We start from the raw sequence: 44,697 nt of genomic DNA, 5'->3' as shown, positions 1-44,697 counted from the left end.
TTTCGCGCCGCTCCCGTCTCATCCAGCCGCCGCCGCGGTGCAAAATGCGGTGCGCTGAGGAAATAGTCACTTTCCCCCGCCGTTGCCTTGTCCAGCAGATGCCGCATAGCCCCGATAAATTGATCCAGAGTTTGACGTGATTCGCTTTCTGTTGGCTCAATCAGCATGGCCCCATGGACCACAAGCGGGAAATACATGGTCATCGGATGATATCCCTCATCGATCATCGCCTTCGCAAGATCAAGCGTCGTTACACCTGTCCCTTTCAACGTGCTGTCGTCAAACAGGGCCTCATGCATGCATATCCCTTCGAACGGGGCGTTAAGCTTGTCATTAAGCCCGACACGCACATAGTTTGCGTTAAGCACCGCATCCTCGGCTATCTGTCGAAGGCCGTCCGCGCCATGGCTCTGCATATAGGCCAGTGCCCGGATAAACATGCCCATCTGCCCATGATACCCCTTCATTCGGCCAAAGCTTTGAGCGGCGGCACCACTCTTCTGCTCAACAAGATCAAAGCCGTTTTCACCATGGGTCACAAAGGGGATCGGCGCGAAAGGTGCCAATGCCTCAGAGAGAACCACAGGGCCGGAGCCGGGCCCACCACCGCCATGCGGCGTGGAAAAGGTCTTATGCAGATTGATATGCATCGCATCAACACCAAGATCGCCCGGACGAACGCGCCCGAGAATGGCGTTGAGGTTCGCACCATCGCAATAGAAATAGCCGCCGACTTCATGCACCATGTCGGCGATTTTCTTCACGTCCGTCTCAAACAACCCGCAAGTATTCGGGTTTGTCAGCATAACGCCCGCAACATCGGGACCAAGCTTCTCGGCGAAAGCGTCAAGATCCATCCGCCCATCCTTTCGGGCCGGAACCGCGTCCACCTTATAGCCACAGAGCGCCGCCGTTGCCGGGTTCGTGCCATGGGCCGACTCCGGCACCAGAATGCGTGTGCGGCTCTCTCCGTTCGCCTCATGGGCCGCCCGGATGGCCATCACTCCGCAAAGCTCTCCATGCGCACCAGCGGCGGGAGACATCGCAACTGCGGGCATACCGGTGATGGTCTTGAGCCAATGGGCCAGACTGTCAATCAGCTCCAACACCCCCTGCACCGTGCTTGTCGGCTGCAAGGGATGCAAATCACCAAGCCCGACGAGGCGGGCCACTTTTTCATTGATTCGCGGGTTATGTTTCATGGTGCAGGAACCCAAGGGATAAAAGCCTGCATCGATCGCATAATTCTGACGGCTAAGCCTGACAAAATGCCGAAGCACTTGAGGCTCCGATAGATCAGGCAACCCAATCGGTTCCTTCCGCTCAAGCCCGCCAAGTCGGCTCTTCACGGGCTGTGGGTCAGCCATATCGACGCCAACTCTACCCGGAACGCCCTGCTCAAATATCAGCGGCGATTCAAGGTCAAGACCTTTGTTCCCGGTATAGGTTTCAAGCGATGAATCGCCTTCGGGAATTGCGGTGGGCTGTGTCGGACGCCCTTTGTTATTTAACATCAGAGAACCTCCTTCAACGCGGCAACAAAGTCACCCATATCCGATGCCGAGCAAGTCTCCGTCGCTGCGACAAGAAGCAGATTAGCCATTTCCGGATCACCGGGGATGAGGCGGGACACGGGAACGCCTCCGAGGATGCCTTTCTCGCCAAGCTTTTCGACGACGCTCGCCGCATCCACCGGCAAGCGAAGTGTAAATTCATTGAAGAAGCTGTCGTTAAGCACCTCGACACCGTCAATCGCTTCCAGCTTTTCCGCAAGCGTGACGGCCTGCGAATGATTGAGCGCCGCCAGCTTCGTCAAACCGTTCTCACCCAGAAGGCTCATATGGATCGTAAAGGCAAGTGAACAAAGCCCGGCGTTCGTACAGATATTACTCGTCGCTTTTTCACGGCGGATATGCTGCTCCCGCGTCGAGAGGGTCAGAACGAACCCGCGCTTGCCATCCTGATCCACCGTCTGACCGCAGAGCCTTCCCGGCATCTGCCGAACAAATTTCTGCCGCGTTGCAAGAAGGCCGACATATGGTCCGCCGTATGAAAGTGGCACACCAATGGATTGCCCTTCGCCCGCGACAATATCCGCGCCCATTTCGCCGGGAGATGTGATCGCGCCCAGCGACACCACTTCGTTCACCACAACAACAAGGAGAGCACCCGCCGCATGGCATTTTTCTGCCAAAGCAGAAAGGTCATGAAGACGACCAAAAAAGTCTGGGTTCTGTACAACAACACAGGCAATATCCGAACCAATGTGAGCGTCGAAACTCTCCTCGCCCGAAACGGCAGTCGGGAGATCGATTGTCTCAAACTCGGTAAATTGCAGTGTTGTATGGGTAACATCTCGGTAATGAGGATGCAGGTTGCCAGAGATCACAGCCTTTTTCCGCCGTGTCACCCGGCAGGCCATCAAAACAGCCTCTGCACAGGATGTCGCCCCGTCATACATGGACGCGTTTGCCACTTCCATCCCCGTGATCAACGCCACCTGGGTTTGAAACTCGAACAAGGCCTGAAGAGTACCCTGACTGATTTCCGGCTGATACGGGGTATAGGACGTCAAAAATTCGGACCGCTGGATAATATGATCCGCCACCGACGGGACATGATGCTGATAAGCGCCAGCCCCTAAAAAACAGGGGACCGAATAGGGTGAGAGATTCTTTGCCGCCAGTTTCCGGAAATTCTTCTCTACCACCATTTCGCTTTCATGCAGTGGTAGTTCGAGCAATCCTTCAAGGCGGGCTTCCTCGGGAATATCTGAAAACAGATCGTCAACCGATCCGACCCCGATTTTCGTCAGCATTTCTTCCCGCTCACGGGCGGTATGCGGCATATATCTCATTCGTCGAGACCTTCGATATATGTCTTATAAGCCGCCTCATCCATCAGATCGGCGAGATCAGCACTATTGGTTACCCGAATCTTGGCGAACCATCCGCCCTCCATGGCATCCTCATTGACCATGGTCGGCGCTCCTTCCAGCTCTCCGTTCACGTCAATGATTTCACCGCTCACCGGGGAATAGACTTCGGAAGCGGCCTTGACACTCTCTACAACTGCGAGTTCATCCCCCTTGGTGATTTCGTCGCCTACCGTCGGCACTTCGACATACACGACATCGCCCAACTGGCCCTGGGCATAGTCACTAATGCCGATCGTCGCCACGTCGCCTTCGAGCAGCACCCATTCGTGATCTTCTGTGAATTTGTAAGACATTCATTACTCTCCAGTGAAAAATTTATCCTCGATAATAGCGTTGCTCGACGAACGGCATCTTCGCCACAACGGCCGGGCGAGATTTACCTCTGACAAGCAAGTTTATTTTCGTTCCAACGGCTGAAAAATCAAGCGGGACATACCCCATCGCGATGGGAATGCCGAGACTGGGGGAAAAGCCTCCAGAGGTAATTTCACCAATGGCATTACCGGCCTCATCCGTAATCACCGTATGCTCGCGCGCAGGCGCGCGGCCTTCGGGGAGGATGCCGACGCGTTTCATCGCCGGTTTATTGGCGATGTCAGCCTGAATAACATCAGCGCCGGGAAATCCCCCTCCTTCGCGGCGGCGTTTGCTGATCGCCCAGATCAAACCGGCCGAGATAGGTGTCGTTGTTTCGTTAAGGTCGTGACCATACAGGCAGAGACCCGCTTCTAAGCGGAGCGAATCACGTGCACCCAGGCCAATCGGCTTCACTTCACTTTCGCTCAATAGTTTCCGGCATATCGCTTCGGCCTCACCGTTCGGGATGGAAATCTCAAATCCATCTTCGCCCGTGTAGCCAGAGCGGGTCACGAAACAGGGAACGCCATCAATCTCGACCTCGCGATAGTTCATAAAAGACATGGTGGCGACTTCTGGTCCATATCGCGCAAGGACTTCAGCCGCTTTCGGCCCTTGTAGAGCGACAAGGGCTCGATCAGTCAGCTCCGTGACTTCAGCCTTACCCGCAAGCCCGTCAGCCAGCAGAGCGATATCCTGCTCCTTACAGGCGGCGTTGACGACAACGAAGAGATCATTCTCCCGCCGGGTGACGATGAGGTCATCCAGAATGCCGCCCTGATTATTTGTGAGAAAGCTGTAGCGCATCTCGCCCGCCGAAAGCGCCTGGATATCTCCGGGGATAAGTGTCTCGATAATCTCCGCGGGATTTTCTCCGGAAATAACCACCTGCCCCATATGGGAAACATCAAAAAGCCCGGCCGATTGCCGGGTCTGCAAATGCTCATTCAGAATGCCATCCGGATATTGCACAGGCATATCATAGCCCGCAAACGGGACCATCTTGGCACCGAGTTCAACATGCAGATTGTAAAGGACGGTTTTTTTCGTCGACGAAGTTTCACTCATAGGACAACCCTGGTTGCGGACAAAAAGCCATATACCCCAGCAAAACGCGCTGGAACGACCCCCTCTGTCCTATAACCTGAGAGATTTGACGAATTTGGCGAGGGCCAAACCGCTTACCCCTTCGGTGAAATCACTTACGCAATTTGCTTTCCAGAGTTTCATCCCCCTGCGGTCCGGTTGCCTGAGAGTTTCCGGGGTGGTTGCTCCTTCGGCGATGGCCGTTAAAGACCATCTCTCCCGCTGGGATCGACTGAATATGAGACGGATAATAATGTTGATTTGAGATTAGTCAAACAACTATTGGTCTTACGCTGGCAATTAGCTCTGTAACTCCAACTGCTCCCGCGTGAGCTGGAAGCCAATGATAATTACATAATCGCCGCCTGTCTTAAGGCCGGTCAAGGGGATGCGCTGTTCGAGCTCTTCTTGAGCGGTGGCACGGCGGCGTCCTTCCTCAACCTCAACCGGGCTGTAGAATATTTTTTTGGCAATAATCTCGCCCGTTCTTTCCGCAATGGCGACGAAAAACGGAAATTCCTCGGTCTGGCTGGTCGCCGCCGGACCCTTGGTCGCCCCGATGCGCAGGATCAGCTCGACGACAACGGCTGTATCATCGTCCACATACTGGCATTGGCCGCTAAAGGGCGCGATGACGCCTTCAAACCGGACATCGACGAGATCTCGCCCTTCCCCCTCCCGGAAGATGGTGATGGTCTCTGCGCCGGGAAGAACTTCCACCTGCGGGCAGGGAAGCAGCGGCTTCGAGCTGCCGAAGAAGCTGAAAATATTGGTATCGACGCTGCCGCTACAGGCCGATGTGATCAGCAACGGGACGGCCAGCGTAGCCGCACGCAGAGATGTCTGAAAGAAGTTGGAAAAGGGCATAATATATAATTTACCGACGTATAAAGAACTAAAGAGTATTGTGAGTCCCATCGCATAGTGGTGCGCCACCAGTCTGCTTGCATCCACAGAAATACAGATTTTCGGATTTCGACGCTGTAATAATGATCGGACTTAAATCGGTGGTCTTATGAGATCCGTCGCAAAAAGGCTGCTTGCCGCTTAATCCACAGGCGCACCAAGCATATTTCCTTCCTTCTTGCACCTCCACCTTATAGGGAGATTTCTGCGCGATTGTCGCCCTCGTCATTTGAATTTACCTCGCCTAGATATGGCATTACCCTTAAAACTGTTGTATGAGTTCGGCAAATCTAGGATGGACCGGCGAAATTAGCAAGTTCTCACAGACCGCCACGTATATTCTATGAACCAATTCAAACTTGGAAGCAATTATGGATAAATCAGAACGGACTTTGCTATTGGCGGCGCCGCGCGGATTTTGCGCCGGTGTAGACCGTGCTATTCAGATTGTTGAAAGAGCGCTCGAAAAATACGGCGCGCCAGTCTATGTCCGCCATGAAATCGTGCATAACCGTTTCGTTGTTGAAAATCTCGAAAAAAAGGGGGCGGTCTTCGTTGACGAGCTGGCGGATATTCCAAAGGACGTACCCGTGATTTTTTCGGCTCACGGCGTCGCAAAATCGGTGCCGGCCGAGGCGGAAAACCGCAAGATGTTCTATATCGATGCCACCTGCCCGCTGGTCAGCAAGGTGCATCGGGAAGCAGAACGCCACGAACGAGACAATCACGAGATTATCCTGATCGGTCATCGCGGACATCCGGAAGTTATCGGAACGATGGGACAGCTTGCTGATGGCCAGATCAGTCTCATTGAAACGGCGGAAGAGGCAAAAGCCTTTACCCAAAAGCAGACTGGGAAAAGCCTGGCCTATCTAACCCAGACAACCCTTTCCGTTGACGAAACTGCAGAAATCGTCGGGATCCTGAAAAAGCGCTTTCCATCAATCGAGAGCCCAAGAAAGGAAGATATCTGCTACGCAACGACCAATCGGCAGGCGGCGGTAAAAATTCTTGCAGAACGCTGCGATGGAATGCTGGTCATTGGCGCGCCAAATTCTTCCAATTCGATGCGGCTGGTTGAGGTGGCGGAAAAATCCGGCTGTAGGCAGGTGGCCTTGGTGCAGCGAGCCTCGGATATTCCCTGGGATTGCCTCCAGAGCGCGCGGACCATTGGTATTACCGCCGGAGCTTCCGCCCCGGAAACTCTGGTCGAAGAGGTGGTTGACGCCTTCGCGGAGCGGTTCGACATTACGGTGGAGGAGATCGTCACCAATCAGGAACAGGTGGTTTTCAAGATGCCCAAGATTCTGGAACCCGAGGCCGCAGAATAGACCATGGCCGTATATACTGACATTTCCGATGATGAGCTAGACGATCTTCTGGATCAATATGATCTGGGGCAGGCGCTATCCTGCAAAGGTGTTGCGGAAGGCGTGGAAAATTCCAATTTCCTGCTCCATACGGAAGCAGGGTATTATTTTCTCACCCTCTACGAAAAACGTGTGAACGCAGAGGATTTGCCGTTTTTTCTAGGCCTGATGGAGCATCTCGCTGCGGGTGGTTTTATGTCACCGAGACCCATCGAGGCCAAGGATGGAAACAACTTGAAGGAAGTTGCCGGACGCCCCGCCGCCATCATCGAATTTCTTGACGGTCGATCCGTCAGGCGCATAACTCCACAACATTGTACCCTTCTGGGCCAGGCATTGGCGCAGCTTCATACGATCGGTAGTGATTTCAAAATGACGCGCGTCAATACACTCTCCCTGTCAAGCTGGCGGCCTCTATACGAAGCCTGCCTGAAAAGCGATGCGGGCCAATCGGATGCCCGGATTTTTCCTGAAGTTGAGAAGGAAATCGCGTTCCTCGAAAATCACTGGCCCACTGATCTGCCAAGTGGGATCATCCATGCGGACCTGTTTCCAGACAACATCTTTTTTCTGAAAGACAAGGTAAGCGGTGTCATCGACTACTACTTCGCCTGCACCGATTTTTTTGCTTATGATCTCGCCATCTGCGTGAATGCCTGGTGCTTTGAAAATGACGGCAGCTTCAATATCACAAAAGCACGAAAACTGTTAAACGGCTATCGGGATGTCAGGGCCTTTTCACAGCAGGAACTCGAATTTCTGCCCCTGCTTTGTCGCGGCGCGGCAGTCCGGTTTCTTCTGACCCGCCATTATGATTGGCTCAACCAGATTGAAGGAGCACTTGTTAAACCCAAAGACCCTATGGAATATCTGAAAAAGCTGCAGTTTCACCAGGCGGTGAAAAATGTCGCCGCATACGGCCTTGACTGAGAAGCCACACCGAAATCAATCGAACAGAGAATCAATTTCGTCCTGAGAAATTTCGTGACCTTCCGGCCGCGGGCCGCTTAGTTCAACATCCTCATCGAATTGCGCCTCTAGCTCAGCGACCTCAAGTTCCTCCAGTTCATCTTCGCCTCCGAGAATATCGATCATCTTACTGATCCGCTCATCGACAAAGCTTAAGGTGGTGACAACCTTGGAAATCCGCTGTCCGGTAACATCCTGAAAGTTGCAAGCCTCGTAGATTTTCATCACCGCGGCGCTAATGGCCTCAACGCTCTCAACCTCTTCCGGGGAGCCTGTGTGCAACTGAAGGCTCTCGTTTTTATCTTCAATTGTCTCAACTGCTTCAAGTATGGCATTGGTGGCATTCTCTGTATCACCAACAACCGCATCAAGCTGATCGGTAACCGAATTAATTTTCTGCCCCTTCTTTGAAGAACTGAGAGAGGCAATTTCACGACGGGTTTCGAGAATAACGTCCGAGAGTTGCTGCAGTTCCTGGCGTAGCTTTCCCAGCTCTTCTGACGCTTTCACTTCTTCAGCATCGCTCTTCGGGACAATCACCTCATCATGGCCAAGCTGAACCTTAATATCGTTCAGGGCATCAATGATGTCATGATATTGGGTGTCCGTCATTCCCCCGCCTGCGAAAGCAGGATCAACCGATACGCCCGGGCCAAATTGTTTGATTTCCGCGGAGAATAATTTTTTCTGCATCTGCTAACTTAAACCTTTTAATTTTAATTCTTCGCATGGGCAATGGCCCCGCTCGTAACGAAATTGCCAGAAATGCGCTAACATTAGGTTAAAATTACATTTTTTCGAAGTTTACCGACGCAAATCATTCATGCTAAAGCCGAGGGAGTTGAGATAAGTCGCGTACCGCCATAGTTCAGGAGCTTGTTTATGTCAGAGAATATTATTGTGATTTATACAGACGGCGCCTGTTCCGGCAATCCGGGTCCCGGGGGATGGGGCGCCTTTCTGCAATATAAGGGCAAAGCAAAAGAACTTTGCGGAGGAGAGGCGGAAACAACAAACAATCGAATGGAACTGACCGCCGCCATCGAGGCTATCAATTCATTAAAGCACCGCTCTACGGTCGAGCTTCATACCGACAGCACCTACGTGAAGGACGGTATAACTAAATGGATGTTTGGATGGAAGAAAAACGGTTGGAAAACGGCTGCGAGAAAACCGGTCAAGAACAAGGACCTCTGGCTTGCGCTGGACGAAGCCATCTCAAATCATCAAGTCAACTGGAAATGGGTTAAAGGTCATGCAGGTGATCCCGGCAATGAAAAAGCCGATCAACTTGCCAATGAGGGGATGAAAAAATTCAAGCGCTGACATGCGCACATCACAAACAGTTCGCAACGGGGAAGGCAATCACCTTCCCCGCCGAGAAAAATAATCAGAGTTGGCCCAACAGGGTTTCCGCGTCGGATACTTCGAAACCGCCGGTTTCTTCAAGGTTAAGCTGAGTAACGACACCATCATCCACAATCATGGAATAACGACGGGAGCGGACACCAAGCCCGGCACCCGAAGCATCAAACTCAACGCCCATGGCCTTTGTAAAGGCCGCGTCCGGATCCGCAACCATCTTAATGCTGCCGGCGTTATGATCCTTGCCCCATGCTGCCATGACGAAAGGGTCGTTCACGGACAGGCAAACGACATCGCCCACACCTTTTGCCGTCAAACTCGCTGTATTATCGACAAAACCGGGCAGATGTTTGGCTGAGCAGGTAGGTGTGTAGGCACCGGGCACGGCAAACAACGCTACTTTCTTGCCGCCGAAGAGATCCGCCGTCGACATTTTCGCCGGCCCTTTTTCAGTCATCATCATTAGATCGGCATTTGGAAGTTTGTCACCAACTGATATCGTCATTTCTGTTCCCTATTCTTTGATAGTCGCATTGATTTCGCCCCGTCACTTTAACATAATGATGCAGGCGAAAATAAAAAGTTTCAATTACACCCGTTTCGCATTTTTATTTGACGCGCAGACGGGCTTCACCCGCCACGTCATTGTCAAAAATTGTAACCCTGATTTCCTGCTCTTTTAACTGGTCCGCCTTCGCCGGGAGGTGCCCTTCCAGCTCAAAAATTGCCAACCTGTGATCCGCAGCCAACACCGTAGAAAGCAGGTCAAAATACGTGCCTTCTTTTCCCTCGACAATGATAGAAGGGTCCTCTAGCGGTCGTGCGGACTCCACGGTAACTGTAAATCTCTTATTACCCCTGCTGCTTGCCCTCACTTCCGTCAAGACAGCGTTTTTTGATCCGATCTTCTCGGGTACGCGCCGGGCAAACGCCTCGATAATGGCCGCCTCTTCAGTCGCCCCCCCATGTTCGGCACCAAGGGAAAGGGTAAATTCATGCATATATGGAATGCAGACATCTTCGCAAATTCCAAGCTGAAGGCCGAGTTTCAGATCAAGCGGCTTTCCAGCCTCTGTCAGCTTGATATCGATAGGGAAGACAACCTCATCATGATATCCCCAGCTTGAAAAGCCATAAGCCTCGAATTTTTCGGGGAGCGGCCATAAAATCTCCACTGACTTTAAATTTTCAGATCCATTCCAATCAAGCTGCGGCGGAATCCCCGCATCCCCGGGACTGCGCCAGTAGGTTTTCCAGCCCGGTGCGAGTTGAATTTGCAGGCCCACACGCAGAGAATCATGCCCCTTCACCCCCTCAGAAGCAGAAATAAGCCGAAGACGTGATTGATCCGTGCTGACCCACTCCGTTGCAGTTTCCGCAGACTGAGAAAGGCTGGCGCCAAGCACAAGATAGGCAAAAACGCCGCAGAAATACCCGGAATTCAGTAATCTCATTCAGAATTAGCCTTCTGCCTTACAATGGATTAATCACCACATATATAAAACAATATTAAGGGTTGATATGTCACAATCGCGTCATGAGGACATTCGGCGGCTAGGATTTTTTTTAAGCAGATACATATTTATATTATGACCGTGAATACAATTGATACAGGTTATTTGGATGGGAAGCTCCTGGTTGCGATGCCAAGCATGGGCGATCCGCGTTTTCAAAAAGCTGTCATTCTGCTCTGCGCCCATTCAGAATCAGGGGCCATGGGTATCCTTCTCAATCGCTCTCTCGATGCGCTGAGTTTCGAGGATCTGCTGGAGCAGCTCGAGATCCCGAAAGCGGAAGAAGCCCGTCATATCGAAATTCATTTCGGCGGGCCCGTTGATACTGAACGGGGTTTCGTTGTTCATTCCACCGATCTTCTTTACGACACTACTCTGGTGATCGACGATGAAATGGCCCTGACGGCGACCGTTGATATGCTGAAAACCATCGCCGGCGGCAGCGGGCCAGAAAGCAGTTTTCTCGCCCTTGGATATTCCGGATGGGGACCAGGCCAGCTTGAGCAGGAAATTCAGGAAAATGGATGGCTTGTCGTCGATCCAGACGTAGATATTGTTTTTGGTCCGAAATTAGAGACAAAATGGGAAGTTGCCATACATAAGCTTGGCGTTGATCCGTCCCTCCTCTCCGGTGACATGGGGCACGCCTGATCGCTTTTAGCGCGATGAAATCGGGTCTGTATTCAGGATGGCATACAGCGAATGATCATGCCAGACGCCGTTGATACAAAGATACTCCCGCGCTAGCCCTTCCTTGATAAATCCGACTTTTTCAAGCAACCGCGAACTCGGGATGTTTGACGGCAGGCACGCCGCCTCAACCCGGCGCAAACCAAATTCGCTGAACAGAACCGGCATCAAACCGCAGAGGGCTTCATACATATATCCCTGACGTGCATGGCGCTGACCTGTCCAATACCCTAAGGTGCCAGTTTGTGCGACGCCGCGCCGGATATTACCCAGTGTAATGCCACCGATCAGGTCATTGTTTTCCCTGCCGAAAACGAAGAATGCCTGCCCCATGTCATCCTTCACGTCCCGTGCGTATCGCCGAAGCCGTGCCCGGAAATTCGCCTTGGAAAGAGAATCCTTCGTCCACACAGGCTCCCAGGGGACAAGAAAGTCCCGACTATCTGCCCGAAGTTTGACCCATGCTTCCCAGTCCGACAGCCTCGGGGGTCGCAAAATCAACCGTTCAGTCACCACCCGGGGCCCGCTTCCCATCAATGACAGCTTTTCCAACACGAGATGCGAACCTCCTTGCTATACCTTTCCTAGCTGAATCTTGCAGCGATCCGGTCGAACGAATCAAGGTTTTTCAAGGGACCGAGCGTGGCAATACTGGGGGTCACGCCAAAAAACAGTTTTCCGGCAAGATTCTGGGTATCGGCAACGGTTACTGCGTCGATACTTTCCGAAATTTCAGACGTCGGCAAGATCCGCCCATAAATCAGCATTTGCCGTGCATGAACCTCCGACCGAGAGGCCGGACTTTCCATTCCCATCAGGAGGGAGGCCTTGAGTTGCGCCTTTGCCCGCTCAACCTCGGCCTGCTGTATGCCGTCGCTTGCCCGCAGCAATTCATCCGTCAGCATATGGCTCAGTTCTTTTATATGTTCTTCCCCGGTTCCGGCATAAACGGAAAATGTCCCGGTATCCGCGAAGGAGGAAGAAAAACTGAATACGGAGTAGCAAAGCCCGCGTTTCTCCCGGATTTCCTGAAAAAGCCGAGAGGACATGCCCCCACCAAGCAGCCCGGAAAGCACCTGAGCGGTATAATAATCATCGTCCGTATAGGAAACTCCAGGAACTGATAAAGCGTAGTGAACCTGCTCTAAGTCCCTCTCTTCACGAAATTCCCCGCCGGTATAGTGCGCGGGCTCCATGGCGGTTTCGCCATGCGTCGCCAAGCCATCAAAGGCCGCCTCCGCCAGTGTTACCAGCCTGTCGTGATCAACTGCGCCAGAAGCACTCAACACCATCTTGGGCGCCAAATAGTGGCTTTTCATGTATCCCGCAATCATCGACTGATCAAACCCCCGCACTTTTCCGACGGTTCCAAGAATGGACCTGCCGATGGGTTGATCTGGAAAGGAGGTTTCCTGTAAGTGGTCAAAGATTATATCATCGGGCGTATCATAGGTCTGCCCAATTTCCTGGACGATCACCTCTTTTTCCCGAATAATTTCCGCCTTATCGAAACTGGAATGCAATAAAATATCGCCGAGAATATCCACCGCGAGCGGCACGTCGTCTTTCAAGATTCGAGCAAAATAGGCAGTCTGATCCCGACTTGTATAGGCGTTGAGATGCCCGCCAACGGATTCAATCAATTCGGCAATCTGAAGTGCACTCCGCTTCGCCGTGCCCTTAAAGGCCATATGCTCCAGCACATGGGAAATACCGTTTTCCTCAGCCGTCTCATGGCGCGCACCGGTATCGACCCATACCCCCACAGCAGCCGTTTCAAGGCCCGGCATAGGGTCTGAAATAACACGCAACCCATTCTTGAGGGTAGTAACTCTAACGTTCATAAATTCTTCCGATCTAAGCCGCGCTCAGTATGCGCGCCCGTTCCTTAATAAAGGATTTTACCGTCTCGATATCATTTGGCAATTCCACAAGCCTCTCTTCTCGTTCGAAAAGATCCGCCATATGCTTCGGCAGGCCGGGATGCTCCCCCGTTGCTTTTTTTACTGCATCGGGGAATTTGGCCGGATGCGCAGTTGATAAGGTTACCAATGGCACATCGTTATGCTTTCGGCATCTTTCACCAACAGCGAGACCAACAGCTGTATGAGGATCGATCACCTTTGTGCTTTCATCCAGCGTCCGGCGGATCGTGGCAAGGGTCTCTTCCTCATCACAGCTGCCAGCGGCGAAGAGACTTTCATTCAATCGCGCCATATTCACCGAAAAGCCGCCCTCAGAATCGAGCTTTTCCATCAGGTCAGCAATGGCGTCCCCGTCACGACCATATAAATCTGCGAGGAACCGCTCAAAATTACTGGAGACCTGAATATCCATACTCGGGCTGATCGTCGGATCAACGCCCGATTTACGGTATTCGCCACTGTTGAAGAAGCGGGACAGGATATCGTTGCGGTTGGTCGCGACAATCAGTTGATCGACCGGCAGGCCCATTTTACTTGCCGCATAGCCAGCATAGACATCGCCAAAGTTTCCGCTTGGAACTGAGAAGGATATAGGCCTCGACGGTGCCCCAAGGCTAACACCGACAGTAAAGTAATAGACGATCTGCGCCATGACACGCGCCCAGTTTATCGAGTTGACGGCGGAAACCGCCAGATGGTCGCGAAATTCATGGTCATTGAACATCGCCTTGACCATAGCCTGGCAATCATCGAAATCACCCTCGATAGCGATATTATGGACATTTGAATCCGGCACCGTTGTCATCTGCCGGCGCTGCACTTCTGACACCCGGCCTTTAGGATGGAGGATGAAGATATCCACTGCCTCCCGCCCTCGGCAAGCTTCAATCGCAGCTGAGCCGGTATCTCCCGACGTGGCGCCAACAATCGTCACACGCTTGCCGTCCCGCGCGAGCAGATGATCATAGAGCAGGCCAAGGAGCTGCAACGCTACATCCTTAAAGGCGAGCGTCGGCCCATGATAGAGCTCCATCAAAAACTCATTGCTGCCAAGCTGGCTGACAGGCACAACGGCCTTGTGAGAGAAGCTGGCATAAGCCCTCTCCGTCATTGTCCGGAAATCATTGGCCGAGATGCTGTCCCCGAGGAAGGGCTGCAACAGGAATGCCGCAGCCTCTGCGTAAGACATACCGGCGAGACTTTGAATATCGTCCTTTGAGAACTGAGGCCAGCTTTCCGGCAAATAGAGGCCGCCATCCCGCGCGAGGCCGGTCAGGACCACTTCTTCAAAATTCAATACCGGCGCGTTACCGCGGGTGCTGATATATCGCACTTTCACACTCCTCAGACCAATCAGATGGCGGGTGAGAGTAACCATATGCAGTGCCGATGTGCAAGCCCGGATATGCCCGATTACCCCGCTTGCCGACTATTGTTTAGGGCAGGTAGCGATTCCGCAAATGCGCTTTGAATGCATCAGCAGTCAGCGGCGCGCCGGTCGCCAATTGCATAATGCTTTCCATCGATTGTGAGCTGCCGCGTGAATGTATATTCTGGCGCAGCCAATCGAGCAGCGGTGCGAACCGGCCGTTGCGAATCTGATCCGTGAAATCAGGGATCTCCGCTGCGGAAGCTTGATAAATCTGTGCGGCCGCCATCGCGCCCAACGTATAGGTCGGAAAGTAGCCGATGGCCCCGCTTGGCCAGTGGATATCCTGAAGACAGCCGAGCCGGTCATTCGGCGGCGTAATTCCGAGCGTGCTCCGCATCCCGTTAGTCCAGGCCGCAGGCAAATCCTCCACCGGGAGGTCGCCAGATAGCAGCGCCTTCTCCAACCGATAGCGCAGGATAACATGAAGGGGATAGGTCACTTCATCCGCATCAACACGGATAAGTCCCGGTTCAACATTCAAATAAAGCCTCTCAATATTCCCGATATCCCAGGCAGGACCGCTTGCAGAAAAAGCCGCTTTTATCCGGGGCAGCGCATAGGCCAAAAAATCCTGGCTGCGGGAAAGCTGCATTTCAATCAGCAAGGACTGGCTCTCATGGAGTGCCATTCCCCGCGCAGAGCCAACTGGCTGGCTCCGCCATTCCTTGGGGAGCCCCTGCTCGTAGAGGGCATGCCCTGTCTCATGCAGCGTACCCATGAGGCCTTGTGTAAAATCATCCGTCTCATAGCGGGTGGTCAGCCGCACATCATCAGGAATACCGCCGGTAAAGGGGTGGTGGCTGATATCGAGCCGCCCATGATTGAAATCGAACCCAAGAGCCGTCATGAACTCCTGCCCGAGCTGTTTCTGAATTGCCTCGTCAAACGGCCCTTCGGGCGTGATAACCGGCGGCGCATCTTTCCGTTTTTCCAGAACTTCACCGAGGAAGCCCGGCAGGAATGCTTCCAGATCATCGAACAAGGCATCAATGGTCGCCGACGTGCAGCCAGGCTCATACTCTTCAAGAAGCGCATCATAGGGCGAGACATCGAACGCGGCCGACTTGGCATCCGCAATGCGTTGGGTAAGCTGGACAACCTCTTTCAGTGCCGGGACGAGGGACGCGAAGTCATTGTTGAGCCGTGCCTCTCGCCACTGCATTTCGCAACGGGAGGTCGCGTGGGAATGCGCCTCAACCAGTTCCGGGTTAACCGCCGTTGCATGACGCCAGCGATTTCGCATCTCGGCAAGATTTGCGCACTGCCAGTCATTCAGGCCGCTCGCGTCATTTTCGGCCTTATCCAGCAAATCCCCGAAATCGGCGCTGTTCAGCATTTCATGAGACAGCAAGCTAAGAACGGCAAGCTGCTCTGCGCGGGGACCACTTCCGCCAGCTGGCATCATGGCGGCACTGTCCCAATGCAGCATTGCCGCCGCACCCGAAATCGCGGAAAGGCGCGCAAACCGCTTCTCAAGTTCTGAATAGGCCGCTGTCACATTCGACATTTTACGCCTGTGTCGATCTGCCCCGTTTGAGGCCATAGAGGACATAGATGACGATCAGGGCCGCAGCCAGCCCCAGCCAGGTGAAGGCATATTGGATATGATTGTTGGGTAAGGAAACACGCGTCTGCCCACCCCGCGGCAGCCCGCCCGGCACTTCAGCCGCGTCAAGCTCAACAAACACAGGTGCAACCTTGAGATTCAGGTGATCCGCCATGTCCGCAAGCTCACCATAAAGCCAGACATTATCTTCGGCGTTACTCTCGGGCAGAAAGGACCAGGATTTACTCCAGGGCTTTCTCGCCACACCCGTCACCGTTACCTCGCCCGCGATTTGCCCTTCAGGCCGGGTCTTGGCTTCCTTGCTGCTCTCCGGCACCCAACCGCGATTAACGAGAATGATATCCCCTTCATCGGCCCGCTTGAACGGTGTGATTATCTGAAAGCCTGAACGGCCTTTATCTGTGTGGGCGAAAAGATGAATTTCCCCGTCATGGTCAAATTCACCCGTCAGGCTGACCCGCCGGTAATGCCACTCCTCAGGATCAATATCTCCCGCCGGCAAGGCAACAGGCACTGCGGCAAGCTGGCTGTTGATTTGGTCAATCAAATCGATTTTCCAGCTATATCGGTTGACCTGCCAGACGGTCAGGGCCAGCAAAATCAGAACGCAAGGCACTGTAATCAGTGTCGGGAGAAGCCCGGGTGAGAAATTTTTCATGTTCAATAACGCTCTATCTCAGAGCTAGCCTTATGCTTGAACTGCAATGCGATCAAATACGCCTTAAAGGGCCGCAACAGACCGACACTCAGGATCAATATCGTCGGAAGCCAAATGGTCAGCTGCAGCCAGTATGGCGGATGAAACATAAGCTCCATTCCGACGGCAAGGCCGCCGACGATGAAACCGACGATCAAAATAATGAAAACGGCAGGACCATCACCGCTATTAACGGCACTGAAATCCTGCCCACAGGTATCGCAGGCTTCCACTACATCAAGAAAGCCCTTAAAAAGTTTCCCCTTTCCGCATGCCGGGCATTTGCAGGTAAGCCCGGCGCGTAAAGGGGAAACTGGCATGCCATAGGAATAAGGCATAAGGGATCAAATCAGGTCCACTCCGGTCCTGCCCCCCACCAGTAAACGGCGAAGAACAGAAACAGCCAGACGACGTCAACAAAGTGCCAGTACCAGGCGGCCGCTTCAAGACCGAAATGATGAGCCGGTGTGAAATGGCCTTTCATCGCCCGAAGCAGGCAGACCAGCAGGAAGACTGTTCCGATAAAGACATGCGCCCCGTGGAAGCCGGTCGCCATGTAGAAAGTCGAGGGGTAGATCCCGTCAGTGAAGCCAAATGCAGCGTGTGAATATTCGTAAATCTGCACCGCTGTAAAGGAGGCTCCCAGAATAACCGTCAGCAACAAGCCCTGAACAAGGCCCTTACGGTCACCATGCTGGAGCGCGTGATGCGCCCAAGTCACCGTTGTACCGGACAATAGCAGAATAACCGTGTTCAAAAGCGGAATATGCCAGGGATTGAAGGTCAAGATCCCTTCCGGTGGCCAGACACCACCGCCGACTTCACTCGGGAACAATCCCGCCCCAAAATAGGCCCAGAACCAAGCCACGAAAAACATGACCTCGGACGCGATGAACATGATCATCCCGTAGCGCAGACCGAGTTGAACGACCGGCGTGTGGTGCCCTTCATGCTCTCCTTCCTTGACGACATCCTTCCACCAAGTGAAAGCGGTGTAACAAAGAACGACAAAACCAATCACAAATACAGCATAGCCCTTGTCATGCATCCACATAACAGCGCCAATTGCCGATACGAAGGCGGCAATAGACGCAAGAGCCGGCCATGGGCTCGGATCTACCAGATGATAATCATGTTGTTTGGCGTGAGAATCTGCCATTCCTTAACTCCTGCAATTCACCCGGAATGGATCCGGTCTTAAAAGTTACCCTAATCTCTTATTCGTCAATTTACATCAACCGATTTCTGTTCGGATTTCACCGAAACCTCCGTTTCCTCATCATCATCTTCGCTGATAAAGAATGTATAGGAAAGCGTTATTACCGTTACCTCTTTGGCATTCGGATCATTATCGATCTCAGGATCGACAAAGAAAGTAACCGGCATATCGACCCGCTCACCGGGCTGCAACACCTGCTCGGTAAAGCAGAAACAATCAATCTTGGTGAAGTACTGCCCAACTTTTTGCGGCGTCACATTAAACGTCGCCGTTCCCTTGATGGCGCGATTAGTCGGATTGTAGGCTTCATAGAAGGCAAGACCCGTTTCACCAACCTTCATGGTCATCTTGTGCTTCACCGGCTTGAAGTCCCACGGCATTTCGCGGCTGGTATTCGCGTCAAACTCGATGGTTATATCACGGTCCAGAATAACATCGGGTGCGATATCCGCCTGCTGGGTTGTACCGCCATAACCGGTTACCCGGCAGAAAAGATCATAAAGCGGCACTGACGCATAGGCCAATCCGACCATGCCGACAACAACCGATGCCAACACGAGCGCAAGACGAACGGATTTCTTGTTCTGCCCTTCCATCACGCGGACGCCCCACCCGACATTTTCACAATTGTGATCAAATAAAACAGAACGACCAGCGCGATAAGGATACCCCCGACCGCAAAATTACGGATGCGTTGCCGCTTGTTATGTTCTTCGTCCCGTGGCATATCAAATCACCGTCCGGACAAGGCTCTCACCGAGCAATATGGCGAAAAGCAGGAACAGATACAAAAGCGAATAGGCAAAAAGCTGTTTTGCGCTCGCCTCATCCCTGGCCCGCCAAACTTTTAGCGAGAGAAGCAGGAACAACCCGCTCAACAAGGCAGACCCGACCCCGTAAACAATGCCCGCATAGCCGAGGAGATACGGCATCACTGCGACGGGAAAGAGAAGCGCGCTGTAGAGTACAATCTGCCGACGGGTTACATCCCGGCCAGCAACGACCGGCAGCATTGGCACACCAGCCTTCGCATAGTCAATATCGCGCCAAAGCGACAGCGCCCAAAAATGCGGCGGCGTCCACATGAAAATAATGGCGAACAATACAAGGGATTCAGCGCTGACATCTCCGGTTACAGCCGCCCAGCCGATCATCGGCGGAAAAGCACCCGCCGCCCCACCGATAACAATGTTCTGCGGCGTCCGGCGTTTCAGCCACATGGTATAGACAAAAACATAGAAACCGATAGTAAGCGCCAGCAAAGCCGCTGCAACATAATTTACCGCAAGGCCCATCAGAACGATGGAAGCCACCGACAGCACCGTGCCGAAGGCCAATGCCTCATTCGCGCTGACGCGGCCGGACGGGATCGGGCGTTCTTTCGTCCGCTCCATCACCGCATCGATATCCGCGTCATACCACATATTAATCGCACCGGAGGCCCCGGCACCGACTGCGATACAAAGAAGCGCCGTAAAGGCCAGCACCGGATGAATGTTTCCAGGTGCGACGGCAAGCCCCACCAGCCCCGTAAACACGACAAGCGACATCACCCGGGGTTTCAGCAGGGCGAAGTAATCGCTAACCCGTGTCAGGTCTGAACTGACTCGGGTTTCAATCGTATCCTTTATAAGGCTTGTGTCGGACACTCCTGGCTCCTTCAACCCTTATTTGATAACCGGCAGTTCATTGAACTGATGGAAAGGTGGCGGAGACGGCAAGGTCCACTCCAGTGTCGTCGCCCCTTCACCCCATGGATTGCCTGCGGCCTGCTCTTTGCGAACGAAGGCATGCACAACCGTGACCAGGAAGATCAGAACGCCAACAGCCGATACGTAGGAACCGTAAGATGAAATGGCGTTGAAGCCAGCGAAGGCATCCGGATAGTCCGGAATACGCCGTGGCATGCCAGCGAGCCCCAGGAAATGCATCGGGAAGAAAATCATGTTCACACCGATGAAAGTCACCCAAAAATGAAGATGCGCCAGCTTTTCCGAATAGGTATAGCCGGTGATCTTGCCGAACCAGTAGTAGAAGCCGGCAAAGATCGCGAACACAGCACCCAAGCTCAGAACATAGTGGAAATGGGCCACCACATAATATGTGTCATGCAGCGCAACGTCGAGGCCTGCATTGGCCAAAACCACGCCCGTTACACCGCCAACGGTAAAGAGAAAGATAAAACCAAGCGCCCAGACCATCGGTGGCTTGAACTCAATTGAGCCCCCCCACATCGTCGCGATCCAGGAGAAAATCTTGACACCTGTCGGCACCGCAATCACCAAAGTCGCGACAAGGAAGTATGCACGTGTGTCCACGTTCATACCGACCGTATACATATGATGGGCCCAGACGATGAAACCAACGGCACCAATCGCAACCATCGCGTAGGCCATCCCGAGATAGCCGAAGACGGGCTTGCGAGAGAAGGTCGACACAATCTGGCTGATGATCCCGAAACCGGGCAGAATTAGAATATACACTTCAGGATGACCGAAGAACCAGAAGAGATGCTGGAACAGGATCGGGTCACCGCCGCCCTCTGGCGCGAAGAAAGTCGAGCCGAAGTTACGGTCCGTCAGGAGCATGGTAATACCGCCCGCGAGAACCGGCAGAGAGAGCAGCAGCAAGAAGGCCGTTACAAGAACGGACCAAACGAAAAGCGGCATCTTATGCATTGTCATGCCCGGCGCGCGCATGTTGAAAATCGTCGTGATAAAGTTGATCGCACCAAGAATCGACGATGCACCGGCCAAATGAAGGCTGAGGATCGCGAAATCGACTGCCATGCCCGGATGGCCAACGTTCGAGGAAAGCGGCGGATACATGGTCCAGCCACCGCCAACGCCATTGTTACCCGCAGGGCCCTCAACGAAGATTGAGATAAGCAACAGGCCAAACGCAGGCGGCAACAACCAGAAAGAGATGTTGTTCATGCGCGGGAAGGCCATATCCGGCGCCCCGATCATCAATGGCACAATCCAGTTCCCAAATCCGCCGATCATTGCCGGCATAACCATGAAGAAGATCATGATCAGGCCATGGCCCGTGACCAGAACGTTGAAGAAATGAAAATTGCCGTTCAGGAACTGATCGCCCGGCATTTGCAATTCCGCCCGAATATAAACGGACATTGCGCCACCGATGATCCCGGCGATAATCGCAAAAATAAGATACATCGATCCGATATCTTTGTGATTGGTCGAATAGACCCACCGCTTCCAACCTGATGGAGTGTGTTCGTCGTGAGCGGCTGCTGAACCGTAAGCCATAATGTCGTGCCTCTCTCTAGCCTGTTTACTCTGCGCTTGTAGACGTAATCTGGGCGAATTTGATCGCCGGGGTTCCGTCACTTGCAAATTCTTTTTTGGCTTCAACAAGCCATTTTGCGTAATCTTCCTTGCTGACCGCCTTGATCATAATCGGCATAAAGCCATGGCGCGCACCGCATAGTTCCGAGCATTGCCCGTAATACATGCCTTCGTTCTCGATCCGCAGCCAGGTTTCATTCAGACGACCCGGCACGGCATCCATCTTCACACCGAAGGCCGGCATTGCCCAGGAATGGAGGACATCCTCAGCCGTGACAAGAACGCGGATATTTGTCTCCACCGGAAGGACGATCGCATTGTCCGTTGCCAGAAGGCGCGGCTGCCCAGGTTTAAGCTCATCCTTTTCAAGCATCACGGCTTCAAAGGCGAGCCCTTCTTCATCCATATATTCATAGCCCCAATACCACTGATACCCAATGGCTTTCAGGGTCATGTCCGGCGTTTCAATCCGATCCCCGTAGTAGAGCAGTTTCAATGACGGGATCATGATGACGATCAGAATCATGATCGGAACGACCGTCCAGATAATTTCGATAAATGTGTTATGGGATGTTTTGGACGGGTTGGGATTTGCCCGCTTGTTAAAGCGCAGGATCACATAAACCAGCAAAACCAACACGAACACGGTAATCGCGCTGATAATCCACAGCAGCATATTATGGAATATATGCTGCTCTGCGGCGACCGGTGAAAATGCCTGTTGAAACGTCGTTTGCCATGGTGCGGGTTGCCCCTGCTCCGCGGCGGCAGTTCCCATCGTCAATACCGTGCCTGCAATTACGGCCATAAATGCGACAAGATTTCTTACCATACCCATCTTCACTTCCCGTTTGTGATCACATGTCTAACTAACTTAGCCCGAAACGAAAAACAGTATACCCTCGCAGGGCCAAATTTTGGACAGATTTTTTGATTTATACTCGGCTCATAACGGCAAATCAAAAAGCTTTCCACTCGATTGCGCGGGAAACTACACCACCGATGTGGTTTATAACAAGTCTAAGACTGCAGTAATTCAAAATTCGGCATCACTTTTTTTTGCGCCCGAAGCATATGAATGAGAATATTATCAATATATTTCAATAAGTTATATAGAATTCTCCGGCGCAATCCGCAATACCCCTCCCCTCTGACACGACAAGCATATTGTGACATTTTGTCACACTGGGGAACGCTGCTAAGGGCGGAGGCAATTAGAATCTTTCAAATCAGCAATTACCCTCTCTCGACATTCACCCTCAAAAGACACATATTCACCTGTAGTAAACATAGCCGCCCATCGACCGGAGCATTTTTAATGACTGATATTTCGACTGCCAACGATCTTTTCTTCCTGCCAACCGGCATGGATCGGGGGGCTGTGGAGAGACAGGTCTCAAAAGCCCTCGCGAAGGCGGATGACGGCGAGCTGTTTCTGGAATACCGCCAGTCAGAAGGGTTTTCCTTCGACGACGGGCGGCTTAAAAGCGCCAGCTTCGATACAACGCAGGGCTTTGGCCTCAGGGCCGTAGTTGGCGAGGCAACCGGCTTCGCCCATGCCTCCGACCTGAGTGAAGAAGCCATTAAAAATGCGGCTAAAACGGTGGAGGCCGTACAAACCGGCAAAGGCGGTACTATGGCGTTGCCGCCGGCGGGATCCAACCGCGCCCTGTATAGCGATGACAATCCCTTAAGTGAAATTCCGTTCGATGCAAAGGTGAAAGCGCTTTCCGAAATAGACGCCTATGCGCGTGGAAAAGACAGCAAGGTTGTTCAGGTTTCTGTTTCTCTGGCGGGCTCCTGGCAGGGGATTGAAATAATCCGCAGTGGCGGCGAACGCGCAGGCGATATCCGACCGCTGGTCCGGCTTAATGTCTCTGTCGTTGTTGAAAAGGACGGCAGGCGCGAGTCCGGCTCCCACGGAATGGGCGGACGCACCGGCTATGATTTTTATCTTGAAGAAGGCACCTGGAAATCTGCGGTCGACGAAGCCTACCGTCAAGCCATGGTCAACCTTGACTCCGTCGCTGCCCCGGCTGGCGAAATGGATGTTGTCCTTGGGCCCGGTTGGCCGGGCATCATCCTGCATGAGGCTATCGGCCATGGTCTTGAAGGTGACTTCAACCGCAAGAAAACCTCTGTCTTTTCCAACCTGATGGGTGAGCGGGTCGCCGCGCCAGGCGTCACCGTCGTTGATGATGGCACAATCACAGACCGGCGCGGGTCGCTCAGTATTGACGATGAAGGCACCGCGACGAGCAATACGACGCTGATTGAGGACGGCATCCTGGTCGGTTATATGCAGGACCGTCAGAACGCCCGCCTTATGGGCGTTGAGCCAACCGGCAATGGACGCCGTGAAAGCTATGCCCACCTTCCCATGCCGCGCATGACCAACACCTACATGCTGGGTGGCGATAAAGATCCTGGCGAAATTGTTAAATCAGTGAAGAAAGGTATTTATACGGCCAATTTTGGCGGCGGACAGGTCGATATCACATCGGGCAAATTTGTCTTTTCCTGCACGGAAGCCTACCTCATTGAAGATGGTAAGATCACGGCTCCGGTCAAGGGCGCAACCCTGATCGGCACAGGAAGCGAGGCGCTCAAAAAAGTGAAGGCGATCGGTAATGACATGGCGCTTGATAGCGGTATCGGCACCTGCGGAAAAGCCGGGCAAAGCGTTCCTGTCGGCGTTGGTCAGCCGACCATGCTGATTGAAGGACTGACTGTTGGCGGGACCGCGTAAAATACATCTCCTATGTGGCCATATCCGCCAATTCCTGCTGTTATATATAAGCTTGTCGGTGACGCTGACCACGTTGGGAGCGCCCGTTGCCGACGCCGGTGAACAAAACTGGCTCCCCCCGGGAAGCACGACCGAGTTGCGGCGTGATCCGCCACCCGAATTTATCAGGAAAGGGACGATCCGGGACGAAAAATGGCTCTATGGGCGCCTTCTGTTTCGAAGCCCGTCCCTTCTTGGAGAAAAGGCGGTGCGGATCGGCCTTTCCTGCAATAGCTGCCACCCCAACGGACATGTGAATACTGAGTTCTATATCAATGGGCTGTCGGATCGACCCGGGCGGATTGATGTAACCCATCGTTTCTGGCAAGCAGGGTTTGAGGACAAAATGTCCAATCCGATTGATATTCCATCCTTGCGCGGGGTCCGGGAGACAGCGCCTTATGGGACTATCAATATATTTCCCGATCTACATGCCTTTACAAGACATGTCATTGTGACCGAATTTGCAGGACCTTCCCCTACGCCAGAAAAGATGGAGGCCCTCGTCGCTTATCTTAATTCAATTGGAAATAATGGGTTAGACGAAGATCAGAGCATTGTACAGACAAGCACGGACATGTCTTATTTATCGCTCCTCCGCGCGCCACTTGAAGACAAGGGCGAAGCAAAGCTCAATGAATTGATTGATTTAATCAGAAGTGATTTAGGCCGTCGCGCCAATATGCCAAATGCGAAAGGAGACACTCTCCGTCGCACTGTAACAGGTTTAAAGGAGATAAATGAGAAAGCCGCCGCGAAGGATTTCACGGCGGCTCTCATGATTTATCAAGAACTGATGGCTCGTCAGTAAGCATATTCCGTAAATACCGGATCGATATCTTCGTTCCAGGCGCTGTGATAACGCTCCAGCATTTCTTCCGCCGGTGTTTTCTTCATTTTCACAATCGTCTTCAATGCGTTCAGGAAATGGCTTTCATCCTCGCCAAAGCTATCCATTCGTTTTCGCGCCTTCAGGCCCGATGACGCGATATCCAGCACCTCTGCGGAAAGTTCCTGCATAGTCCGTCCATCCGGCGTCTTGGTCGCGAGGGCGTGGGTAATCACCTCCTCGCGGATACGCTGGCGATCTTCCGCCGTCCAGTCCTTGACCAGGTCCCAGGCAGCATCCAGTGCGGTATCATCATAGAGAAGGCCGACCCAGAACGCGGGAAGCGCGCACAGTCGCCGCCATGGCCCACCGTCCGCCCCGCGCATTTCAAGGAAGCGCTTCATCCGAACTTCTGGGAACAGCGTCGTCAGGTGATTATCCCAATCGACAAGGTTCGGCTTTTCGCCTGGCAGGCCCGGCAGCTTGCCCGCCAGAAAATCACGGAATGACTGCCCACTTACGTCGATATAATCTCCGTCGCGATAGACAAAATACATCGGTACATCGAGGGCATAGTCAACATACCGCTCGAACGAGAAACCATCCTCAAACACAAAGGGGATCATGCCCGTCCGGTCCGGATCGGTGTCAGTCCAGATATAGCTTCGGTGACTGAGGTGCCCATTGGGCTGCCCTTCGGTGAAGGGTGAGTTCGCGAACAAAGCCGTCGCCAGCGGCTGCAATGCAAGGCTGGTGCGGAATTTTTTGACCATGTCCGCTTCCGACGCATAGTCAAGATTGACCTGCACCGTACAGGACCGAAACATCATATCCAGACCATGCTGGCCCCGGGTCGGCATGTATCTTTTCATAATCTGGTAGCGCCCTTTGGGCATGATCGGCGTTTCTTCTCGTGTCCATTTCGGGCTGAAGCCTAGGCCAAGAAAGCCGACCCCCATTTCGTCGCCAACTTCACGGACCTGGGCGAGATGAGTATGGACCTCACTACATGTTTCATGAAGATTTTCGACCGCCGCACCGGAAAGTTCCAATTGCCCGCCCGGCTCCAGACTGATGGAGCATCCCTCTTTCGAGAGGGCAATGACATTGTCCCCCTCAAAGTCAGGTTGCCAACCGAAGCGCTGCAACCCTTCCAGCATCGCTTGAATGCCCTTGGGTCCTTCATAGGTCAGCGGTTCGTGGGTATCGAGTGTAAAGCCGAATTTTTCGTGTTCCGTGCCAATACGCCATTTATCGCGTGGCTTACATCCACTCGCGGCAAAATCTACCAATTGGGCTTTGTCGGTAATTTCTATAGCGTCGCCTTTGGAAGGTCCGGACATGTATTCCCCTCATTTTATGATGGCCGGGCAACGCGCCCATGGTCCGGCCTTTAAGCTTGACTTAAAGAATTGCACTGCCTGCTTCAAGCCTAAAATACTATTTTTGTCGAATGATCACATTTTGCACGGCACAAGGAGAGCCTAGTTCCAATCCCCATGAAAGGCCTGCAACAACGAAAGGCATGCAATTACAGCGGTTTCCGCCCGCAAAATCCGCGGGCCCAGAGAAATCGCGTGAGTATTCGGTCGAGCTGAAATCAAATCGATTTCCTCATCTGTAAAACCACCTTCCGGTCCGGTGACAATCGCCCATTTTTTCGAAGGCGCCAGCTGCGAGAAAACTTCTTTCGCACTATTTCCGGTCAGTCTTTCGTTGCAGAAAACCATTGTCCGCTCAGGCTCCAGCGCCGTCAGTGCCTGCTCCAGCTTGATAAGACCATGTACAGTCGGCAAGTTGAGACGCTCACATTGCTCAGCGGCCTCCAGCGCCTGCAGCGCCATCTTGTCTTCCCGCAATCGCTCCGTATTTGTGCGCTGGGTCTGAACAGGCTGGAGGCTGGCAACGCCGAGCTCGGTTGCTTTCTGTATAATCAATCCGGTCTGGATTTTCTTGACCGGCGCAAACAGCAGCTCGATGTCTGGTTCCTCGATTTGCGACCGGAGTTGTTCTGTGACATGCACAAGGCAGTGATTTTTATGTACTTCCTGCAGTTGGCCGAGCCATTCCCCGTCGCGTCCATTAAAGAGCGCAACATTATCTCCTTCCCGGCAGCGCATTACTGTCGCGACATAGTGGGATTGGTTTTTATCAAGAACCACCCCCAGATCGGTGCCCAGATCGCTTGGAACATAAAGACGGAGGGAATATGGTTTCGGAAACATAAGGTGATTAGCTCTTTGAAATAAGTTGGAAGATAATTTGTTGCGATTCATATCAATTAATGCCATCCCCGTCACCTCTAGTTAGATCAGGACTGTTTTGATATGCAACGCCCCGACAGGATCATCGATGACGCCAGCAAGCAAAACTGGGTGGACCTTTATGCACCGGAGGGCCTCCAGCCCTATATGAAACTCTCCCGGCTTGATCGGCCGATCGGGACTTGGCTGTTGCTCCTCCCCTGCCTCTGGTCCCTCGCGCTTGCCGCGCCTGCGAGCGAACTGCCAAACATTTGGTACTTTATCCTGTTCAGCATCGGGGCGCTTGTTATGCGCGGTGCGGGCTGTACCCTGAATGATATTGCCGACAGGGATTTCGACGGCAAGGTAGAACGCACAAAAAAACGCCCGATCCCGAGCGGACAGGTCACGCTTTTTCAAGCCATTTTCTGGCTGGGCCTGCAATGCCTGATCGGGTTACTGATCCTGCTGCAGTTCAACCTCTTCGCGATCCTTCTGGGCGCAGCAAGCCTCATTCTCGTGGCCATCTATCCCTTTGCCAAGCGCTTCACCTACTGGCCGCAGTTCTTTCTGGGACTCGCCTTTAACTACGGCGCATTACTTGGCTGGGCGGCGGTAAAAGGCAGTCTCGAGGTAGCCCCGATCATTATGTATCTTGGTGGCATTGCCTGGACGCTCGGCTATGACACCATATACGCCCATCAGGACAAGGAAGATGATGTCCTGATCGGCGTTAAATCGACAGCGCTGAAGTTTGGCGCGGGTACTACGCGCTGGCTGATGGGATTCTACGTGGCAATCTTCGCCGCGCTCCTCCTCAGCGGGTATATTGTCGGCTTGACCCTTCCTTTTTATATTCTGATGGCGGGCGCAGGCGCTCACCTTGTCTGGCAAATCCGCTCTCTCGATATCGATAACGCCGATCTCTGCCTGATTCTTTTCAAGTCCAACAAGATATTCGGTCTGATCGTGCTTGCCGCGATCATTGCCGGGAAATTCCCCCTGCCCTGGTAGGAAATGCTTTTGCTTTACGGCAAAGGGTGAACTCGGGCATAGTCGCCGGGGTGCAGATAACAATGGAATAGGTAAAAATGGCGTACGGGTCACTCCGGGATTTTATTGCACAACTTGAAGCAGACAAGAAGCTCGTCAGGGTGCAGGAGCCGGTGTCAACCGATCTTGAAATGACCGAGATTCAGACCCGTCTTCTGGCAGAAGGGGGACCTGCTGTCCTGTTCGAAAACCCGGTTAATGAGAAGGGCGAGAAAGCCTCGATGCCCGTCCTCGTCAACCTGTTCGGCACCGTTGACCGGGTGGCCATGGGGATGAACCGGACGCCCGAAGAACTCCGCGAAGTAGGGGAAACCCTCGCTTTTCTGCGACAGCCAGAACCGCCAGAAGGCATTCGTGAGGCAGTTGGGATGTTGCCGGTTCTAAAGACCGTGATGAGCATGCGGCCAAAAACCGTGAAGAATGCAGCCTGTCAGGAAGTGGTGCTGACCGGAGACCAAATTGATCTAGACAAACTGCCCATCCAGACCTGCTGGCCGGGGGAACCTGCGCCGCTGATCACCTGGCCGCTGGTGGTGACGAAGGGCCCTGGCGACGGCAAGACCGATGATTTCAATCTCGGCATCTACCGGATGCAGAAGCTAGGCAAGGACAAGACCCTGATGCGCTGGCTCAAGCATCGCGGCGGGGCACAGCATCATGCCCGTTGGGGCAAGGAAAAAGCCGAACCCCTTCCCGTTGCTGTCGTTATTGGCGCAGATCCCGGCACCATTCTCGCTGCCGTGACGCCAATCCCGGATAATCTGTCTGAATACCAGTTTGCCGGCCTGCTGCGTGGGGGGAAAGTCGAGCTGGTCGACTGCAAGACAGTCCCGCTTAAAGTCCCGGCGAGCGCCGAAATTATCCTGGAGGGGCATGTCTCGCTCGATGACTATGGTGATGAAGGGCCCTATGGCGACCATACTGGTTATTACAATTCGGTCGAGGGCTTTCCGGTGTTCACCATTTCCGCCATCACCATGCGGGAGAAGCCGATCTATCTTTCAACCTTCACCGGCCGACCGCCGGATGAGCCAAGTGTGCTGGGGGAAGCGCTAAATGAGCTGTTCATTCCCCTGATCCAGCAGCAGTTTCCGGAGATTACCGATTTCTGGCTTCCGCCCGAGGGCTGCAGCTACCGGATTGCCGTTATTTCCATGAAGAAGGCCTATCCCGGCCACGCGAAGCGCGTGATGATGGGAGCCTGGTCCTATCTCAGGCAATTCATGTACACGAAATTCCTCATTATCGTGGACGACGATATTGACGCCCGTGACTGGAAAGATGTGATGTGGGCCGTCTCGACCAGAATGGACCCTGTGCGCGATATTACGACCATTGAGAATACACCAATCGACTATCTCGATTTTGCCTCCCCTGAACCGAGCCTCGGCGGGAAAATTGGCCTCGACGCGACGAACAAGTTACCGCCCGAGACCAAGCGCGAATGGGGCAAGCAAATCCGGATGGATGACACTGTAATCGAAAAGGTCGATCACCTCTGGGAGAGTCTCGGCCTTCCCGGCAGCGGAAAATCAATCTGGAAATAATGTCCGCATCGACTGTATCCTTCTGAATAATAATAACAAGCGCACATCGCCGCTGCGGGAAAGTATGTATGACGTTTATTGCCGATCCAGTTTTCTATCTTATTGCCGTTCCTGTGGTTCTGCTGATCGGGATATCGAAGGGGGGATTTGCGGGATCACTGGGGCTCTTGAGTGTGCCGCTGCTGTCATTGTTGATATCTCCGGTCCAGGCAGCAGCGATTATCCTGCCGATCCTCTGCGTGATGGATATATTTGGCCTGCTGGCTTACCGGCGGACGGCGGACTGGCGGAATCTCGGTTACCTCTTACCCGGGGCCTTTATAGGGATTCTGATCGGCTATCTGCTTTTCAGTTACCTGAGCGCAGATTTTATTAAAATCCTGCTGGGCGTTATCTGCGTCGTGTTCACACTCAATCACTATATTCGCAAGGTTCCCGCCGATCATAAGGTCAAGGCCAGCCTCTCCCGTGGCTCCTTCTGGGGAGCTATCGCCGGGTTTACGAGCTTTGTCGCCCATGCGGGCGGGCCGCCACTGCAGTTTTACATGCTGCCGCAGAAGCTCGACAAGACGCTTTATGTCGGCACGTCCGTCTGGTTTTTCTTCGCCATAAACTATGTGAAGCTCATCCCCTATGGCCTGCTCGGGCAGTTTTCCATTGAGAACATCGGAACATCACTTGTCCTGTTACCGCTCGCGCCGCTCGGTATCTGGATGGGCGTCAAGGCTCATAAAATGGTTTCAGAGGTCCTCTTTTATCGTATCGCCTATGTGCTGGTGTTGTTAATTGGCGGAAAGCTGCTCTGGGATGGCCTTACGGGAATGAATTTGCTTTTCTGATTCCATTTTCGGCCCCCGCCACCTATGTATGGTGGGTTATTATTTTTCAGTCAGGGTGTCTATGTCCAAACAAACAGCTGATGAGCAGAATTCACTCAGTATCCTCGATGATCTTATTGCTATTGCCCGGCGGAAGGGCGCTGAGGCCGCGGATGCCGTCCGCATTCAGGGAACGTCGGTCAATGTCTCCGTCCGTCAGGGAGAAACTGAAGAGATCGAACGGTCCGAGGCGCATGATCTCGGCCTTCGGGTGTTGATCGGCAAGCAACAAGCCTTTGTTTCCTCCAACGATACGAAACCGGAACTGCTGGAAGAGCTCGTGGACCGGGCTCTCGCGATGGCGCGAAACATCCCGGAGGATGAATTTTGCGGCCTCGCCAATCCTGACCTTCTGGCGAAGGACACGCTGGCCCTTGACCTTTATGACGAAACAACGCTCACGCCGGACGATCTTGTCGCTATTGCAAAGGAGGCTGAAGACGCTGCCCTTGGTGTCGAAGGCGTCACTAATTCGGAAGGGGGCGGCGCCTCAACAGGAAGTGCCTCAATCGCGTTGGCCACCTCAGGCGGCTTCAGGGGAGCTTATAGCTCCAGCAGTTTTTCCGTCAGCGCGTCCGTGATCGCCGGTGAAGGCCAGGGGATGGAGCGCGACTATGATTATGACAGCCGCCATTATTATACTGATATGCGCTCGCCTTCGGAGATTGGCAAAATTGCCGGGGAACGTGCAGTCAAACTTCTTAATCCACGGAAAATGCCGAGCGGGCAATTCCCTGTTGTCTACAGCAACCGAGTGTCGGGGAGTATTCTCGGGCATTTTTCAGGTGCCATTTCCGGGGCATCCGTCGCGCGCGGGACCAGCTTTTTGAAAGATCAGATGGGGGGGCAGATTTTTTCTGAGCATATCAATGTCATTGATGATCCCCACAGATCGAGGGGACCCGCTTCGAAGCCATTCGATGGCGAAGGCGTCGCAAACCGCCGGCTGGATTTGATCCAGGAAGGCATGTTGCAGTGCTGGATCCTCAACAGTGCGTCCGCTAAGCAACTCGGCCTTGAAACGAATGGCAGGGCAACGCGCGGCACAGCCTCCCCGCCGGGTTCCGGGACAACCAACCTTTATATGGAGGCCGGGGCAAGTTCCCTTGAAGAAATAATCTCTGACATTAAGTCGGGCCTTTATGTCACCAGCCTTATCGGTTTCGGGGTGAATGGCATCACGGGAGACTACAGCCGTGGGGCGTCGGGCTTCTGGATTGAGGACGGCAAGATCGCCTTCCCGGTTTCCGAACTCACCATTGCGGGCAATCTGAAGGATATGTTCCTGAACCTCACGCCCGCAGATGATCTGGAGTTCCGTCAAGGCACTAACGCCCCGAGCCTGCGTATTGACGGGATGATGGTTGCGGGTACATGACGACTGAATTTGACACTGATTTCGCTCTGCTCTCCCACACCATGCAGGAGGCAGGAAATATTGCCCGACGATATTTCAAGAATACTCTGAAAAGCTGGGAGAAAAAGCCGGGTGATCCGGTGAGTGAGGCGGATCTCGCCCTCGATACCCATTTTAAGGAGAAGCTGCTGGCCGCGCGACCGGATTATGGCTGGCTCTCCGAAGAGACAGCGGATGATCGCGCGCGTCTTGAAAAATCGAGAGTGTGGATCGTCGATCCGATTGACGGCACACGCTCGTTCATTGCCGGAAAACCGGAATTTACGATCTGCGCCGCCCTTGTGGAAGACGGAAAGCCGGTTCTCGGGATTGTTTACAATCCCATATTGGAGGAGCTTTATGAGGCGGTGCGCGGCGAAGGTGCCAAGCTGAATGGCGAAACCATTACCTGCAGTAAGAAATCCGATCTGCTGAACGCCAAGCTAATCGCAAGCCGCAAATCCTTCGAATGGCACGGCTGGCTCGATACGGTCAAGGGCGCGACATTCAGCCATGTGAATTCCATTGCCTACCGGATGGTGAAGGTTGCCTCAAAGGAAGTACATGCGTCCCTGTCCCTGACGCAAAAAAGCGACTGGGATATTGCCGCCGCAGATATCATCCTTTCCGAAGCCGGCGGGATTACAACCACCACAACCGGAGACAAGCTTGTCTATAACAGGAAATCTGTCAATCAACGGAACGTCATCTCATCGGGCCTCCATTTCCATCCGAAGCTTATGACGCTGTTGGAAACCTTCGGGACCGCCAAATCATTTTGACGTGTGATCATACTATTCAACTTAGTGGAAATCGAGAAACGGTTGCAAATTCAGATTGCGCTGACTAATTTACGTTTATCAATTTGACAAATCGGGGTGATCCGCAATGACTTTCTTTTCGCGTGCAATTTTGACTGTAATCCTTTTGTCTGCGTCTCTGATGGTCAGTGGCTGCAGCGATACCTGGCAAGGCGTAAAAGAGGACACAAGCAAGAATATGAACAAAGCGGGCGATGCCGTCATTAAGGCGGGCGAGAAGATAAAGTCTGAATAATTGGATTTTCAGCATCACCGGTTTGATGAGTTGCGTGATGTTCATTGCAAGGCCTCTACTAATTTTCCGCATCAGGCAATCGTCTGATTCGCATAAATTTTACGACATTGCCGCACTGCACAAAAAATAAGCTGAATTCGGATCGAATTAACCATATTTATTAACCATGCCTCCCTGAAAAGAGCCGCACGCTCTTGACATTTTCGTGAATAGTCTGGCCTTCATCACCAGAGGAAAGGGCGTCTAACTCTTTAATTTTGTTATATTTTTACCTGTTTTCGCCACAAATTGGCCATGCTTTTGCCATGACATCCCTGATTTCTCATTAATTGACGGAATAAGGTCTGCTTCACTACAATTTAGCCATCGCCGGACTAGGGGCATATTCTGGGGCGATTTCTTTCACAAAAAGTACTGATTTCACGATCCCTGAGAGATATCGATCTCCGATAGAGGAAAATATGAAATCGTGGGTTAAAACTCTTTTTTGCGCTGTGGGTGTTCTTCTGTACGCGTCGACTATTGAAGCGGCACCGCTCCACGGGGACTACGGACCAGAGCCGCAGCAAAGAGGCGCGAAATGGTTTTCAGAATTATATCAACAGCAGAATGTAGAAATCCCGACAGCATTCGCAAGCGAGAAATTTCGCAGTATTTCGCAAGGGAAAACTGTATCTCTTTCCTTCAGTAAAGAAGACGGCGACCCCCTCGGCCTGTTTTCATCGGGTCCTTTTGGCACCGGCGACCAGTTTTACAAAAAATGGGTCGGGTTCCTGTTTGGCATCTACTCTCTTGACGTTGAGGAGGAAGGCAACCCTATCCCGATCTCTGCTCAATCAACATCCGTAATTCCGCTACCGGCTGGCTTCTTTCTCTTTATCGGTGGCCTTGGGGGTATCCTACTTCTTGGCTGGCTAAAAAGGCGCGCCAAGGTCGCCAGAAAAGGGACGTTTGCAGCCTAGTTTTGTGGCATGGCACCCAGCAGTAACTCAGGATCAAGCCGCTCGGAAAACCAGTTAAGCCGCCAATCGAGATGCGGGCCAGTCGCCCGACCCGTCGCGCCGATTTCACCGATCTTTTCTCCCTGCCGAACGAACTGCCCGGATATTACATTGAGCTTACTGAGATGGGAATAGACCGACACCAGTCCGTACCCATGATCAATCATGACGGTGCCGCCGGTGTAGTATAAATCCTCCTCCGCCATCTGAACCAGCCCGTCAGTGGACGCAACCACCGCTGTGCCTTCCGGGGCAGCGATATCCACGCCAAAATGGGGACGCTTGGGGATATCGTTTAAAACCCGCTGGCTTCCATAGACGCCACTCACCCGGCCTAGCGCTGGCCATTGCCACCCGGAAAGAAACCATTCATTCTTTGTCTCAACAGATCGAATGCGAGCAATTTCGCCATTCTCCTTCATGATACGAGCCAAAAACTCGGCGCTTGGCGTCACCTTGGACGGTGGCAAACCATTAATCCGCTCGATCTTATACTCCCGCTTCGCGATATTGAGCGGCCTCTCTTCCTCGCTCTCATCCGAATAACGAATTTTGAGTATCGCCGTTGATTTGAAATCACGCCCAAAACCAAACAGGAAACGTCCGGAGGGTGCGACTGCCACCCGCTTATCATCGAACAAAACCACCGCGTCTGGTTCCGTCATCCCTATAATAAGGCCGCCCTGAGTGAAGTTGCCTTGCAAGCTGGTCCTGTCCGCATATGCGTTTACGGAAAGTAAAAAAACGGCGAAAAATATAAACACACACCTCATAGAAGGCTTCCCTGTTTTGGCTCACTTTTTTTCTTTTGAACCTTTTTGGATGCCCGGCCCGGCGATGTGCCTCCCCCTGCCCCGGAAAATGCCGCCGTTGCCTTGCCGTCCGCAAACTCGACCTCTACAGCGCGGCCTGGTGTTGCCCCCTCAACTGAGGAAATCGGCTTGCCCGCCTCGTCCCAGACGATGCTGTATCCGCGTTTCAACACCCGCCGGAAGGAAAGGCTTTCCAGCAACCGAGTTGTTGCGCCCAGCCGCTCTTCGGCGCGCTCCCGCTTTATGGCAATATTCCGCGCCATCTGGCGATCGATCAGGGTCAGCTTCTCACCATATTGCGTCAAGGACCGTTCCAGAAGCTGCGGGCGAAGCTTTGCGGCTGCGCCACTGAATTGCTGTCCCTTGAAGTTCAGGTTGCTCGAAACTGACTGCCGAAGGCGACTTTCCAGATGGTCGAGATGCTGGACTTTCTCGGCGATCAGCGATGCAGGATCGCGCAAGCCGCGCGAGAGTCCTACAAGCCGTTCACGCTTGTCCGTGATCGATCGGTTCAGGCTCCTCTTGATACGGCGCTCCTGATCCTCCACATAGGTAATCAGTTCGGACCGAACCGGGACGGCAATCTCCGCTGCCGCTGTTGGCGTCGGCGCGCGCTTGTCGGAGGCAAAATCAATCAGGGTTGTATCTGTCTCATGCCCCACAGCAGAGATAAGCGGAATGACACTTTCGGCGGCCGCGCGCACCACCTCTTCCTCATTGAAGGCCCATAAGTCCTCCAGACTGCCGCCGCCGCGCGCAACAATCAGAAGATCAGGACGCGGGATGTCCCCCTCTGCAGGAAGGGCATTGAAGCCCCGAATGGCGCTTGCAATCTGACCCGCCGCTGTCTCCCCCTGCACCAGCACCGGCCAGAGCAATACATGGGTCGGGAACCTGTCGCGAAGACGATGAAGGATATCACGGATAACCGCCCCGGTCGGGGAGGTAACAACACCAATTACCTGTGGAAGATAAGGAAGTTCCTTTTTGCGCGATGGATCGAACAGGCCTTCCGCCGCGAGCTTTTTCTTCCGCTCCTCCAGCAGGGCCATCAAGGCGCCAACGCCCGCCGGTTCCATTATTTCGATTACAATTTGATACTTAGAACGAGCAGGATAAGTTGTTAGTTTACCGGTGCAAACTACTTCAAGGCCTTCCTCCGGTCGAAAACTAAGTTTCTGAGCAGCCCCCTTCCATATGATACCGTCGATGACTGCTTTTTCATCCTTCAATGTCAAGTAGACATGACCTGAGTTCGCGCGAGTAATTCCTGAAATTTCTGCACGAACGCGGACATGGCCAAATACGTCCTCAACTGTACGCTTGAGCGCGCCGCTCAACTCCGAAACAGTATATTCATGGATATTGGAGGATCCTGTATTCCGATTATCTGACACGATTTTCCTTCAAGATTGTTTGGCCTGCCGTCACAGTATGCTACAAACTCTCCACTGTCGTTCAAAGGAAATTAGTTCGAAATATTATGAAAGTACTCGTTATTGGCTCCGGTGGTCGTGAACACGCGCTCTGTTGGACACTCAAAAAATCTCCCCTGATTGAACGGCTTTTCTGCGCTCCAGGCAATGGCGGCATTGAAGAGGTTGCGGACTGCGTTGATATCGGCGCGGAGGATATCGAAAAAATTGTCGATTTCAGCAAGATGGAAGCCATTGATTTTGTTGTCATCGGCCCAGAAGTACCGCTTGTTATGGGACTTGCCGACAAGCTTTCCGAGGCGGGGATTAGAAGCTTCGGCCCAAGCGCCGCCGCCGCCGCGTTGGAAGGCTCAAAAGGCTTTATGAAAGATCTCTGCCGCAAAAATAATATCCCGACAGCCGCCTATCAGCGCTTTGATAACCCGGATGAGGCAAAAGCTTATGTGGCGCGCAATACATTTCCGATTGTGATTAAGGCGGACGGGCTCGCCGCGGGCAAGGGCGTGATTATTGCGGGCAGTCTAAGCGAGGCCAATGAAACGATCGATGAGATTTTTGGCGGCCTTTTTGGTGGCGCTGGCGCAGAGATTGTGATCGAGGAATTTATGGAAGGCGAAGAGGCCAGCTTCTTCGTCCTCACCGACGGGGAGAACATTCTTCCCCTTGCCACGGCGCAGGATCACAAGGCTGTTGGTGACGGCGATACCGGGCCCAACACCGGCGGCATGGGTGCCTACTCCCCCGCGCCCGTCATGACACCGGAGATGATCGACGCAACAATCGACAGGATCATAAAACCAACGATTGCCGCTATGAAAAAGCAGGGCATCCCCTTTACCGGCGTTCTCTATGCGGGCCTGATGATCACGAAAGATGGGCCGAAGCTAATCGAATATAACGTCCGTTTCGGCGATCCGGAGTGCCAGGTACTTTGCGCGCGCATGGGCAGTGACTTGCTCCCCGCTCTAGTGGCGACGACAAACGAGAGCCTTGCCGACGTTAAATTGCAATGGCGGGATGAAACGGCTCTTGTCGTCGTCATGGCAGCCCACGGATATCCAGGAGCATATGAGAAGAATACCACCATTAAAGGCCTTGGTGCGGCCGCTGCGATCGACGACGTTCTTGCCTTCCACGCTGGCACCAAACGCGAAGGCGATACGGTTCTGGCGACGGGAGGCCGTGTGCTGGGGATCACTGGTTTGGGAAAAACCGTTAAACAAGCACAAAAAAAGGCGTATAGTGGCGTCGACGCGATTGACTGGCCGCAAGGTTTTTGCCGATCAGATATCGGATGGCGGGCGGTTAAGCGTGAGGAACAGGGACAATAAAATAACAAGAAAGGGCATCAATGTCCGACGATTCAACTCAGTTTTCGGGAACAATGGAAGTGCGCGAGCGCCACAAGTTCGACGTTGCACCATTGGAAGATTACCTTAAAAAGAATGTTGTTGGCTTTAAGGGACCGCTTGAGGTTTCGCAATTTAAGGGCGGGCAATCCAACCCAAGTTACATGTTGGTGACACCGGACCGCAGATATGTGCTCAGGCGCAAGCCACCCGGCAAGCTTCTCCCCTCCGCACATGCGGTTGACCGCGAATACAGGGTTCTGACAGCCCTTGCCAATACCGACGTGCCTGTCCCAAAAACCTATTGCCTGTGCGAAGATGAATCCATCATCGGCACCATGTTCTATGTCATGGAATTCCTGAACGGCGATATCGAATGGGACCCCTCCCTGCCGGGATATTCAAAGGCCGCTCGGGTTGCGGTTTTCGATAGCATGAACGCCGCCATGGCCGCGCTGCATCAGGTCGACTACAAGACCGTTGGCCTTGAAAGTTTCGGCAAGCCGACGGACTACCTCGCGCGGCAGATTAATCGCTGGACGAAACAATACCGGGCATCGGAGACGGAAACCATTGAGGCGATGGATAATCTGATGGCCTGGCTACCGGATAATATTCCGCCGGGCGATGAAACGGCGGTTGTTCATGGGGATTACCGCCTTGATAATACGGTGCTCGATAAGGAATCCCACCGGGTCATGGGCATACTTGATTGGGAATTGGCAACACTTGGCCATCCGATTGCCGATTTTTCGTATCACTGCATGACCTGGCGGCTGGAACCCGAACTGTTTCGGGGCCTAAACGGTCTGGATCTTCCCGCGCTCGGCATCCCAACAGAAGAGCAATATGTTGCCGCTTACTGCGAGAGAACCGGGCGAGAGGGGATCGATAACTGGGATTTTTATGCCGCCTATAACATGTTCCGCCTTGCCGCGATCCTGCAGGGTATTGTCGGACGTGTAAAAGACGGTACGGCCGCGAACAAGAACGCAGCGGATGTCGCCGTTCGCGTCAAACCGCTGGCTATCCGCGGTTGGGAACAGGCCGAGAAAATTATCAAGGGCGCATAAGGCGGCTCTATCTCCCAAAAAACAAAAAAGAAAAAGGGACATTTATGAGTGACGGAGTGGAGATCATCCCGGTTCGGGAAATGCACAAGTTCAATGAAGGGGCGCTGTTCGATTATTTGACCGAAAATGTAGACGGCTTTAAGGGCCCGCTCCAGATCAGCCAGTTCCAGGGCGGGCAGTCTAATCCGACATTTTTACTGCACACGCCTGAGCGGGACTATGTGATGCGGAAAAAGCCTCCGGGAAATCTCCTCCCCTCGGCCCACGCGGTCGATCGGGAGTATCGGGTTATTTCCGCGCTTCAGAATACTGACGTTCCGGTCCCCCGCACCTTTTGCCTGTGTGAGGATGACAATATTATCGGAACCGCCTTTTACATCATGGAAAAGGTGGAAGGCCGCATTATTCTATCCCCTGATATTCCGGGCGAAGAGCCGCATTTGCGCGCCGCAATATGTGACGCGATGAATGACTCGCTCGCCAAACTTCATAATGTAGATATCGATGCAGTCGGCCTGTCGGATTTTGGCAAAAGAGGAAACTATATCGAGCGGCAGATCAGCCGCTGGACGAAGCAGTACCGAGCCTCTCAAACTCATGATCTGGAGGCGATGGAAAACCTGATCAAATGGCTGCCGGAAAATTTGCCGGAAAAAGATGAAAGCACCATTGTTCATGGGGATTACCGGCTTGGAAATATGATCGTGCATCCGACAAAGCCTGAGGTGGTTGCGGTGCTTGATTGGGAGCTTTCCACCATCGGGCATCCGCTTTCCGACCTTGCCTATAACTGCATGAACTATCATTATATGCATCCACGCAATGGTGGTCTTGTCGGGACCGATTTCGGTGCAACGGGCATCCCGACGGAGCAAGCCTATATTGACGCCTACTGCAAGCGCACGGGGCGTGATGGCATTGAAAACTGGGGATTTTACCTGGCCTTCTCTCTCTTCCGTACCACGGCCATCGTGCAGGGCGTGTATAAGCGTGGTCTTGATGGCAATTCGAGTTCAAAGGTCGGCGAAGAGTATGCGGAATTCACCAAAATGCTAGCCACCCTCGGCTGGCAGAAGGTCGAAAGCCAGCTATAAGCTGTCGCTGGCAGGTTGCTGTATATTATAATCACCTGATATCGTGATTTCGGTTACCACTTTTTGAGCTTTCGGCACTTGCCGTGGCTTTGGGGGTTGGCAAATGAAGCGCAATATCTTTTCGGGCCGCGAAATCACTGGCGGCCAAACTGCTCCTGCAAAAAAACCAGACGGCACGCCGCTGGATAATGACCGTGTCGAGATCGGTCCGACACAGCTCGCGTTTGATGAGTGGGCCGCAGCTGGACTGGATGTTCCCGACCTCAAACTCATGCGTGCGCAGCGTCTCGACCGTCTGGTACAGGCGCTGCATGTGCGGGGCTATGGCGGCATTCTGATGTATGATCCGCTCAACATCCGCTTTGCCTCCGACACCACGAATATGCAGCTCTGGGCGGCGCATAACCCTTTCCGCGCCTGCCTCGTCCTGGCGGATGGATATATGGTTATCTGGGACTTCGGCGCCAATGATCTGCTGACCGCTTTCAATCCGTTGGTACGCGAGACGCGGTCCGGCGCCTCCTTCTTCTATTTTACGAGCGGGGATAAGTCCGTTGAGAACGCGGAACGGTTCGCCGCGCAGATCGATAGCCTGATGCGGGAGCATGCAGGCAGCAACCGCCGTCTTGCCGTAGATAAAATCCAGATACATGGCCTACGGGCCCTTGAAGGGCTGGGTTTTCATCTTTTTGACGGGGAAGAAGTGACGGAAAAGACCCGCGCCGTCAAACAGTCGGAAGAAATCAAGGCCCTTCGATGCGCTGTTCATGCAACGGAAATTTCAATGTATGAAATGCAACGTATTGCTTGTCCCGGCCTGACTGAGAATGATGTTTGGGCCGTCCTGCATGCAGAAAATATCAAGCGTGGTGGCGAATGGATCGAGACCCGAATTCTTGCTTCAGGCCCTCGGACCAACCCGTGGTTTCAGGAATGCGGCCCACGGGTGATCGGGAATAACGAACTACTGGCTTTCGATACGGATCTGGTCGGTTGCTTTGGTATGTGCGCGGATATTTCACGTACCTGGTTTATCGGCGATGGGTCCCCCACAGCGGAGCAAAAAAGGCTCTATCAATATGCCTATGAGCATATTCAGCAAAATATGGAGCTTCTGGCACCCGGTGTTCCGTTTAAGGAGATTGTCTTTGGCGGGCATCTACTTGCGGAGGAATTCGTGAATTCCCGCTACTCCGTGAAGATGCACGGCGTCGGGCTTTGCGATGAATGGCCGCATATTGCCTATCCGGAAGACTATCACGAAGGGGCATTTGAATATGAACTGGTGCCGGGGATGGTGATTTGCGTCGAGGCCTATATCGGCGCGGAAGGGGGGCAGGAAGGCGTCAAGCTGGAGGAGCAGGTTGTAATCACAGATACCGGTTATGAGAATATGACCTCTTATCCGTTCGAGAAAATCCTGCTCTCCTAGTGGTTTTCAGCGTCTTCAATTCTCAAATTGGCCCAGCGCTGGACACATTCTATCGGCTCCATCACGAGACCGGCAGCTTCACCAAGGCCGGAGACCGGTTGTAATCCCGCATGTGCTGCTAAATCCTGGGTCAGCCATTCGCAGGGGTCAAGGCTTTCATAGCGATACAAAAAGCCAGCAACAATCACAATGATGCCCAACATTACCCAACCCAGAAACTTGATCATTCGAGAGATCCAAAAGTACTTTTTTTAAAAACAGGAACAAGCCTGTATATAGGAAAAGCGGAACGTCATGCTATTGAAAACTATACGCGATAGATAAAGAAAAGCTTCCCCGAAGGGAAGCTTTTCCTGTCCATTGATCCGTGCAGATGTCAGATCAATTATACTTTTTAAGTTCCAGTCGGCCAATCTGGTTCCGATGCACTTCATCAGGACCGTCGGCAAGACGCAAGGTCCGTGAATGGGCATAGGCAAAGGCAAGACCGAAGTCATCACTTACACCACCCGCGCCATGGGCCTGGATCGCCCAGTCAATGATCTTCCCGGTAATATTCGGGGCGACCACCTTGATCATGGCGATTTCCGCTTTCGCTTCCTTGTTGCCAACGGTGTCCATCATATAGGCCGCCTTCAGGGTCAATAGCCGTGCCTGCTCAATCATCGCACGGGATTCGGCAATACGCTCCAGTGTAACCGTTTGCTCCGCGATGGGCTTGCCGAAGGCAACGCGGGACTTTACGCGCTTGCACATTTTCTCCAGCGCCCGCTCGGCAACGCCAACCTGCCGCATGCAATGATGAATACGTCCCGGGCCGAGGCGCCCTTGCGCAATTTCGAAGCCACGCCCTTCACCCAGCAGCATATGATCCGCCGGAACCCGCACGTCCTTGAACTCCACCTCTGCATGACCATGCGGCGCATCGTCATAACCGAACACCGGAAGAAAGCGCTTCACATTGATGCCAGGTGTTTCCATGGGAACTATGATCATGGATTGTTGCTGATAAAGCGAAGCGGTCTTGTCTGTCTTCCCCATGAAGATCAGAACCTTACAGCGCGGGTCATAGGCGCCGGACGTCCACCATTTGGTGCCATTGATGACATATTCATCGCCATCGCGGGTAATCTCGGATTCGATATTTGTCGCATCCGATGACGCAACGGCAGGTTCCGTCATGGCGAAAGCCGACCGGATTTCTCCCTCAAGCAGCGGTTTCAACCAGCGCTCTTTCAGCTCCTCATTCGCATAGCGCTCGAACACTTCCATATTACCAGTGTCCGGCGCCGAACAGTTGAAGACTTCCGGCGCAAAGCTGACACGCCCCATAATTTCACAAAGCGGCGCATATTCAAGATTGGTGAGGCCTGCTCCCCGATCACTTTCGGGCAAGAACAGGTTCCAAAGTCCCGCCGCTTTGGCCTTTGCCTTCAGTTCCTCGACAATGGCTGTCGGTTGCCAGCGGTCGCCCTCATCCACCTGATCGTAAAATAGCTGTTCATTAGGATAGACATGCTCATCCATAAAGGCCTGCACCCTGGCTTGCAGTTCCTTTACCTTGTCCGAATATTCGAAGATCATCCGCTGTTCCCTTTTTTGTTATTCAGATTTTTGTTATGATTAATTGTGACGCTATCTTTCTATATTTAGCGTCGCGTTTCAAAGAAATTCTTTAAAAGAGCGGCCGATTTGCTTTCCTGAAGGCCGCCATATATTTCCGGACGATGATGGCAGCTGGTCTGATCAAAGATACGGGCACCATATTCGACACCGCCACCCTTCGGATCGTAGGCGCCAAAATAGAGTCGCCTTATCCGCGCAAGTGAAATTGCCGCCGCGCACATCGGACAGGGCTCAAGGGTGACATACATATCGCAATCGATAAGCCGCTGACTGCCTATCATGTTGCCCGCCGCCCGGAGCGCCAGCATCTCCGCATGTGCGGTCGGATCGCTTCTGCCGACCATTTGGTTTCCGCTGTTCGCGACGATGCGCCCGGATGCTGTATCGACGATAATCGCTCCGACGGGCACTTCGCCCCGATTTCCGGCAATCCCCGCAGTGCTGAGCGCCATTTCCATATAATCGGCAATTTCATGATCCATGTTCGGAGACTCGCAATTCGCACCGTCGCCGTCAAGCAATAGAAATTTAGAGAATTTGTGTGACAATATTCAAAGAGGCGAGTTGAGTTGTCGTCAAGAGAGGACTAAAAGAAAGCATGAGTATTCCTGTAATTGGCATAACCCTCGATTCAGAGGATCCCGGCGGCTATTCGAATATGCCCTGGTACGCGCTTCGGCAGAACTATGCCGATGTCGTTGTCGCAAGTGGCGGACTGCCGCTTGCCCTGCCCCACGAGCCCGATCATGTCGAAGAGTATGTGAAGAAGTTGGACGGGCTTGTTGTGACAGGCGGAGCCTTCGATGTGGACCCCAGCCTGTTTGGTGCGACAAGCCGACATGATACGGTCGTGACCAAGGACCGACGCACCCTGTTCGAGAAGAATATCACGGAGGCTATGCTGGCCGCGAACAAGCCGGTGCTCGGTATTTGCGGGGGACAACAGCTTCTACACGTTATTCTCGGCGGGACCTTAATTCAGCATATCCCCGATGAAGTGGAAAACCCCCTCGCCCATGAACAGCCAAATCCGCGGACGGAGGCCGGACATACCGTCAAAGTCACGTCCGGCACCTTGCTGCACCGGATTGTCGGAACCGACACGCTTGCCGTCAACAGTGCCCACCATCAGGCGGCAAAGGACATCAGCGAGAACATCATCGTCAATGCGCTTGCCGAGGACGGCGTGATCGAAGGGATCGAGGATAGCCGTTATCGCTTCTGTCTGGGTGTTCAGTGGCATCCGGAGTATCTGATCTCAAACGGTGATCGGCAAATTATCGACGCCTTTGTCAATGCATCTGCTGCCTGACCCATGACAACAGAACCCCCACAAAAAGAGCGGATCGCAAAGCGCATGGCACGTGCCGGCCTCTGTTCCCGCCGCGAAGCTGAACGCTGGATCGAGGCTGGGCGCGTCACCGTCAACGGGATGCTTCTGGAAAGTGCCGCCTTTACGGTGGCGCCAGAGGACAAAATAACGGTGGATGGCAAGGCGATCCCCGCACTCGAGCGTCCGCGCCTCTGGCGTTATCATAAGCCACCGGGTCTGGTAACGAGCCACAAGGATGAAAAAGGGCGCGATACCGTCTTCGACAAACTGCCCGAGGAATTACCGCGCGTGATATCCGTGGGTCGTCTTGATCTGAACTCCGAAGGATTGTTGCTGCTCACCAATGATGGGGAACTTGCCCGTAAGCTGGAATTGCCGGCGACAGGCTGGAAACGGAAATACCGC

The 44,697-nt window shown here is 53.2% G+C and carries 46 protein-coding genes and 2 riboswitches (1 of these 48 cut by a window edge); of the genes, 18 read left to right on the top strand and 28 right to left on the bottom strand.

What is annotated here, in order from left to right; translation table 11 throughout:
• The 6 genes from gcvPB to P1U71_RS17945 form a co-directional block, all read right to left on the bottom strand.
• Positions 1–1,514: aminomethyl-transferring glycine dehydrogenase subunit GcvPB (gcvPB, locus tag P1U71_RS00840; protein WP_301103647.1), on the bottom strand; the 1,514-nt coding region annotated here is incomplete at its 3' end.
• Complete coding sequence (gcvPA, locus tag P1U71_RS00835) at positions 1,514–2,857, bottom strand: aminomethyl-transferring glycine dehydrogenase subunit GcvPA (RefSeq protein ID WP_367281087.1); 1,344 nt, start codon at positions 2,855–2,857, stop codon at positions 1,514–1,516. The genes gcvPB and gcvPA, both read right to left, overlap by 1 nt.
• Positions 2,854–3,231, bottom strand: coding sequence for a glycine cleavage system protein GcvH (gcvH, locus tag P1U71_RS00830; RefSeq protein WP_301103645.1), 378 nt, complete (start codon positions 3,229–3,231; stop codon positions 2,854–2,856). The genes gcvPA and gcvH overlap by 4 nt, the downstream gene beginning before the upstream one ends.
• A 22-nt stretch (positions 3,232–3,253) precedes the next feature.
• The gene (gene gcvT, locus P1U71_RS00825; protein ID WP_301103644.1) at positions 3,254–4,363 is read right to left on the bottom strand and encodes a glycine cleavage system aminomethyltransferase GcvT; all 1,110 of its coding nucleotides are present in this window, start codon (positions 4,361–4,363) and stop codon (positions 3,254–3,256) included.
• 62 nt (positions 4,364–4,425) lie between these two features.
• Positions 4,426–4,519: riboswitch (glycine riboswitch) on the bottom strand.
• A 3-nt stretch (positions 4,520–4,522) separates the two neighbouring features.
• Positions 4,523–4,613: riboswitch (glycine riboswitch) on the bottom strand.
• Positions 4,614–4,681: 68 nt separating this feature from the next.
• Positions 4,682–5,248: a hypothetical protein gene (locus P1U71_RS00820; protein WP_301103643.1), complete on the bottom strand. Its 567-nt coding sequence runs from the start codon at positions 5,246–5,248 to the stop codon at positions 4,682–4,684.
• Positions 5,249–5,276: 28 nt separating this feature from the next.
• Positions 5,277–5,516 carry a CDGSH iron-sulfur domain-containing protein gene (locus P1U71_RS17945; protein WP_367281086.1) on the bottom strand — a complete coding sequence of 80 codons (240 nt, stop codon included), beginning with the start codon at positions 5,514–5,516 and terminating at the stop codon, positions 5,277–5,279.
• Positions 5,517–5,658: 142 nt separating this feature from the next.
• Here P1U71_RS17945 and ispH point away from each other — a divergent pair, with 142 nt between their 5' ends.
• A complete protein-coding gene (gene ispH / locus P1U71_RS00815; RefSeq protein WP_301103642.1) occupies positions 5,659–6,618 on the top strand; it encodes a 4-hydroxy-3-methylbut-2-enyl diphosphate reductase in 960 nt (319 codons plus the stop codon).
• Between the two features lie 3 nt (positions 6,619–6,621).
• Positions 6,622–7,587 carry a homoserine kinase gene (thrB, locus tag P1U71_RS00810; RefSeq protein ID WP_301103641.1) on the top strand — a complete coding sequence of 322 codons (966 nt, stop codon included), beginning with the start codon at positions 6,622–6,624 and terminating at the stop codon, positions 7,585–7,587.
• A 15-nt stretch (positions 7,588–7,602) separates the two neighbouring features.
• On the opposite strand, the gene P1U71_RS00805 is transcribed toward thrB, so the two are convergent.
• The gene (locus P1U71_RS00805) at positions 7,603–8,238 is read right to left on the bottom strand and encodes a hypothetical protein (protein ID WP_301103640.1); all 636 of its coding nucleotides are present in this window, start codon (positions 8,236–8,238) and stop codon (positions 7,603–7,605) included.
• A gap of 270 nt (positions 8,239–8,508) precedes the next feature.
• On the opposite strand from P1U71_RS00805, the gene rnhA reads away from it, so the two are divergent.
• Positions 8,509–8,952 (top strand): ribonuclease HI, encoded by a 444-nt coding sequence (gene rnhA / locus P1U71_RS00800; protein ID WP_301103639.1) that lies wholly within the window; start codon positions 8,509–8,511, stop codon positions 8,950–8,952.
• A gap of 64 nt (positions 8,953–9,016) precedes the next feature.
• Here rnhA and P1U71_RS00795 read toward each other — a convergent pair whose 3' ends face one another.
• Both P1U71_RS00795 and P1U71_RS00790 read right to left on the bottom strand, forming a co-directional pair.
• Positions 9,017–9,496, bottom strand: coding sequence for a peroxiredoxin (locus tag P1U71_RS00795; protein WP_301103638.1), 480 nt, complete (start codon positions 9,494–9,496; stop codon positions 9,017–9,019).
• Positions 9,497–9,599: 103 nt separating this feature from the next.
• A complete protein-coding gene (locus P1U71_RS00790) occupies positions 9,600–10,445 on the bottom strand; it encodes a protein-disulfide reductase DsbD domain-containing protein (RefSeq protein ID WP_301103637.1) in 846 nt (281 codons plus the stop codon).
• Positions 10,446–10,580: 135 nt separating this feature from the next.
• Between P1U71_RS00790 and P1U71_RS00785 the strand changes: the two genes are divergently transcribed.
• A complete protein-coding gene (locus tag P1U71_RS00785; RefSeq protein ID WP_301103636.1) occupies positions 10,581–11,156 on the top strand; it encodes a YqgE/AlgH family protein in 576 nt (191 codons plus the stop codon).
• Positions 11,157–11,162: 6 nt separating this feature from the next.
• Here P1U71_RS00785 and P1U71_RS00780 read toward each other — a convergent pair whose 3' ends face one another.
• The 12 genes from P1U71_RS00780 to coxB form a co-directional block, all read right to left on the bottom strand.
• Positions 11,163–11,729 carry a GNAT family N-acetyltransferase gene (locus tag P1U71_RS00780; protein ID WP_367281092.1) on the bottom strand — a complete coding sequence of 189 codons (567 nt, stop codon included), beginning with the start codon at positions 11,727–11,729 and terminating at the stop codon, positions 11,163–11,165.
• Positions 11,730–11,779: 50 nt separating this feature from the next.
• On the bottom strand, positions 11,780–13,039 hold the full coding sequence (locus P1U71_RS00775) for a pitrilysin family protein (RefSeq protein WP_301103634.1): 1,260 nt from the start codon (positions 13,037–13,039) through the stop codon (positions 11,780–11,782).
• A gap of 13 nt (positions 13,040–13,052) precedes the next feature.
• Complete coding sequence (thrC, locus tag P1U71_RS00770) at positions 13,053–14,453, bottom strand: threonine synthase (protein ID WP_301103633.1); 1,401 nt, start codon at positions 14,451–14,453, stop codon at positions 13,053–13,055.
• 103 nt (positions 14,454–14,556) lie between these two features.
• Positions 14,557–16,059 (bottom strand): carboxypeptidase M32, encoded by a 1,503-nt coding sequence (locus P1U71_RS00765; RefSeq protein WP_301103632.1) that lies wholly within the window; start codon positions 16,057–16,059, stop codon positions 14,557–14,559.
• Between the two features lies 1 nt (position 16,060).
• Entirely contained in the window at positions 16,061–16,777 is a 717-nt protein-coding gene (locus P1U71_RS00760) for an SURF1 family protein (protein ID WP_301103631.1), read from the bottom strand.
• 2 nt (positions 16,778–16,779) lie between these two features.
• The gene (locus P1U71_RS17940; RefSeq protein ID WP_367281091.1) at positions 16,780–17,136 is read right to left on the bottom strand and encodes a DUF983 domain-containing protein; all 357 of its coding nucleotides are present in this window, start codon (positions 17,134–17,136) and stop codon (positions 16,780–16,782) included.
• Between the two features lie 29 nt (positions 17,137–17,165).
• A complete protein-coding gene (locus P1U71_RS00750) occupies positions 17,166–17,975 on the bottom strand; it encodes a cytochrome c oxidase subunit 3 (RefSeq protein ID WP_301103629.1) in 810 nt (269 codons plus the stop codon).
• Positions 17,976–18,040: 65 nt separating this feature from the next.
• On the bottom strand, positions 18,041–18,631 hold the full coding sequence (locus P1U71_RS00745; protein WP_301103628.1) for a cytochrome c oxidase assembly protein: 591 nt from the start codon (positions 18,629–18,631) through the stop codon (positions 18,041–18,043).
• A complete protein-coding gene (locus P1U71_RS00740; protein ID WP_301103627.1) occupies positions 18,631–18,762 on the bottom strand; it encodes a hypothetical protein in 132 nt (43 codons plus the stop codon). Before P1U71_RS00740 ends, P1U71_RS00745 begins: the two co-directional genes overlap by 1 nt.
• Before the next feature lies 1 nt (position 18,763).
• Positions 18,764–19,654 (bottom strand): heme o synthase, encoded by an 891-nt coding sequence (cyoE, locus tag P1U71_RS00735; RefSeq protein WP_367281090.1) that lies wholly within the window; start codon positions 19,652–19,654, stop codon positions 18,764–18,766.
• A 48-nt stretch (positions 19,655–19,702) separates the two neighbouring features.
• Positions 19,703–21,307, bottom strand: a complete 1,605-nt coding sequence (ctaD, locus tag P1U71_RS00730; protein WP_301103625.1) for a cytochrome c oxidase subunit I — start codon at positions 21,305–21,307, stop codon at positions 19,703–19,705.
• Between the two features lie 25 nt (positions 21,308–21,332).
• Positions 21,333–22,184 carry a cytochrome c oxidase subunit II gene (gene coxB, locus P1U71_RS00725; protein WP_301103624.1) on the bottom strand — a complete coding sequence of 284 codons (852 nt, stop codon included), beginning with the start codon at positions 22,182–22,184 and terminating at the stop codon, positions 21,333–21,335.
• 480 nt (positions 22,185–22,664) lie between these two features.
• Between coxB and tldD the strand changes: the two genes are divergently transcribed.
• A complete protein-coding gene (gene tldD / locus P1U71_RS00720) occupies positions 22,665–24,095 on the top strand; it encodes a metalloprotease TldD (RefSeq protein WP_301103623.1) in 1,431 nt (476 codons plus the stop codon).
• A gap of 247 nt (positions 24,096–24,342) precedes the next feature.
• Positions 24,343–24,945: a hypothetical protein gene (locus tag P1U71_RS00715; RefSeq protein WP_301103622.1), complete on the top strand. Its 603-nt coding sequence runs from the start codon at positions 24,343–24,345 to the stop codon at positions 24,943–24,945.
• On the opposite strand, the gene P1U71_RS00710 is transcribed toward P1U71_RS00715, so the two are convergent.
• Positions 24,939–26,306: a glutamate--cysteine ligase gene (locus P1U71_RS00710; RefSeq protein WP_301103621.1), complete on the bottom strand. Its 1,368-nt coding sequence runs from the start codon at positions 26,304–26,306 to the stop codon at positions 24,939–24,941. The genes P1U71_RS00715 and P1U71_RS00710 overlap by 7 nt on opposite strands.
• Before the next feature lie 141 nt (positions 26,307–26,447).
• The gene (locus P1U71_RS00705; RefSeq protein ID WP_301103620.1) at positions 26,448–27,188 is read right to left on the bottom strand and encodes a 16S rRNA (uracil(1498)-N(3))-methyltransferase; all 741 of its coding nucleotides are present in this window, start codon (positions 27,186–27,188) and stop codon (positions 26,448–26,450) included.
• Positions 27,189–27,290: 102 nt separating this feature from the next.
• Here P1U71_RS00705 and ubiA point away from each other — a divergent pair, with 102 nt between their 5' ends.
• From ubiA to P1U71_RS00675, 6 genes are all read left to right on the top strand, one after another.
• A complete protein-coding gene (gene ubiA / locus P1U71_RS00700; RefSeq protein WP_301103619.1) occupies positions 27,291–28,220 on the top strand; it encodes a 4-hydroxybenzoate octaprenyltransferase in 930 nt (309 codons plus the stop codon).
• Positions 28,221–28,297: 77 nt separating this feature from the next.
• Entirely contained in the window at positions 28,298–29,806 is a 1,509-nt protein-coding gene (locus tag P1U71_RS00695; protein WP_301103618.1) for a UbiD family decarboxylase, read from the top strand.
• A 68-nt stretch (positions 29,807–29,874) separates the two neighbouring features.
• A complete protein-coding gene (locus tag P1U71_RS00690) occupies positions 29,875–30,645 on the top strand; it encodes a sulfite exporter TauE/SafE family protein (RefSeq protein ID WP_301103617.1) in 771 nt (256 codons plus the stop codon).
• Positions 30,646–30,706: 61 nt separating this feature from the next.
• Entirely contained in the window at positions 30,707–32,062 is a 1,356-nt protein-coding gene (locus tag P1U71_RS00685; RefSeq protein WP_301103616.1) for a TldD/PmbA family protein, read from the top strand.
• Positions 32,059–32,862 (top strand): 3'(2'),5'-bisphosphate nucleotidase CysQ, encoded by an 804-nt coding sequence (locus P1U71_RS00680; RefSeq protein ID WP_301103615.1) that lies wholly within the window; start codon positions 32,059–32,061, stop codon positions 32,860–32,862. The genes P1U71_RS00685 and P1U71_RS00680 overlap by 4 nt, the downstream gene beginning before the upstream one ends.
• 735 nt (positions 32,863–33,597) lie before the next feature.
• The gene (locus tag P1U71_RS00675; RefSeq protein WP_301103614.1) at positions 33,598–34,098 is read left to right on the top strand and encodes a hypothetical protein; all 501 of its coding nucleotides are present in this window, start codon (positions 33,598–33,600) and stop codon (positions 34,096–34,098) included.
• Here the strand turns inward: P1U71_RS00675 and P1U71_RS00670 are convergent.
• Complete coding sequence (locus P1U71_RS00670) at positions 34,095–34,802, bottom strand: M23 family metallopeptidase (RefSeq protein ID WP_301103613.1); 708 nt, start codon at positions 34,800–34,802, stop codon at positions 34,095–34,097. The two genes, P1U71_RS00675 and P1U71_RS00670, sit on opposite strands and share 4 nt — an antisense overlap.
• A 104-nt stretch (positions 34,803–34,906) precedes the next feature.
• Positions 34,907–36,346 carry an exodeoxyribonuclease VII large subunit gene (gene xseA, locus P1U71_RS00665; protein ID WP_301103612.1) on the bottom strand — a complete coding sequence of 480 codons (1,440 nt, stop codon included), beginning with the start codon at positions 36,344–36,346 and terminating at the stop codon, positions 34,907–34,909.
• Positions 36,347–36,432: 86 nt separating this feature from the next.
• On the opposite strand from xseA, the gene purD reads away from it, so the two are divergent.
• The 4 genes from purD (at position 36,433) to dddP (ending at position 41,333) form a co-directional block, all read left to right on the top strand.
• Complete coding sequence (gene purD / locus P1U71_RS00660) at positions 36,433–37,716, top strand: phosphoribosylamine--glycine ligase (protein ID WP_301103611.1); 1,284 nt, start codon at positions 36,433–36,435, stop codon at positions 37,714–37,716.
• A gap of 20 nt (positions 37,717–37,736) precedes the next feature.
• Complete coding sequence (locus P1U71_RS00655; protein ID WP_301103610.1) at positions 37,737–38,807, top strand: phosphotransferase family protein; 1,071 nt, start codon at positions 37,737–37,739, stop codon at positions 38,805–38,807.
• A gap of 44 nt (positions 38,808–38,851) precedes the next feature.
• Complete coding sequence (locus tag P1U71_RS00650; RefSeq protein ID WP_301103609.1) at positions 38,852–39,901, top strand: phosphotransferase; 1,050 nt, start codon at positions 38,852–38,854, stop codon at positions 39,899–39,901.
• A 103-nt stretch (positions 39,902–40,004) separates the two neighbouring features.
• Positions 40,005–41,333 carry a dimethylsulfonioproprionate lyase DddP gene (dddP, locus tag P1U71_RS00645; protein ID WP_301103608.1) on the top strand — a complete coding sequence of 443 codons (1,329 nt, stop codon included), beginning with the start codon at positions 40,005–40,007 and terminating at the stop codon, positions 41,331–41,333.
• Here dddP and P1U71_RS00640 read toward each other — a convergent pair.
• From P1U71_RS00640 to P1U71_RS00630, 3 genes are all read right to left on the bottom strand, one after another.
• A complete protein-coding gene (locus P1U71_RS00640) occupies positions 41,330–41,560 on the bottom strand; it encodes a hypothetical protein (RefSeq protein WP_301103607.1) in 231 nt (76 codons plus the stop codon). The genes dddP and P1U71_RS00640 overlap by 4 nt on opposite strands.
• Before the next feature lie 154 nt (positions 41,561–41,714).
• On the bottom strand, positions 41,715–42,917 hold the full coding sequence (locus P1U71_RS00635) for an acyl-CoA dehydrogenase family protein (RefSeq protein WP_301103606.1): 1,203 nt from the start codon (positions 42,915–42,917) through the stop codon (positions 41,715–41,717).
• A 65-nt stretch (positions 42,918–42,982) separates the two neighbouring features.
• Positions 42,983–43,441, bottom strand: coding sequence for a nucleoside deaminase (locus P1U71_RS00630; RefSeq protein ID WP_301103605.1), 459 nt, complete (start codon positions 43,439–43,441; stop codon positions 42,983–42,985).
• A gap of 116 nt (positions 43,442–43,557) precedes the next feature.
• On the opposite strand from P1U71_RS00630, the gene P1U71_RS00625 reads away from it, so the two are divergent.
• Together P1U71_RS00625 and P1U71_RS00620 are read left to right on the top strand one after the other, a co-directional pair.
• Complete coding sequence (locus tag P1U71_RS00625; RefSeq protein ID WP_301103604.1) at positions 43,558–44,271, top strand: gamma-glutamyl-gamma-aminobutyrate hydrolase family protein; 714 nt, start codon at positions 43,558–43,560, stop codon at positions 44,269–44,271.
• 3 nt (positions 44,272–44,274) lie between these two features.
• Positions 44,275–44,697: the 5' portion of a pseudouridine synthase gene (locus P1U71_RS00620; RefSeq protein ID WP_301103603.1), read on the top strand. It continues 468 nt past the right edge of the window; only the first 423 of its 891 coding nucleotides appear in the window; the start codon lies at positions 44,275–44,277; the stop codon falls past the right edge of the window.

The organism is Sneathiella sp. (genome assembly GCF_029233945.1).
In the GTDB taxonomy this organism is placed as follows: Bacteria; Pseudomonadota; Alphaproteobacteria; order Sneathiellales; family Sneathiellaceae; genus Sneathiella.
The sequence above is the reverse complement of the archived record's forward strand: the minus strand, read 5'-3'. Positions and strand labels throughout refer to the sequence as shown.

Coding starts and splice junctions, on each gene's coding strand:
- gcvPA (WP_367281087.1), bottom strand. CDS start 2,857: ATGAGATATATGCCGCATACCGCCCGTGAGCGGGAAGAAATGCTGACG.
- gcvH (WP_301103645.1), bottom strand. CDS start 3,231: ATGTCTTACAAATTCACAGAAGATCACGAATGGGTGCTGCTCGAAGGC.
- gcvT (WP_301103644.1), bottom strand. CDS start 4,363: ATGAGTGAAACTTCGTCGACGAAAAAAACCGTCCTTTACAATCTGCAT.
- P1U71_RS00820 (WP_301103643.1), bottom strand. CDS start 5,248: ATGCCCTTTTCCAACTTCTTTCAGACATCTCTGCGTGCGGCTACGCTG.
- P1U71_RS17945 (WP_367281086.1), bottom strand. CDS start 5,516: ATGACGAGGGCGACAATCGCGCAGAAATCTCCCTATAAGGTGGAGGTG.
- ispH (WP_301103642.1), top strand. CDS start 5,659: ATGGATAAATCAGAACGGACTTTGCTATTGGCGGCGCCGCGCGGATTT.
- thrB (WP_301103641.1), top strand. CDS start 6,622: ATGGCCGTATATACTGACATTTCCGATGATGAGCTAGACGATCTTCTG.
- P1U71_RS00805 (WP_301103640.1), bottom strand. CDS start 8,238: ATGACGGACACCCAATATCATGACATCATTGATGCCCTGAACGATATT.
- rnhA (WP_301103639.1), top strand. CDS start 8,509: ATGTCAGAGAATATTATTGTGATTTATACAGACGGCGCCTGTTCCGGC.
- P1U71_RS00795 (WP_301103638.1), bottom strand. CDS start 9,496: ATGACGATATCAGTTGGTGACAAACTTCCAAATGCCGATCTAATGATG.
- P1U71_RS00790 (WP_301103637.1), bottom strand. CDS start 10,445: ATGAGATTACTGAATTCCGGGTATTTCTGCGGCGTTTTTGCCTATCTT.
- P1U71_RS00785 (WP_301103636.1), top strand. CDS start 10,581: ATGACCGTGAATACAATTGATACAGGTTATTTGGATGGGAAGCTCCTG.
- P1U71_RS00780 (WP_367281092.1), bottom strand. CDS start 11,729: ATGGGAAGCGGGCCCCGGGTGGTGACTGAACGGTTGATTTTGCGACCC.
- P1U71_RS00775 (WP_301103634.1), bottom strand. CDS start 13,039: ATGAACGTTAGAGTTACTACCCTCAAGAATGGGTTGCGTGTTATTTCA.
- P1U71_RS00765 (WP_301103632.1), bottom strand. CDS start 16,059: ATGTCGAATGTGACAGCGGCCTATTCAGAACTTGAGAAGCGGTTTGCG.
- P1U71_RS00760 (WP_301103631.1), bottom strand. CDS start 16,777: ATGAAAAATTTCTCACCCGGGCTTCTCCCGACACTGATTACAGTGCCT.
- P1U71_RS17940 (WP_367281091.1), bottom strand. CDS start 17,136: ATGCCAGTTTCCCCTTTACGCGCCGGGCTTACCTGCAAATGCCCGGCA.
- P1U71_RS00750 (WP_301103629.1), bottom strand. CDS start 17,975: ATGGCAGATTCTCACGCCAAACAACATGATTATCATCTGGTAGATCCG.
- P1U71_RS00745 (WP_301103628.1), bottom strand. CDS start 18,631: ATGGAAGGGCAGAACAAGAAATCCGTTCGTCTTGCGCTCGTGTTGGCA.
- P1U71_RS00740 (WP_301103627.1), bottom strand. CDS start 18,762: ATGCCACGGGACGAAGAACATAACAAGCGGCAACGCATCCGTAATTTT.
- ctaD (WP_301103625.1), bottom strand. CDS start 21,307: ATGGCTTACGGTTCAGCAGCCGCTCACGACGAACACACTCCATCAGGT.
- coxB (WP_301103624.1), bottom strand. CDS start 22,184: ATGGGTATGGTAAGAAATCTTGTCGCATTTATGGCCGTAATTGCAGGC.
- tldD (WP_301103623.1), top strand. CDS start 22,665: ATGACTGATATTTCGACTGCCAACGATCTTTTCTTCCTGCCAACCGGC.
- P1U71_RS00710 (WP_301103621.1), bottom strand. CDS start 26,306: ATGTCCGGACCTTCCAAAGGCGACGCTATAGAAATTACCGACAAAGCC.
- P1U71_RS00705 (WP_301103620.1), bottom strand. CDS start 27,188: ATGTTTCCGAAACCATATTCCCTCCGTCTTTATGTTCCAAGCGATCTG.
- ubiA (WP_301103619.1), top strand. CDS start 27,291: ATGCAACGCCCCGACAGGATCATCGATGACGCCAGCAAGCAAAACTGG.
- P1U71_RS00695 (WP_301103618.1), top strand. CDS start 28,298: ATGGCGTACGGGTCACTCCGGGATTTTATTGCACAACTTGAAGCAGAC.
- P1U71_RS00690 (WP_301103617.1), top strand. CDS start 29,875: ATGACGTTTATTGCCGATCCAGTTTTCTATCTTATTGCCGTTCCTGTG.
- P1U71_RS00685 (WP_301103616.1), top strand. CDS start 30,707: ATGTCCAAACAAACAGCTGATGAGCAGAATTCACTCAGTATCCTCGAT.
- P1U71_RS00680 (WP_301103615.1), top strand. CDS start 32,059: ATGACGACTGAATTTGACACTGATTTCGCTCTGCTCTCCCACACCATG.
- P1U71_RS00675 (WP_301103614.1), top strand. CDS start 33,598: ATGAAATCGTGGGTTAAAACTCTTTTTTGCGCTGTGGGTGTTCTTCTG.
- P1U71_RS00670 (WP_301103613.1), bottom strand. CDS start 34,802: ATGACGGAACCAGACGCGGTGGTTTTGTTCGATGATAAGCGGGTGGCA.
- purD (WP_301103611.1), top strand. CDS start 36,433: ATGAAAGTACTCGTTATTGGCTCCGGTGGTCGTGAACACGCGCTCTGT.
- P1U71_RS00655 (WP_301103610.1), top strand. CDS start 37,737: ATGTCCGACGATTCAACTCAGTTTTCGGGAACAATGGAAGTGCGCGAG.
- P1U71_RS00650 (WP_301103609.1), top strand. CDS start 38,852: ATGAGTGACGGAGTGGAGATCATCCCGGTTCGGGAAATGCACAAGTTC.
- dddP (WP_301103608.1), top strand. CDS start 40,005: ATGAAGCGCAATATCTTTTCGGGCCGCGAAATCACTGGCGGCCAAACT.
- P1U71_RS00640 (WP_301103607.1), bottom strand. CDS start 41,560: ATGATCAAGTTTCTGGGTTGGGTAATGTTGGGCATCATTGTGATTGTT.
- P1U71_RS00635 (WP_301103606.1), bottom strand. CDS start 42,917: ATGATCTTCGAATATTCGGACAAGGTAAAGGAACTGCAAGCCAGGGTG.
- P1U71_RS00630 (WP_301103605.1), bottom strand. CDS start 43,441: ATGGATCATGAAATTGCCGATTATATGGAAATGGCGCTCAGCACTGCG.
- P1U71_RS00625 (WP_301103604.1), top strand. CDS start 43,558: ATGAGTATTCCTGTAATTGGCATAACCCTCGATTCAGAGGATCCCGGC.